We start from the raw sequence: 41,919 nt of genomic DNA, 5'->3' as shown, positions 1-41,919 counted from the left end.
ACCCCACCCGCGACTACCAGCCCCAGGCAAACCCGAACAAGACGAAACCCCCGAACCCGTAGGTTCGAGGGTTTCCGATGTCCCGAGACATCACATACGTCCGAGTGGCAGGATTCGAACCTGCGGTGCTCCTGCTCCCAAGGCAGGCGGGCTGACCAAACTGCCCCACACTCGGTCCTGAAAATCAACGAAGCCGCCCCGGCGGAGGCCCGGGACGGCTTTCCTGGTCGATTCTCCGTGGAATCACCGGGAAAGCCTTGGCCGCAGCTCAGGCCGGTTGCCGGACGGCCTGTAGAGTCGAGGTCCGCACATGGCCGCCGCCTTTCTCGTCGTTCTCCGTGAATGTCGTTCCGGAACGAGATCAACGGTAGACCGGGGGCCGCCGGAAATGCCACGCATTTATCGTCGGTCGCGGTCCCGGTCGTTGGTCCAGGCCACCCCGGCGCGCGTTTCAGGGGCCTCGACGCGGAACCGGGGAAGGGCGTCCGGGTAGTTGTCGCGGACGAAATTGACGAGGAATTCGCGGACGTCGCACTTCAGGTCCCAGGAGGAGGGCGAGTCGGCGGCGCTCATCAGGGCGCGCAGCTCGACCAGGCCGTTGGGCAGCACGTCGGTGACCTGGAGCGTCCAGTCCTTCTGGTCCCACAGCGGGTTGCCCTGAAGGAACTCGTACAGGGCGTCGCGCAGTTTGGGCACCGGCACCGCCCAGTCGACCCGCAGGAACACCACGGCGAGCACCCGGCTGCCGTGCCTGGTCCAGTTCTCGAACGGGTTCTGGGTGAAGTAGGAGACGGGCAGCACCAGCCGCCGCTCGTCCCACAGGCGCAGCACCACGTACGTGAGCGTGAGCTCCTCGATCCTGCCCCACTCCTCCTCCACCACGACGACGTCGTCCAGCCGCAGCGCGTCGCTGAAGGCCAGTTGCAGCCCGGCCAGCATGTTGCCGATGGTCGGCTGGGCCGCGATGCCGACGATGGCGCCGGCGATGCCGGCCGAGGCCAGCAGCCCGGCGCCGAGCGCCCGCACCTGCGGGAAGGAGAACAGCATGGCGCCGAGCGCGATGACGATGATGACCGCGGCGGCGATACGGCGCACCAGCGCGATCTGCGTCCTGATCCGCCGCGCCCGGCGGTTGCGCTCGCCCTCGACGAGCACCAGCCGGTCGAGCACGACGTCCGTCAGCGCGTACGTCGCCTGGATGATCAGCCAGGTCACCGTGCCGATGGTGGCCAGGCCGATGACCCGGTCCACCGACTGGGCCAGGCCGCGCTCGTCGGCCGTGTCGCCGAAGATGCCGGGGGCGAAGACCAGGTTGCAGGCCACCGTGGCGGCCACGCAGAACGCCGGCCACGTGCAGTGCTCGACCAGGTGGCGGGCCAGGGCCCATTTTCGTCCGACCCGGATCAGCACCCGGCGGACCACCTCCACCAGGAGCACCGCTCCGACCACCGAGATGACGAGGATCGGCCAGGCTGCCGGCGACTGCACGCTTCGCGCCCCCTATGTCGTAGAACGTCGCTTCAAGGTCACATTGCCCTCAAGCGCCACTCCATACGCACGGACACGCCTTTCGGCTAGTGGCCGTTGCCGCAACTGCCCCAGCACGTCGTGGCTCTGGTGCTGGCCAGCAGCCCCAGATCGCGCAGCACGGCCTGGGTGCGCTCGACCTCGGAGGTCAGCCAGAGCCGGAAGTCGTCCCCGCTGAGCGGGATCGAGATCCACCCCGCCTTCCGGCACGCCCGCCGCCACGAGGCCGAGGAGGTCACCTCGTCGCACATGCGCACGGCCGACTCCCTGCCGTCCTCCGGCATGTTCTCCGGCCCGACGGCCGCGGCCCAGTCCGCGAAGTCCACCCGCACGCCGGACTCCAGCAGGGTCGGCACGTCGAGTCCCGGCACCCGGCGGGCGCAGGAGACGGCCAGGGCCCTGACCCGGCCGCCGTCGATGGCCGCGCGCCAGTCGCCGAGCAGGCCCGCCGCGGCCGCCGCCTTGCCGCCGAGCAGCGCCGAGACGGCCTCGTGGCTGCTGGGGTAGCCGGTGTAGTCCATCTGCCTGGTGTCGGCGCCGAGCCCCTTGGCGATCAGGCCGAACAGCAGGTGGTCGGGCTCGCCCTGCGGCCCGCCGGCCAGCATCGTCCCGCTCGGGTCGGCCCGCAGGTGGGCGCCGAAGTCGTCGAAGTCGGCGAACCGGGAGTTGCCGGGCACGACGACGACCTCGACGTCGCCGGTGAGCCTGGACAGCGGGGTCGAGGTGTCGAGCAGCGTCTGCCCGTTGTTCAGCTCGGAGGCCGCCAGCGCGGGCAGGCCGGTCACGGTGATCCGCGTGCCGGTGGGCGACGCGCCGACGCCCGAGGCGCGCGCGGCGGCGGCGAACGCCTCGCCGATCCGGGCCCAGCGGTCGCCGCCCGCGACGATCGAGAACCGCCCCCTCGCGCCGGCGGGGCCGCCGACGACGTGTTCCGTCCCGCATCCGGCCGCGCACGCCGCCGCGCCCAGGGTCCATGCCAAGAACCGCCGACGACGCATCCGCCCTCCCCCGACCTTCGCGAGTACCGCTATTACCCAAAGTTATTGACAGTTCACTCGCTGTTACACATCGGGATACGGTTAACCGAAATTTCGGCGTATGCCGGAGTCAGTCCTGCTTCGTGGCCACCCCGGCCATCAGGGACGACGGCAGCGACCAGTCCCCCACCAGCTTGGGCCGGTCCGGCCGCCAGTCCACGGCCTGCACCAGGCCGGGCGGGTCGAGCGCGAAGCCGCCGAAGAACGCGCGGATCTCGGCCGGGCTGCGGTCCGCCCCGCCCGAGCCGGACGAGCCGCGGCGGCCCCCGCGCGGGTTCTCCTCGTCCGACAGGCGTCCCATCGAGGTGGCGTGCGAGATCACCAGACGGCTGCCGGGCGCGACCGCCTCGCGCAGCGCCGCCACCGCGCCCTGCGGATCGGCCGCGTCGGGCAGGAAGTGCAGGATCGACACCAGCACGATCGCGACCGGCCGCGACAGGTCCAGGAACCGGCCCGCGCGGGCCAGCACCTCCTCGTGGTCGAGCAGGTCGGCCTCCAGGAAGGCGGCCCTGTCCGCCCCGGCGAGCAGGGCCCTGGCGTGCGCGGCGACGACCGGGTCGTCGTCGACGTAGACGACCCTGGCCGCCGGCGCGACCTCGTGCACGCTGCCCTGCGTCGGCAGCCCGCTGCCCAGGTCGATGAACTGGGTGATCCCCGCGGCGGCGACGTAGCGCACGGCACGCTGGAGGAAGGCCCGGTTCGCGCGGGCCAGCGGGACCGCCTCCGGGACCAGCTCGGCGAGCTGGTCGATCGCCAGGCGGTCGACCGCGAAGTTGTCCGTCCCGCCGAGCATGTAGTCGTACATGCGTGCGAGATTCGGAGTGTGGGGGTCGAACTGCCGCACAGTAATGAATTTATGTGGTACGCAGCCGGATAACACTACCCTGCGAGGATTGTGGCTGAATTTATTCCACAGTCACGCTCTTGGCGAGATTGCGAGGCTTGTCCACGTCCCTGCCGAGGGCGACCGCCGCGTGGTAGGCCAGCAGCTGGAGCGGGATCGTCAGCAGCATCGGGTCGAGCTCGATCTCGTTCTTCGGGATCACGATCACGTCGTCGGCCAGCTTGGCGTCGGGCTCGCGGTGGCCGACCATGAGCACCTGGCCGCCGCGGGCGCGGATCTCGCCGAGCGTGGTGAGGTTCTTGTCGAGCAGCTCGTCGTCGGGGACGATCGCGACCGTCGGCATGTCCGGGCCGATCAGCGCGAGCGGGCCGTGCTTGAGCTCGCTGGCCGGGTACGCCTCGGCGTGCACGTACGAGATCTCCTTGAGCTTCTGCGCGCCCTCGCGGGCCACCGGGTAGCCCCTGACCCGGCCGACGAACATCATGCTCGGGTGCTTGGCGTACTTCTGCGCCAGCTCGGCGATCTTGTCGCCCTGGGCGAGGATCTCCTCGATCTGGCCGGGCAGCCGGCGCAGGCCCTCCACGATGCGCCGCCCGTCGGCCGGCGACAGGTCGCGCACCCGGCCCAGGTGCAGCGCGAGCAGCGCGAAGGCGACCGAGGTCGAGGTGAACGCCTTGGTCGAGGCGACCGAGACCTCGGGCCCGGCGTGCAGGTAGATGCCGCCGTCGACCTCGCGGGCGATGGCGCTGCCCACGGCGTTGACGATGCCGATCACCCGGCCGCCCTTGCGCTTGAGCTCCTGGACGGCGGCCAGCGTGTCGTAGGTCTCGCCCGACTGGCTGATCGCGACGTAGAGGGTGTCGGGGTCGACGACGGGGTTGCGGTAGCGGAACTCGCTGGCCGGCTCGGCGTCGGCCGGGATGCGCGCCAGCTCCTCGATGAGCTGCGCACCGATCTGCCCGGAGTAGTACGCCGACCCGCAGCCGATGATCTTCACCCGGCGGAACGAGCGCGTCTCGCGGGCGTCCATGTTCAGGCCGCCGAGGTGGGCGACGTGGAAGCGCTCGTCGAGGCGGCCGCTCATCGTGCGGGTCATCGTCTCGGGCTGCTCGGAGATCTCCTTGAGCAGGTAGTGCTCGTAGCCGCCGGTGTCGTAGTGGCCGGCGTCCCAGTCGACGGTCAGCGGCTCCTTGGCGGTCTCGCGGGCGTCGCTGGCGAAGGTGTGGAAACCGTCGGCCTTGAGCACGGCCAGCTCGCCGTCCTCCAGGTGCACGACCTGGCGGGTGTAGCGGACCAGGGCGGCGACGTCGGAGGCGGCGAACATCTCCTTCTCGCCGATGCCGAGCACGATCGGGCTGCCGTTGCGCGCCACGACCACCTCGCCCGGCCGCTCGGCGTCGATCACCGCGATGCCGTACGTGCCGACGATGTTCTTGAGCGTCTTCCTGACCGCCTCCTCCAGGGAGTCGTTCTCCTCGGCGGCGCGGGCGATCAGGTGGGCCAGGACCTCGGTGTCGGTCTCGGACAGGAACGTGACGCCGTCGGCCTCCAGCTTGGCGCGCAGCTCGCCGGCGTTCTCGATGATGCCGTTGTGCACGACGGCGATGCGCTGGTCGGCCGACAGGTGCGGGTGGGCGTTCTCGTCGCTGGGCACGCCGTGGGTGGCCCAGCGGGTGTGGCCGATGCCGTGGTTGCCCTTGAACCGCACCGGCACGACCTTGGCCAGGTCGGCGACCCGGCCCTTGACCTTGCGTACCTTGAGTCCCTTGTTCGACACCACGACCCCGGCGGAGTCGTAGCCCCGGTACTCAAGCCGCTGCAGCCCTTCCAACAGGATGGGCGCCGCGTCCTTGGGGCCCACGTAGGCCACGATTCCGCACATCGAGGTCTCCTCTTATCCGTAGACGATCCTGCGGAGCTGCCGCAGCGACAGCTCTGGTGCCGCTACCCGGCGTGCGGGTAACTCGGCGGCGATCCGGGGGAAGATCTCGTCGTTGGTCAGGCCGCGGGCCTTGAGCTCGCCGTGACGGCGGCGTACGAACTCCTCGACCGGCTCGGAGAAGTACGACAGCACGTCGGCGACCACGCGGGCCGCCTCTCCTGGGCCGAGCGCGCTCGTCCGGGTGAGATGGGCGATGAGGTCTTCGTAGGGATGCCGCGCCGTGGACACAGACGAGGACATTACGCATCTGGAGCGAGACACGCCAACATCCTGCCCGGAATCGGGCAGGATTTAACTCCAGAGCGCTACCACTTCTCTCCTGCGGGTCGTCGAGAGGCTGGCGCGGCGGATCCCGCGCTGCTCATCCGTAACATTCGACCCGTCTGACACATCCCTTTCTGGGAATGGTTACGGACGGTGATCGAGTAGTGCCGTTCCGTGGGGAGATGTCATGCAGCTTCGGCTTGCCGCCGTCCTGGCCACCAGCTTGTCCGCCGGTGTGTGCGCCGTCGTCGGCGGCCCGGCCGTCCCGGCCGCGCCCGCCGTCACGGGCGGCACGGGGGTCCGGGAGCAGGGGCGGCAGGCCGACTTCGCGGCCGCCGCGGCGGAGTTCGGGGTGCCGGTGAGCGTGCTGCTCGGGGTGTCGTACCTGGAGTCGCGGTGGGACGCCAACGGCGGCCGTCCCAGCACGGCGGGCGGGTACGGCCCGATGCACCTGGTGGACGTCGTGCCCGCCGGGCAGGCGGGCCCGGCCGCGGAGGGGTTCGCGCCGGGCGACGCCAGGGGCGACGACAGCCGCCCACTGCCCCGGTCGGCGACGCGGCCGGTCCGCCGGCCGGTCTCCCGGTCACCCGAGTCGGCCTCCCGATCGGCCTCGCAGTCGGACTCCCGGTCGGCCTCGCAGTCGGCTTCCCGGTCGGCCTCGCAGTCGGCTTCCCGGTCGGCTTCCCGGTCGGCTTCGCAGTCGTCGGGGGCGCGGTTGATGGCGGGGGCCGGCACGTCGGCGGCCGCGGTGCCGGACGCTGTGCCGGATGCTGTGCCGGACGCGGTGCCGGACGCGACGCTCGCGCTGGCCGGGCGGCTGGCCGGGGTCGCGCCGCGGGCGCTGCGCGCGGACCCGCGGGCCAACATCAGGGGCGGCGCCGCCCTGCTCGCCTCCTACCAGCGCCACCCCAGCCCCGACCCGGCCGACTGGTACGCGGCCGTCGCCCGCTACTCGGGCGCCCGCGACCCGCTCGCCGCGCGGTCGTTCGCCGACGAGGTGTTCGCGGTGCTGCGCGAGGGCGTCGCGCGGCGCACGGACGACGGCTTCGACGTGCGGCTGGACGCCGTGCCCGGCCTGCGCCCGCCCGCGGCCCCGGCGAAGAGCGCGACCGGCGACGACAGCCCGACCGGCGACGACTACGACGAGGACGACGACCCGTTCTTCTTCTCCGACATGGAGCCCGAGGGCGACGACGACTCGGAGTCGGCCGACGAGTCCGACTGGGACGTGCCCGCGCAGGACGAGCTGCCCCTGACCGCCGCCGACTCCTCCGCCGGTTCGTCCGCCGAGTGCCCGAGCAGCCTCAGGTGCGAGTGGATGCCGGCCGCGTACGAGAGGTACGGCAGGAAGAAGGACCGCGGCTACGGCAACCACGACCGGGTCGAGGGCCGCCGCCAGATCGACTACATCGTCATCCACGACACCGAGGGCGGCTACCAGGGCATCCCGTCGATGATCGGCAACCCGAAGTACGTGAGCTGGCACTACACGATCCGCTCCCGGGACGGGCACGTCGCCCAGCACGTCCCGACGAAGGACATCGCCTGGCACGCCGGCAACTGGGACTTCAACGCCCGCTCGATCGGCATCGAGCACGAGGGCTACCTGGCCAGGGGCTCCTGGTACACCGAGGCGATGTACCGGTCGTCGGCCCGGCTGGTGCGCTACCTCGCCGGCCGGTACGGCATCCCGCTCGACCGCGCCCACATCCTCGGCCACGACAACGTGCCGGGCGCCACGGCGCAGGCGGTCGCCGGCATGCACGAGGACCCCGGCCCCTACTGGGACTGGGCCCACTACTTCGAGCTGATGAACCACCCGTTCAAGGGCGACGGGACGGGCTCGTCGGTGATCATCCGGCCGTCCTACGACGACAACCGGCCGTACTACACCGGCTGCGCCAGCACCAAGCCCGGCCGCCGGTGCCCGGAGCACGGCGCGGCCAGCGTGTGGCTGCACACCCGGCCGAGCGAGAGCGCCCCGCTGGTCAACGACGCCGGCAAGCACCCCGGGAAGCCGAGCACGTACAGCGTGTACGACCACAGCGCCCGCGCCTCGACCGGGCAGCGGTTCGCGGTGGCCGGACGGCAGGGCGACTGGACGGCGATCTGGTACCTGGGGCAGCGGGCCTGGTTCCTCAACCCGTCCTCCGCCCCCACGGCCGTGCCGGCGAAGGGCCCGCTGGTCACGCCGCTGGCCGCGGGCACCAAGGTGTACGGCCGCGCCTACCCGGAGCGGTCGGCGTACCACGGCGGCGGGGTGCAGCCGCTGACGCCGTTGCAGTACCGGATCGGGCCGGGGCAGTCGTACTCGCTGGGCGGCACGGTCACCGGCTCCTTCTACTCGGCCGGCGCCTTCAACCCGGCCAGGCACGTGCGGGTCGCGGGGTCCGTCCGGTACCACCAGATCCAGCTCGGGCATCGTGTCATGTTCGTCCAGGCCAAGGATGTGCGCGTCATCCGCTGAATTTCGCCCCACGGGGCTCGGGCTGCGCACGGGCACTCCGCGAAGACGATATGGTTTTCCCGTGGCCCCGCGAGTTCGCGGGGGATTCACGCGGAAGTGGCTCAGTGGTAGAGCATCACCTTGCCAAGGTGAGGGTCGCGGGTTCGAATCCCGTCTTCCGCTCGGAGTCAAACTCCTGGTGGAGTGGCCGAGAGGCGAGGCAGCGGCCTGCAAAGCCGTCTACACGGGTTCAAATCCCGTCTCCACCTCGGTGGTACAACGGACTCTCCTGGGTCCGGTAAAGTTAAGTGCGCCATGCGGAAGTGGCTCAGTGGTAGAGCATCACCTTGCCAAGGTGAGGGTCGCGGGTTCGAATCCCGTCTTCCGCTCTGAGTGACAACTCAACAAGGACGATTAGCTCAGCGGGAGAGCGCTTCCCTGACACGGAAGAGGTCACTGGTTCAATCCCAGTATCGTCCACCCACGCTCTTCGGAAGTCAGACCGGGTTTCGGTCCGGTCCGGACAGCGGTCAAGCCCCAGCGAACGGCAAGCGCCGGACGACTGGGGCTTCTTCGTTTCGCGGACCGGCCCCCGCCTTCCCGGGCAAGGCCCGCCTCACGGCTCCAGACGCTCATCCTCAGGCGGCCGCCCATCGGGCCGCCGGCCCAGGGCCTGTACGGAGTTCCGGCCAGCGGCTCGTACTCGTCCGGTCAGGTCACGTCCCACAGGCTGCCGGTACGGAACCGCCACCTCACCGCGTTGAACAGCCGCCGCAGATCCGATCTCGGGCCGCGCTCATCCAGCGGTCGATCAGGGACCATTCTTCGCCGGTGAGATCCCCCCGCCATGTTCGATGGCCTACCAGGGCCACCGGCCATACTCCCCCGGGCTGTCGAGCGGCCTGCGTCAGTGCCTTGATGTCGGGGGTTCGGTGTATCGCGGGCGTATCGAAAAGCGCATACGCCACCGCAACCGTCCTCCGTCTTCAGTAGAGGCACCGACCACATGGTGGTGATCGGCTGCCGGCGGCGGTCGTGGTCAGACCTGCAGCGGTCGGTTCGTCGTCAGGAAAGGACCGTGATCATGGACTCTGTGGGTGGCGTCGGCCGGCGGCGGCTGCTCGGGTGGAGCGGGCTCGCGGCGGCCGGCGTGGTGGCGGCCGGCGCGCCGCTGGTGGGCGGCCGGCCGGGCAACCGGCAGCACCGTCCGGCCGCGACCGGCCCCGGCATCCCGCCGGACACCCGTCCCGGCGGAGCCTACGACCGGTACGTGGCGAAGCTGGCCGCGGAGGGCAGGTTCTCCGGCGTGGTGCTGCTGTCGCACCGGGGCCGGACGGTGCTGTCCCGCAGCTACGGCATGGCGGACAAGGAGAAGGGGATCCGCAATCACGAAGGCATCGCGTTCAGCCTCAGTTCGGCGGGCAAGCCGTTCGGCGCGGTGGCCATCCTGCAGCTGGTGCAGCAGGGCAAGGTGAAGCTGTCGGACACGGTGGGCACCCACCTGACGGGCTACGCCAAGGACGTCGCCGAGCGGGTGACCGTCCACCACCTGCTCTCCGGCACCTCCGGGCTGAACACCCCGGAGGAGGACCCGCAGCGCATCTTCCGGAGCCGGGAGGAGGTGCACGAGTTCTACGAGCGGTGGGCCCGGAAGGCGAAGCTGGTGGCCTCCCCCGGCACCCCCACCGAACACGCCGGCGCCGACGTCGTCATCCCGGCGCTGATCGTGGAGGCGGTGACCGGCAGGACGTACTGGGACTACGTCGAGGAGAACATCTTCAAGCGCTGCGGCATGACCGGCTCGGCGTTCTACACCAGGCGGCAGTGGCTCACCGATGCGCACATCGCGCACCCTCACATGAGGCTGGCTGACGGCAGCGTGGTGGACGCCGTCCGCAACCTGGGCAAGAGCAGCTCGAACCAGTCCACGCCGGGCAAGAACCCGGGCCGCGGCTTCATCGACGCTCCTGGGGACGGGGGCTTCGCCACCGCACCGGATCTGGTCCGGTTCGCGCACGCCCTGAGCGAGGGCACGGTGCTGGAACGGCCCTACGCCGAGGTGCTCACCGCGGCCAAGTTCCCCCACGGGCCGCAGTCGTTCGGGGCCTACCACATGGCGGTCCGCATCGTCAGCGGTCAGTGGGTGCACGGGCGCGCCGGCGCCAACCCCGGTGTCGGCGCCAGCTGGAACATCTACCCGTACACCGGCTGGGTCGGTGTCATCCTCAGCAACACCGACGGCGGGACGCTGCAGGAGCTGACCGGGCGGGAGGTACAGGCTGTCACCGGCGGCACGCCTGGCGGCGGCGGGGGCGGGGGCGGCTGAGGTGGTCCGGCGGTCGACACGCTGAGGGGCACGGCGTTGGCCGCCCTGAGTTCGCGTGCGTCCCGGCTCGGCGCAGCGGACGTCGCCGCCAGGTGATCGACTCCGCGGCCACACCTTTGACAGGCCCTTCGAGCGAGCGAGGAGTTGGTCATGGATCGCATGGTGGAGATCGCCATTCCGGTCTACAACGAGCAGCATGTGCTGGCGTGCAGCGTGCGCAGACTGCACGCCTATCTGGAAGAAACGTTCCCCTACCGGTTTCGGATCACGATCGCCGACAACGCCAGCGTCGACGGGACGTGGCAGGTCGCGCAGGAGCTGGAGACCGAACTGCAAGGGGTCCGGGCGGTACGGCTGGAGCAGAAGGGCCGCGGACGGGCGCTGCGGCATGTGTGGAGCCACAGCGACGCCGACGTGGTCGCCTACATGGACGTGGATCTGTCCACCGACCTGGACGCCTTCTTTCCGCTGGTGGCGCCGCTGATCTCCGGGCACAGCGATCTGGCCATCGGGACCCGGCTGACGCGCGGGTCGGCGGTGGTGCGCGGCCCGAGACGGGAGCTGATCTCCCGGGGTTACAACGTGTTGTTGCGCACAACGCTGGCGGCCCGCTTCACCGACGCCCAATGTGGTTTCAAGGCCGCGCGGACCGTGATCGCCAGGGCGTTGCTGCCGTCGGTGCAGGACGAGAAGTGGTTCTTCGACACCGAGTTGCTGCTGCTGGCCGAGTGCAACGGGCTGCGCATCCACGAGGTGCCGGTGGACTGGGTCGACGACCCCGACAGCCGCGTGGACGTCCTGCGAACCGCGCTGGATGACCTGAAGGGCATGGCCCGGGTGGCGCGGCGCATGCTGACGGGCGCGTTCGACGCCCCGGTGAAGAGCCGGCCGCGGCCGCGGCTGCCGGCGGGGATGGCCCGGCAACTGCCGACTTTCGCGATCATCGGGGTGTTCAGCACGATCGCTCAGCTGGTGCTGTTCGTGCTGCTGCGCATGGTGACGGGGCCGCTGTGGGCGAACGCGGTCTCGCTGTTGATCACCACTGTCGGCAACACCGCCGCCAACCGCCGGTTCACCTTCGGGGTGACGGGCCGGGAACGGGCGTTCCGGCAGCAGCTGGAGGGCGGTCTGGCGTTCCTGCTCGGACTGGTGCTGAGCACCGGCTGCCTGGCCCTGCTGCACGCACTGGCGCCCGAGGCGCCACGGGCCGTCGAGATCGCCGCGCTGGTGACCGCCAACGGGGTCGCGACGCTGGTGCGGTTCCTTCTGATGCGCACCTGGATCTTCCATCCACGACGCCTGGGGCGCCGGTCGGCCCCGGCCGATCCGACCGTCGGCACGCCCCGGAAGGACGAGGTCGCATGACCATCCGCGTACGTCGTTCACTGACGCCCTCCGATCCGCCGGGCCCGTCTGACAGGCCTCGCCCGCATGCCGCATCGGGGTGGCTGCGCCGGCTGGCCTTGGGCGGGCCTGAAGATCCGCGCTGGTCGCGTCCGGCGCTCTGGGGCGTGCTGTCGGCGGCTTTCGTGCTGTACGCGTGGAACCTGTGGTCGGCCGGCTACGCCAACTCCTACTACTCGGCGGCGGTCAAGAGCGACACCGGGAGCTGGAAGGCGTTCTTCTTCGGGGCCCTGGACGCCGAGTCGTTCATCACCGTGGACAAGCCTCCGATGGCGCTGTGGGCGATGGGCCTGCTCGCCCGCGTCCTGGGGTTCGGGACGTGGAGCTTGATGTTGCCGCAGGTGCTGGCCGGGGTGGCCGCCGTCGCGGTGCTGCACGCCACGGTACGGCGCGCGGCCGGGTTTCCGGCGGCGCTGATCGCTGCCGGGGTGCTGGCGCTGACCCCGATCACGGTGGCCATCAACCGCGACAACAATCCCGACACGCTGCTGGTGCTGTGGCTGGTGCTGGCCGCGTGGTCGTGTCAGCGCGCGATCGAGTCGGGACGCCTGCGCTGGCTGCTGGCCTCGGCCGCGTTCGTGGGGTGCGGGTTCAACACCAAGATGCTGCAGGCGTTCGTGGTCGTCCCGGCGCTGGCGCTGGCCTACCTGGTGGCGGCCAGGCCGGGCGTGCTGCGCCGGGTGGGGCATCTCCTGGCGGCGGGTGCGGTGCTGGTGGTGTCGAGTTCCTGGTGGATGGTGGTGGTCGACCTGACCCCGTCCGGGAGTCGTCCGTTCATCGGAGGCAGCACCGACGGCACTGTGCGTGACCTCGTCATCGGCTTCAACGGCCTGGGCCGGATCTTCGGACTGGAGACGCCCGGCGGCGGCCGGGGCGGCGGGGGCTTCGGCGGCGCCCCGGGCGCGGGACGGATGTTCAACGACATGGTCGGCGGTCAGATCTCCTGGCTGCTGCCGTTCGCGATGCTCGCGCTGATCGCGGGGGGCGTGCTGCTGTGGCAGCGGTCGCGCACCGACCTGGCCCGGGCCGGGCTGGTGCTGTGGGGCGGCTGGCTGGCGATGTACTGGGCGGCGTTCAGCTTCGCCAAGGGCGTGTTCCACCCGTACTACACCACCTCGCTGGCCCCCGCGATCGCCGTACTGGCCGGAGTGGGCGGGGTGTTGTTGTACGACGCGTACCGGGGGCCGGTCCGGTGGTCGTGGGTGCTGCCCGTGGGCGTCGCGGTCACCGGGGCGTGGTCGTTCGCGCTGCTGAACCGGACGCCCGACTGGAATCCCTGGCTGCGCTGGGTGATCGTGGCGGCGACCGTGCTGGCGGTGCTCGCGCTGGTGGCCGCGCGGCTGCCGTGGGCGCGGAGCCACGGCGTCGTCGTCGCGTCGATGGCGTTGACGCTGGTCGCGGCCCTGGCGGGTCCGGGGGCGTACGCGGCGGTGACCGCGTTCGGCGGCGGCAACACCAGCGGCAACGCGCTGGCGGGGCCGTACGCGGCGCAGGCCCAGAACGGTCAGGCCGGGAACGGTCAGGCGCCGCCCCAGGGGCGGGGCGGCATGCTGGTGGTCGGCGGGCCGGCCGGTGAGTTGAGCGACGGCATGGTCGGCTACCTGCTCAAGAACCGGGGCGGTGCGCGCTGGCTGGTCGCCGTGGTCAGTGCCCAGCAGGCGTCGTCGATCATCCTGTCGACCGGCGAGCCGGTGATCGCGATGGGCGGCTTCACCGGGCAGGACCCGGCGATGACGGTGGCCAGGCTGCAGGAGTACGTCGGCAGGGGCGAACTGCGCCACATCGTGATCAACGGGGCGGGTGAGAGCGGCCCGATGAGCGGCGACCCCGCCATCGCCTCATGGGTGCGGAAGAACGGCACGAGGGTTCCCGCGAGCGCGTACGGCGGCAGGTCCGACAAGGGCGGCGGTGAGCTGTACCGGCTCGGCTGAGGGGAGGCCGAGCGGGCGGATCACGGCCAGGGGTCGGACGGCTCCTGCTCGATCGTCGTCACGCTCGCGTCCCCCGGCCGCTCCAATGGCATGCGGCGATCAGGGGTCGGGTCTTCGCCGATGGCGGCGGCGTCGAGTGATCGCAGGGCCGCCTGGGTGCCGGCGATCAGCTCGGGGTCGCCTTCGGCCGTGCGCAGGGCCAGGGCCTCCTGCAGCACCTCGCGGGCCTCCTGCTTGCGTCCCAGGTCGGCAAGGGTCTTGCCGAGATGCTGGAGCGGGAAGCACACCATTTCGGGTGCTTCCTTCCTGGCAAGGGCGAGCGTCGCGCGGCACAGGGTTTCCGAGGTTGCCGCGTCACCTGCGTACCGATGGGCGTCGGCCAGGTTGAGCGACGCGGCGATCCGCCTTCACAGGTATTCGTGGGGGCCGGTGGGCACGGGTTCGCCGGCGGGCGGGTCGTCGTCGGACAGGCCGGTGAGGATGACGGCGAGTTCGGCGCGGGTGTGGATGCCGAGCTTGCGGTAGATGCGGGCGAGATGGGTGTCCACGGTGCGCTTGCTGATCGACAGCGTCGTGGCCACCTCCAGGTTGCTCATCCCGCGCAGCACCAGGTCGGTGACCCGGCGTTCGCCGACGGTCAGCACGTGGTCGTCCTGGCCGGGGACGAGGGCGGCGGCGCGGGCCGGGGCGGTGGCGGCGCGGTGCTTGTCGGCCAGGGCGGCCAGGCGGCCCGCGCCGCAGTCGGCGGCCAGCCGCAGCGCCAGGGCCAGCGTCTCGTGGGCCTTGCCGTCGTCGCCGGCCTGGCGCTGGGCGATGCCGAGGCGGAGCAGGGCCCTGGCGTGTTCGAGCCGGGCGCCCCGGTTGCCCAGCAGGGCGACGGCCTCGTGCAGCATGTCGAGCCGGACCCGTCCCTCGTGGGCGAGGCTGCCCGCGCTGAGCGCGCGGGCGACGACGGTGGGCGCGCCCCAGGCGCGGGCCAGCTCCAGCTCCCGTTCGGCCACCATGCGGGCCGCCGAGCGCTCCCCGGACAGGACGTAGGCCAGGATCGAGTTCGTGCCCCAGGGCACGCAGGCGGGGTTGGTGATGCCGGCGGCGGTCAGGCGGCGGCCGCACTCCAGCAGGGTCAGCAGGCCGTCGCGCGGGCGGCCCTGGGCGAGCCGGAGGCGGCCCAGGGCGTCGAGGGCCTGTCCGGAGATCATCGGGTGCCAGTCGCCGTACGGGGCGACGGACTTCAGCGCCGACTCCGCGGCCTCCAGGTCGCCGAACTCCACCAGCACCCGGGCGGCACAGGCGGCGGCGGCCACGTGGAACCCCTCGGCCTGGCACTCGCGCGCGCTGACGACGGCGGCCTCGGCGTCGGCCAGCCCGGCCTCCAGGCTGCCGAGCTGGTAGCGCACCTCGGCCCGGGTCAGCAGCGCCAGCGCCAGGCCGGTGCCGGAGCCGGCCTCCTGGGTCTCGCTGACCAGGCGTTCGGCCCAGTAGGAGGCCTCGTCGAGGCGGTCGCCCCACACCAGCGGCAGCACGGCGGCCGCCGGCACCGGGCCCTGGCCGTCGAGGCAGCGCCGGGTCTGGGCGAGCGTGCGCGGCAGGCTGCGGCCCCGCGCGCCGGTGGCCAGGGCCAGCACGCTGAGGAACTCCCGGGCCGCCGGGCTGACCAGCGTGCCGAGGGAGCGTCCGAGCCGGCGCAGGCCGAGCCGTCCGGCCGAGCGGCCCCACAGCAGCGCCTGGGCGGCGAGCACGAGCAGCAGGTCCGCGCCGCCGAACTGCGGGGCGGCGGCGGCGCTCTCGGCCGCGCCGGCGAAGACCTCGGCGGCCTCGGCGGAGTTCGCGGTGACCAGGATGTCGGCGAACGGCGCCAGCGACATCAGGGCGTGCGGGGCCAGCCTGACCCGGCCGTAGGCGGTGCGCAGGTGGCGCAGGCAGGCGGGCAGGTCGCGGTGCTTCTCCACGGCGCCCAGCTCGGCGGTGACCTCCAGCACGGTGTCCTGGTCGTCGGTCTCGGCCAGCGCGCGGTGCAGGTAGCCGGTCGCGTCCTCCCACGAGTGCCTGGCGGCGGCCTCCCCGGCGGCCTCGCGCAGCACGGTGACGGTGAGCGGGTCGCCGGTCGGGCCGGCCGACATCAGGTGGCGGGCCGAGCGGCGCAGCGGCGCGCCCAGCCGGTACAGCAGCGACGCGGTACGGCGGTGCAGCCGGTCGCGCTCGCCCGGGTCCATCCCGGCCAGCACGGCCTGCTGGATGCGCGGATGGGCGAAGCGGTCGGGCGGCGTGCCGGTGACCAGCCCGGCGCGGCGCAGCGCCTCCCCCGCCGCCCTGGCGGTGTCCTGGCCGTGCCCGGCGATCATGGAGGCGACCTCCATGCCGTCCTCGGGCGCGACGATGGCCAGGCTGCGCAGCAGGTCGACGCCCGCGGCGTCCACGCCGGAGCCGCTGCCGGACAACCAGCCGAGCGCGGTCTCGGTCAGCGCCAGCGCGCCGATCTCCAGCACCCGGGGCAGCTCGGCGCGCACCGGGCGCACGCCGGACCGGCCGAGCCGCCCGGCCAGCTCGCGCAGCAGCAGCGGGTTGCCCTGGGTGAGCCGGTGGCAGGCGGCGGCGACCTCCTCGCCGATCTCGTCCCCGGTCTCCTTCCCGCCGCCGAGCATGGACTCCATGAGCCGGGCGGCGCATTGGGCGCACAGGGGCGCGGGCCGCAGCAGCCGCGTGTACGGCAGCGCCGCCAGGTCTCTGACCAGGTCGTCGGGGCCGCCGGAGTCGGCGGTGGTGTCGGCGGTGGTGAGGACCATCGCGATGGGCAGGCCGTCGAGCCGCCGGGCGATGTAGGAGCACCACTGGGAGGACTGCGGATCGGTGTGGTGCACGTCGTCGACGGCGATGATCAGCGGCCGGTCGCCGGTGAAGGACCGGGTGGCCCGGTAGAGGCCGTGCAGCAGGTCGGGGGTGACGGGATGGCCCCGGTCGAGGCCGCCGCCCAGGTCGGGCCCGACGACGGAGCTCCCGCCGGACGGCGGCGCGCGCCCGGCGGTCATGAGCGGTTCGAAGAGCTGGCGGACGACGCCGAACGGGTGGTCGCGCTCGGTGGGATGCCCCCGGGCCATCAGCAGCAGCGCCCCCACCTCGCCCCTGGCCGCCAGCGCGGCGTTGAGCAAGGTCGTCTTGCCCATGCCCCGTGACCCCTGGATCAGCAGGACGGAGGGGCCGCCGGCACGGACCCTCGACAGCGCCTCCCGCATCGCGGCGGTCTCGACGTCACGGTGTAGCAGCGGCTGTCCCGAAGACATCGCCACTCCCCACAGTTCGGCCCCCCTGAAACTGTCCACCAGGATCATGCCGCCTCAGGCGGGCGGGCTGTCAATACCTAGGCGCACGAATCCGACTAATCCGGACTATTGGCACCAGGTTCAACAGCCGGCCCACGCCGGGGCGCATGCGCATTCCCGACGGACCAATACGTATTTTCCCCCGTCGTACCGATGAAATGCGTACGCCGGAATTACGTCTTTACACCGGATCCGGCCCGATGCGACTCTGCGATCAACCGATATGGACCCGATACGGGGAGGGCCATGGACCGCCCACGTCTCAAGGCGCACTTCACACCCCAGGTGATCGACGGGTCGAAGGTGTTTCTCCTGGCCGAGGGGCAGCACTACCTCGTCCAGTCGGCGGGGGCCGGGAAACTCCTTCCCTACCTGGACGGACGGCGTACCGTCGCGGAGATCGCGAGCGCGCTGAGCGACGAAGTGCCGCTGCCGCAGACGCTCATCGCCATTCGCAAATTCGCCGCATTCGGCCATCTCGCCAATGGCCGCCCGGATTGGCCGGACAGCGCGCTGGCATTCTGGGACGCGCAGGGAATTGACCCGGTCCACGCCCACGACGCGCTCTCCCGCGCCGAATTCACCGTCGTGGCCTGCGCGGGGGCCGACGCCGCGCCGCTGCTCCCGGTGCTGCGCGAGCACGGATTACGTATGCGTACGGCCAGTGTGGAGGAGGCGGCCGCCGAGCCCGGAGGGACGATGTCGATCGTCGTGGCCGGCGACTACCTCGACCCGGCGCTCGACCGGCTCAACGCCGCCCACCTGGCCGCCGGGCACCCGTGGGTGCTGGTGAAGCCGGGCGGGATCACGCTCTGGGTCGGCCCGGTGCTCCAGCCGGGACGTACCGGCTGCTGGGCCTGCCTGGCGCAGCGGCTGGCCGGGAACCGGCAGGTCGAGCGGTACCTGGCGGGCAAGCGCGGCGGCGGGGTGCCCTTCCACCCGGCGCGGGAGTCGGCGCCCGCCGGTCCGGCCGTGGCGGGCGGGCTGCTGGCCGTGGAGCTGGCGCGGATCGCCGCGGGGGCGGCCTCCTCGCGGCTGGAGGGCCGGATGACCACCGTCGACCTGCGCACGCTCGGCGTCATGGAGCACACTCTGGTCCGGCTGCCGCAGTGCCCGGCCTGCGGCGATCCCACGCTGATCAGCCAGCGCAGCCCCAAGGTCGCGCTGTCGGCGCGCAGCGCCCGGCACGTCACCGACGGCGGTTACCGCATCGAGCCGCCCGCGCGAACGTACGCCCGGCTGGAGAAGCACATCAGCCCGCTGATCGGCGCGGTCACCCGGCTGCACACCTTCGCCGAGCAGGACAACGGCGTCACCTACAGCTTCACCGCTGGCCACAACTTCGCCATGATCGGCGACAACATGGACCTGCTGCGGCGCAACCTGCGGGGGCAGAGCGGCGGCAAGGGCCGGACCGAGGTGCAGGCCAGGGTGAGCGCGCTGTGCGAGGCCATCGAGCGCTACTCGGGGGTCTGGCGCGGCGAGGAGCCGGTCACCGAGGCCGCCTACGCCGACCTCGACCCGGCGGTGGCCGTCCACCCGGAGTCGCTGCTGCACTTCTCCGACGCCCAGTACGCCGGCCGCGAGGAGTGGAACAAGGACCCCGCGCACCGGCTGCACCTGGTGCCCGAGCGGTTCCGTACGGACCTGCCGATCGACTGGTCGCCCGCCTGGTCGCTGACCGAGGAGCGGGAGCGGCTGGTGCCCTCCGGCTACGCCTGGTACGGCCACCCCGACCTGGAGCGCCACTTCTACTGCGTGGGCGACTCCAACGGCAACGCCTCGGGCAACTCGATCGAGGAGGCCGTCCTGCAGGGCTTCTGCGAGCTGGTCGAGCGCGACGCGGTGGCCCTGTGGTGGTACAACCGGGCCCGGCGGCCGGCCTTCGACCTGGACTCGCTGCGCGACCCGTACGTCGACACCGTGCGCGAGTTCTACCGCGGCATGGACCGCGACCTGTGGCTGCTGGACATCACGACCGACCTCGGCATCCCGGCGTTCGTCGGGGTCTCGCACCGGCTGGGGCACCCGGTGGAGGACGTCATCGTCGGGTTCGGCGCCCACCTCGACCCGCGGATCGCCGCCATCAGGACGCTGACCGAGGTCAACCAGTTCCTGCCCTCGGTGGAGCGGCGCGACGAGCACGGCGAGACGCTCTACCTGGACGACGACGTCGCCACGCTGGCCTGGTGGAAGGAGACCAAGCTGGCCGAGGAGCCGTGGCTGGTGCCCGACCCCGCCGCGCGTCCCCGCACCCTGGCCGACTACGCCCGCTCGGACGGCGGCGACCTGGCCGGTGACGTGCAGACCTGCGTGGCCAGGGCCGCCGCGGCCGGGATCGAGGTCATCGCGCTCGACCAGAGCCGCCCGGACCTGGAGCTCAGCGTGGTCCGGGTGATCGCGCCCGGCATGCGGCACTTCTGGCGGCGGCTCGGCCCCGGCCGGCTGTACGACGTGCCGGTCTCGCTCGGCTGGATCCCCGAACCCCGCGCCGAGGACGAGCTCAACCCGACCAGCGTCTTCTTCTGACCGGTTCGCGAGGCCCCCGCGTGACGGAGAGGAGCGGGCCATGGACGAGACCAAGCTGCGGCTGCGGCGGGACGCGGAGCTGACCGAGGCGGACGGGCAGGTGCGCATCTCCGCGCCGGCCGGCTCGCTCGGCCTGCGCGGGCTCGACGCCGGGACCACGGCCGCCCTGCGGATCCTGGCCGGCGGCGACGCGGACGAGACCGCCCTGGCGGCGACGGTGGGCGAGGCCGGGCTGCTGCGCTGGAACCTGCTGGTACGCCGCCTGTCCAGAGCCGGCCTGCTGGAGTACGCCGCGGCGGGGGCCCGGCTGCGCCCGGTCGGCGCCGGGAGCGTGGAGCCCGCGCCCGCGCCGGCGGCGGACACGCCGATCAGGCTGTCGCGCTTCGCCGTCGTCACCGCCGGGGAGGGCGTGCTGACCGTGCGCTCCCCGCGCAGCCCGGCGGTGGTCGAGCTGTCGCCGGCCGCCTGCGGGCTGCTCGGCGCGCTGGCGTCCTGGACGACCCCGGCGGACCTGGCGGACGGCGGCCAGGAGGGGAGCCAGGGGTGGGGGCAGGCGCTGCGGTTCCTGGCGGCGGCGGGCGTGCTGGCCACCGGCCCCGAGGACGACGACCTGCGCCAGGCCCAGTGGCACCCGCGCGACCTGTGGCTGCACGCCCACAGCCGCGGCCCGCGCTGGACCGGCCGCTACGGCGGCACGTACGCCTTCACCCCCCGCTTCGACCCGGTGCCCGCCGATCCCCCGCCGTTCACCGGCGAGCGGATCGAGCTGCCCCGCCCCGACCTGGAGCTGCTGGCCAAGACCGACCCCAGCCTGACCGACGCGCTGGAACGCCGCCGCTCCCTGCGCGAGCACGACCCGGACGCGCCCATCACGCTGGCCCAGCTCGGCGAGCTGCTCTACCGGACGATGCGGCGGCGGGCCGTGTTCACCTCGCCGGACGGCCAGGAGCTGGCCGACCGGCCCTACCCCTCCGGCGGCTCGGTGCACGAGCTGGAGGTCTATCCGCTGATCGTGTCCTGCCAGGGGGCCGAGCCGGGGCTGTGGCACTACGACACCGCCGGGCACGCCCTGGAGCTGGTCTCGCCGCCCACGCCCGCCGTGCGGGCGCTGGTCGAGCGGGCCAGATCGGCGGCCCAGCTCAGCGGCGACCCGCAGGTGGTGCTGACCGTCACCGCCCGCTTCGGCCGGGTGATGTGGAAGTACGAGACGATCGGCTACTCGCTGGTCCTCAAGCACGTGGGCGTGCTCTACCAGACGCTCTACCTGGCCGGCACGGCCATGGACCTGGCCGTGTGCGCGCTGGGCGGCGGGGACGCCGCCGACTTCGCGCTGGCCAGCGGCCTGGACTACCTGACCGAGGGCAGCGTCGGCGAGCTGATCGTCGGCAGCCGGCGGTGATGCACATGACGGCACGACGGCGGCCCGGCGGCCGCTTCCAGGGGACGGCGTGATGAAGTTCCGGTTCAAGGCGTTGCAGCGCATGCGGGAGCCCGACGAGCTGGACTCGCCGACGCTGCTGGCCTCCCCGCGCGGGTGGATCGCCACGTTCGTGGTGCTGATCATCGTGGTGGCCGCGGGGGTGTGGTTCTTCGCCGGGCGGCTGCCGGTCACAGTGCCCGCGGTGGGGCTGCTGACCCATCCCGGCGGCACGGCGCGGCTGCAGAGCCCGTACGGCGGGACGGTGCGCTCGATGCTCGTCCAGCCGGCCGAGGCGGTGCGGGAGGGCCAGGCGGTGGCGGTCATCGCCGCCGACGGCGGGACGGAGCAGGTGGTGCGCAGCCCGTTCAGCGGGCGGGTGGTCGCCGACTCCGCCGTGCCGGGGCACGTGGTCAGGGAGGGCGAGGAGCTGCTGCTCATCGAGCGTACGGACGCGCCGGGCGACCGGCTGGTGGCGATGTTGTTCGTGCCGGTCGACCGGGCGATGGGCGTGGTGCCGGGCAAGCCGGTCGATCTGTCGGTCTCCTCGGCGCCGCCCGGCGCGTACGGGCTGCTGCGCGGCCGGGTCGCGTCGGTCAGCGCCTACCCCGTGATGACCGAGCAGGCCGCCGACCTGGTGGGCGGAGAGGACCCGGCGCGCGGCTACCTGCGGAACACGCCGTCCAGGCTGGTGATCGTGGACCTGGTGCGCGACGCCGGCACGCCGTCCGGCTACGCCTGGTCGACCAGGAAGGGGCCGCCGGTGGGCCTGCAGTCGCAGGTCTCCGTCAGCGGCGCGATCGGGCTGGGCAGCCAGACGCTGTTCGACCTGCTGCTCGGGCGCTGAGGTGGGCCGCGTGAACGCCGCCGCCGCCCGGCCGAAGGAGGGATGCGTGACCACGACCAGCGCCCCCGGGAGGGACGTGTGACCACCACCGGCGTCCCCGAGCAGGGGCATGCGGACCAGGCCCCCGCGCAGCCCGCCGCGCCCGCTCCCCCGGCGGCCCCCGTACGGCGGCGGCGGCGGCGGAGGTGGCGGCGGCGCACGCCGACGGTGATCCAGATGGAGGCCGTGGAGTGCGGGGCCGCCTCGCTGGCGATGATCCTCGGCTACCACGGCAAGTTCGTGCCGCTGGAGGAGCTCCGCTCGGCCTGCGGCGTCTCCCGCGACGGCGCCAAGGCCTCCAGCGTGGTGGCCGCCGCCCGCCGCTACGGGCTGATCGCCAGGGGCTTCCAGATGGAGGCCGAGGACCTGCGCTCGCTGACCGAGCCGGCCATCGTGTTCTGGGCGTTCCAGCACTTCATGGTCCTGGAGGGGGTGCGCAGCCGGTTCGGCAGGAAGGCCGTCGCGGTCAACGACCCGGCGGGCGGCCCCCGGATGATCGACTGGGACGACTTCGACTCCGGCTTCACCGGCGTGGTCCTGACGTTCGAGCCGGGTCCGGACTTCCGGCCCGGCGGCCGGCCCACCCGGGTCGGGCAGGCCCTGCTGGCCCGGCGGATGCCGTCGGGCCGCGCGCTCCCGCTGGTGCTGCTGGCCAGCCTGCTGCTGGTCGTGCCGGGCATCATCGGGCCGGCGTTCAGCCGGGTGTTCATCGACCGGATCCTGACCGGGCGCGACCCGGGCTACCTGGTGCCGCTGCTGTTCGCGATGGGGGTCACCGCGGTCGTGGTGTTCGTGCTGACCTCGGTGCAGCGGCACTACCTGCTGCGGCTGGAGATCCGGCTCGGTCTGGTCAGCTCGGCCCGGTTCTTCCGCCATCTGCTGCGGCTGCCGGTGGAGTTCTTCCTCCAGCGCCGTCCGGCCGAGGTGGCCAAGCGGGTGCAGGCCAACGACGGCGTGGCCGAGATCCTCTCCCGGGACCTGGCCGTCACGCTGGTGAACCTCGTCCTGGTGCTGTTCTACGCGGCCGTGCTCATCCGCTACGACGTGCTGCTCGGGCTGGTCGGGGTGTCGATGGCGCTGCTGAACATCCTGGTGCTGCGCCAGGTGTCGCGGGCGCGGACGGACGCGGTGGCGGCGCTGCGGGCCGACCTGGGGAACCTGACCTCCACCACGTTCAACACGCTGCAGCTCGTGGAGACCGTCAAGGCGACGGGGGCCGAGCCGACGGCGTTCCAGCGCTGGGCCGGGTTCCTGGCCAAGGCGGTCACCGCCAAGCAGCGGCTGGGCGTGGCCACGGCGACGCTGACCGTCGTGCCGCCGCTGCTGGCCGGGATCAACAGCGGGCTGATCCTGCTGATCGGCGGGCTGCGGGTGGTGGACGGGGTGATCAGCGTCGGCATGCTGGTGGCGTTCCAGACGCTGCTCAACGCCCTGTCCAGGCCGGTCACCCAGCTCACCAACCTGGGCGGCCAGTTGCAGGACATCTCGGCCGACATCTGCCGCCTGTACGACGTCGAGAAGTACCCGATGGCCAGGACGTTCGAGCGGGCCGCCGCCGGCGGGGAGCAGGCCGACCCCGGCGGGCGCCTGGACGGGCGGCTGGAGTTCGCCGACGTGACCTTCGGCTACAACGCGCTCGCCGCCCCCGTCATCAGGAACCTGTCGTTCACCGTGGTGCCGGGCCGCCGGGTGGCGATCGTCGGCAACTCCGGCAGCGGCAAGTCCACCGCCGGCAAGCTGGCCGCCGGCCTGTACGCGCCGTCCTCCGGCCAGGTGCTGCTGGACGACCGGCCGCGCGACGACCTGCCGCGGGCCGTCGCGGCCTCCTCCGTCGCCTACGTGGACCAGGACATCACCCTGTTCGAGGGCACCGTGCGCGACAACCTGACGTTGTGGAGCGACGACGTGCCCGACGAGGTGGCGGTCTCGGCGCTGCGCGACGCGGCGCTGTTCGACCTGATCGCGGCCCGGCCCGGCGGCCTCAACAGCCGGGTGCTGGAGGGCGGCAGGAACCTCAGCGGCGGCCAGCGGCAGCGGCTGGAGCTGGCGCGCGCCCTGTCGATCCAGCCCACGCTGCTGATCCTGGACGAGGCGACCAGCGCCCTGGACCCGGAGACCGAGCGGACCATCGCCGACAACCTGCGCCGTCGCGGCTGCGGCTGTCTGATCATCGCGCACCGGCTGTCCACCGTGCGCGACGCCGACGAGATCATCGTGCTCGACCGCGGCGAGGTGGTCGAACGCGGCAGGCACGCCGAGCTGCTGGCCCTCGACGGCCACTACGCCGAGCTGCTCAGGAGCTCGCGCAAGAACGGCGACGGCGGATGACACGGCAGACGACACGGCGGACGACACGGCGGACGACACGGAGGATGACGCAGTGCTGAAGGTGGCCGGTTTCTCCCCGTTCTTCACCGACGCCGCCACGCCGGTGGACTACTCGGCGGAGAACCTGTTCGTGGTGTCGGGCGTGCGCGAGGTGCTGCTGGTGGAGGAGGGCGCGGTCGACCTGTTCGCGGTGCGGCTGGAGGGCGGCCGTCCGGTCGGCCGGTGGCACTACCTGTGCCGGGTGCGGCAGGGCACGCTGCTGCCGGGCTCGCCCAAGGGGCCCAGGCACGGCATCGTGGGCCGTCCGGTGCTCGGCACCCGCGTGTCGCGTCTGCCGCTGGCCAGGCTGGGCGAGCTGTCGGGCACCAACCGGTCGGCGACGATGTCCACCGCCGAGTACGGGCTGGCCGTCCGGCAGTTCGTCCGCGGGCTGGAGGCGGGGATGATCGCGCTGGCCACCGCCCTGCGCGACGCGCTGCCGCCGCGCGAGTTCGTCCCGCTGCTGCCCGACGCGGTGACCGAGCTGCCCGCCGGGCGGGCCGCCCGGTCGGTGGACGGCGTGCGGTGGATGACGGTCGAGGCGGGCGCGGTCGAGATGCCCGACGGGGTGGCCGGCGTGCTGACCGCGGGCGCCGAGCTGGCGGTGACCGAGCGGGACTGGCTGGTCGCCGACGCGCCCGCCCGGCTGCGCGCCCGTTCGACCTGGCAGTTGCTGGCCGACGAGACGATCTGGGCCCGCTGGGTCGAGCACGCCATCCGCTTCCTCTACACCGTGGACCGCCGGGTCGAGCGGCGGCGGGCGCAGGAGCTGGAGGCGTTGCGGCGGCGCAAGGAACGCGAGGCCGGCACGACCCGGGCGGCCCGCCGCGGCTTCGACACGCTGGTCCGCGACACCGAGGCCAAGGTGCGCCTGGCCGACGTCACCGCCGACCCGCCGGCGCTGGCCGCGGCCAGGCTGGTGGCCTCGCACGGCGGGTTCACCGTGACCGCGCCGCCGCCCGGCCAGGCCCGCGGGGCCGATCCGCTGCAGGCCGTCGCGCTGGCCTCGGGGGTGCGCACGCGCTCGGTCCGGCTGGACGACGGCTGGTGGAAACACGACATCGGGCCCATGGTGGGCTACCGGTCCGACGACGGGACGCCGGTGGCCCTGCTGCCGATCGGCTCGCGGTACGTGGTGGCCCAGCCGGGCCACAGCCGGGTCACGCCGATCACCAAGGCGGTGGCCGCCACGCTGAGCGGCAAGGCCGAGGTGCTGTACCAGCCGCTGCCGCGCGAGGTGCGGACCGTGGCCGGGCTGCTGCGCTTCGGCCTGGCCCGCAACGGCCGCGACCTGTGGGTGCTGGCCTCCCTGGGCACGCTGGTGGCGGTCATCGGCCTGCTGGTGCCCGCGATGACCGGGCTGGTGCTGGGGACGTTCGTGCAGCGGGCCGAGCGCGACCTCATCGTGCAGGGCGCGGCGCTGGTGATCGGCGGCGCGCTGGTGGCGGGGGCGCTGTCGATCGTGCAGAACGTCGCGGCCCTGCGCGTCGAGGGCCGTTCGTCGGCCCGGGTGCAGGCGGGCGCGTGGACCCGGCTGCTGTCGCTGCCCGTCACGTTCTTCGGCCGGTACTCCACCGGCGAGCTGGGCACGACCGTGCTGGGCGTGAGCGCGGCGCAGGAGACGCTGTCGGGCGTGATGACGACGGCGACGCTCGGGCTGTTCGGCGGGCTGGCGAACCTGGCGCTGGTGTACTTCTACGACGTCGGCCTGGCGCTGCTGGCGACCCTGCTGGTGCTGGCCGGCGTGCTGGTGTGCGCGGTCGCCGGCTTCTTCGAGGTGCGCCTGCAACGCCGCCTGTACGAGCAGGAGCAGCGGCTGTCCTCGCGGGTGTTCCAGCTGCTGTCGGCGGTGCCCAAGCTGCGCGTGGCGGCCGCGGAGGACCAGGCGTTCGGCGTGTGGACGCGCGACTTCATGGCCACCAGGACCACCTCGGCCGCGGCCCGGCGGCTGCAGAACGTGGTGACCACCTTCAACGCCGGCTTCCCGCTGGTCTGCTCGGTCGTGATCTTCGCCGTGGCCGCCGGACCGCTGCGCGGGCAGCTCCCGATGAGCGCGTTCCTGGCCTTCTTCGCCGCGTTCAGCCTGCTCATCGCCTCGGTGTTGCAGTTCACGGGGGCGGCCATCACGGCCATGGGCGTCGTGCCGATGCTGGAGAAGCTGGCGCCGGTGCTGGAGGCCGAGCCGGAGGACCACGCGGGCAAGGCCGACCCCGGCGACCTGTCGGGCCGCGTCAGCCTGTCGCGGGTGTCCTTCCGCTACGGCGCGGACGGCCCCGCGGTGCTCACCGACATCGACCTGTCGATCGAGCCCGGCGAGTTCGTCGCGATCGTGGGCCCGACCGGCAGCGGGAAGTCCACCATCCTGCGCCTGCTGCTCGGCTTCGAGCAGCCCGACGTCGGCTCGGTCCTGTACGACGGCCAGGACCTGGGCGAGCTGGACCTCGGCGCGGTGCGCCGGCAGTGCGGCGTGGTGCTGCAGAACGGCGCGCTGCTGGCCGGCGACATCAGGCAGAACATCGTCGGCAGCACGAACCACACCGTCGACGACGCCTGGGAGGCGGCGGCGATGGCCGGCATCGCCGACGACATCACGGCCATGCCGATGGGCATGCACACCGTCCTGTCGGAGGGCACGAACACGCTCTCCGGCGGTCAGCGGCAGCGCATCATGATCGCCAGGGCGCTGGTCTCGCGGCCCCGCATCGTCTTCTTCGACGAGGCGACCAGCGCCCTGGACAACCCCGCCCAGAACGTCATCGCCGAGAGCACCCGGCGGCTCAACGCCACGCGCGTGGTCATCGCCCACCGGCTGTCCACCGTCCGGGACGCCGACAAGATCCTGGTGCTCGACGGCGGGCGCATCGTCCAGCAGGGCACCTACGACGAGCTGCTCGCCGAGGAGCAGGGGCTGTTCGCGCGGCTGGCGCGGCGGCAGATGTGAGCGCACGGGAGGAGCCGTCATGGAGTTCGCGCTGCTGATCCACGGGCCGGAACGGGCCTGGGCCGAGCTGTCCGAACAGGACCGCGCCGCGCTGTTCGGCGCCTATCTCGACTTCGGGCGGGAGCTGCGGGAGGCCGGCGTCACGGTGCTGTTCGGCGCGCGGCTGGCCCGCCCGGACGCGGCCGAGGGGGAGCCGCGCGAGGACGTCCGTCCCGAGCTGGGCGGCATGTGGATCCTCGACCTGCCGTCGGAGGAGGCGGCGCTGGAGTGGGCCGGGCGCCTGCCGTCCGGGCCGGGCGACCGGGTCGAGTTACGGCGCTGCGACCGTGGAAGGATGTCACGATAGTGCCAACCGGGGCTCTGCCCGCGCCCCACCACGCCTTTGGGGCAGAACCCACAGGGAGGTAGACGACTCATGGACTTCGTGCTGCTGATCCACGGCGACGAGATGCTCTGGGACGCCTTCAGCGAGAGCGAGCGGGAGCGGATGGCCGAGGCGCACCGCCAGTTCGGCCGGGCGATGGCGATGGCGGGGGTCAAGGTCAAGTACGGCGCGGGGCTGACCAGGTCCAGGGAGGGCAAGCTGGTCAGGCCCGACGGGCCCGCCGTCGACGGGCCGTACGCGGTCGGGCGGGAGCAGATCGGCGGCATCTGGGTCATCGAGGTCCAGTCGGCCGAGGAGGCCGAGTCGTGGGCGCGCAAGATGCCCTACGCGCCCGGTGACATCGTCGAGGTGCGCCCCTGCGACCCGGCCTCATGAAGGGCCGGGCCCCGGGCCGTCCTCAGTAGCGGGCTCTGCGGCTGAGCAGCACGCCCACGGCCAGGAACAGCAGGCCGGCGGCGCCGTACACGATGGCCAGCGAGGTCGCGGGCGGCTTCTCGCTGGCGTTCACGACGGCCAGCCCGAGGCCCACGATCGCGCTGATGTAGCTGAAGATCGCGATGAAGATCTTCCAGAACGGACTCATGACGTGCTTCCTTCCGATGGGTGCTGAGCCGGTCCGTACGGTGCGGTCCCGGCGACGACGAAGCCGAGCAGCATGACCCAGGCGTCCGGGTCGGCCAGGAAACGCCGCCAGCGGTCGGCGGCCAGGGCCAGCCCCGCCATCGGCAGCGCGCCCGAGGCGACGAGCGGCGCCAGGCGTTCGGGCCCCAGGTGCGGGGCGAAGGCCGCGGTGGGGTGGGTGTCGTTGGTGGTGGCGAACGGGCGCAGCACCACGTCGGCGAACCCGCCGCGGCGCAGCAGCCGGGTGAGCTTCCTGCCGATCTGCCGGTCGCCTCCGGCGCCGCGCTGGGCCTGCGCCATGGTGGCGTGCACGGAGGCCAGCTCCGGGTACATCGGATCGGCCAGCCCCCACAACATGCTGTCCACCTCGACGACCACGATCCGGCCGCCGGGACGCAGCACGCGCAGCGCCTCGGCCAGCATCGGCGCCGGATCGCCCACGTGCTGCAGTACGTACCGCAGCAGTACGCCGCCCACGCTGCCGGTACGCAACGGCAGCCGGGCGCCGTCGGCGGTGACCAGCGGCGCGCCGCAGCCGCCCGCGTTGCGCAGCAGGGCGGCGTCCACGTCGAGCGCGATGACCGGCAGCCCCGGCTCGGCGGCGCGCAGCCTGCGGGTGACCGCGCCGGACCCGGCGCCGAGCTCCAGCAGCGGGCCCTGGCCGGTCAGGCCGAGGTCGCGCATGATGCGCAGCTCCTCCTCGAAGGAGAGCGCCGCCTGGGCCTCCAGCCGGGCCAGCTCGCCCGCCACGCCTCCCCAGGTGGTGTTGGCGGCGTCGTAGGAGCCGGTCGCGGCCTGAGCACTCACCGGGGCACTCACCGGGGCGCTCACCGGGGCGCTCACCGGGGCCTCGGGGTCATCATCAGGCCGTGCCGGGGCCGCAGCGTGACCAGCGCCTCGGGCTCGACGGGGAAGCCCGGCACCAGCTCCATGCGCAGCCCGCGCAGGATCACCGCGAGCACGAGCGTGGCCTCGACCAGCGCGAAGTGCCGTCCGACGCAGATGCGCGGGCCGCCGCCGAAGGGCAGGTACTGGTGGCTGAGCAGCCGGGCGGCCCGGTCGGGGTCGAACCTCTCCGGCCGGTACGCATCCGGCTGCTCCCAGTACCTCGGATCCCGGTGCAGCACCCACGGGCTGACGCACACCAGCGACCCGGCCGGCACGTCGTAGCCGTCCAGCACGTCGTCGGCCGTCCCGCGGCGCGAGATCAGCCAGACCGGCGGGTAGAGCCGCATGGCCTCCTGGACGGCCTGCCGGCAGCGCCGCAGCCTGGGCAGGTCGGCGGCCGTGGGCGAGCGGCCGGCCAGCACCTCGTCGATCTCGGCGTGCACCGCCTCGGCCGCCGCCGGGTTGCGGTCGAGCAGGTAGAGCGTCCAGGTCAGCGACTTGGCGGTGGTCTCGTGCCCGGCCATGACGATGGTCAGCACCTGGTCGCGCAGGTCGGCGTCGGACATCGCGTGCCCCTCGGCCAGCATCGCGCCGAGCAGGTCGTCGCCCGCGCCGCCGGCCCGGCGGGCGGCGATGATGAGCCTGGTGACCCGGTCGAGGAAGGCCCGCGCGCGCAGGAAGCCGGCGTGCCGGGCGGCCGTGTCGGCCGGGTCGGGGTCGTCGCTGGGCACGTAGTGGCCGATGAAGCGGTTGACCGCGTCCACGGCGCGGCCGAAGCCCTCGCCCGCGACGCCGATGTCCGTGCCCAGCATGGCCTTCACGATCACGGTGAGGGTGAGCGAGGTCAGGTCGTGGTCGACGCGTACGGGCCGGCCGCCGGCCCAGTGCGCCACCAGGTTCTCGGCCGCCTCCACGATGACCCGGTCGAACCGGCCCACCTCGGCGGGCCTGAACGCGGGCGCGCACATCCTGCGCTGGGCCGCCCACTCGGCGCCGTCGCTGGTCAGCAGGCCGTTGCCGAGCAGGGGGCGGAGCATGTCGTCGTCCGGCGTGCGTTCCTTGGTGTAGGCGGCGCCGTTCTCCTTCAGCACGTGCCTGGCCAGGTCGGGGCGGTTGAGCATGTAGACCGGCTCGCCGTCGGCGTCGTGGCGGGTGACGTCGCCGAGGGCCGCCATGGCGGTGACGAACTCCAGCGGAGCGTCGCGCATGGCCCTCAGGCTCTGGGTTCCGGCGGGTCCCGGCGGCACCCGGGGGGATACGTACGTCCCGGACATGGGTTCTCCCGATGGCTTACGCAGACGAATATTCTCGATACGCATTTCCGGCCATCGAATACGTATATCGCTTCGTATTGTTCCGGTCGGCGTATTTGCAGAGTACCTTTTAAGCAGAGGGCTCTCAATACTTAATCCAGGGCCCCGGAAATTAAGTCTAGGCACTGCGAATTCGGCTGTGTAAGACTCCGTTCCGAGACGGCGCACCGCGCCGAAGGGGAAAAGCTCCAGGAGGACGCAATGGCCCTGAACCCCAGAGAGCGGACCGAATTCGTCAACGCCTACACGCGAGTCCTGATCACCGCGTGGTCGAGCGAGGAATTCTCGGCGAAGCTGGACAGCAACCCTCGTGAGGCGCTGGCCGAGGCCGGCCTCGAGGTTCCCGCGGGCGCCCAGATCAACCTCGTGCGCAATGTTCCCGACGGCCACCACGACACGAACCTCGACGTGCAGGTCTCGCTGTGGGAGCGCGGGCTGGAGACGGGGACGTTCGAGTTCCACATCCCCGAGACGCCGCAGATCGACATGGCCGAGCTGAGCGAGGGCGACCTCGACTCGATCGCGGCCGGCGACGTCAACTGCTGCTGCTGCCCCTGCTGCTGCTGCACCTGACGCCGGGAGCCACGCACGCCAAGAGGAGGTAGAGGAGATCATGTCCGACGACCAGGCGAACCCCATCCACGTACGGGGGCTGCGCAAGCAGTACGGTCCCGCTCTCATCCTGCAGGGTGTGGACCTGGACGTTCGTCCCGGAGAGGTGTTCGCCTTACTCGGGCCCAACGGCGCGGGCAAGACGACCACGGTCGAGATCCTCGAAGGCGTGCGCAGGCGTTCGGGCGGCGACGTGCGAGTCCTCGGCCGTGACCCGGCCGAGGACGCCCCGCAGTGGCGGGCGCGGCTCGGCATCGTGCCGCAGACGACGGGCGCCTACGCGGACCTGACCGTCCGCGAGGTCGTCGAGCACTTCGCCGCCTTCTACCCCGCGCCGCTGCCCGCGGCGCAGGTGATCGACATGGTGGGCCTCGGCGCCAAGGAACGCAAGCAGGCCCAGACGCTCTCGGGCGGCCAGCTGCGCCGCCTGGACGTGGCCGTCGGCGTCGTCGGCGACCCCGACCTGATCTTCCTCGACGAGCCGACCACCGGGCTGGACCCGGAGGCCCGGATGGAGGCGTGGGACCTGGTCCGCTTCTTCGCCGACCAGGGCAAGACGACCGTGCTGACCACCCACTACCTCGACGAGGTGGAGGCGCTGGCGCAGCGCGCGGCCGTGATCGTGGCCGGCCGGATCGTCGAGACCGGGCCGGTGAGCGAGCTGGGCGGACGGCGCGACACGCCCGCCGCGGTGAGCTTCACCCTCACCCCCGAGCTGAGCGCGGCCGACCTGCCGGACCTGCCCGCGGGCACCGCGCTCGACCCGTCCTGCACGCCCGGCGTGCCCGGCGGCACGCTCACGCTGCTCACCCACACGCCCACGCGGGCCCTGGCCGCGCTGCTGCCCTGGGCCGCCCGCGCGGGCGCCGACGAGCTGCCCGACCTGCGCGTCCACCGGCCCACGCTGGAGGACGTCTACCTCAAGCTGATCCGCGAGAACCAGGGAGCCCAGGCATGACCAGCTCGAACGCGATCGTGGCCGAGCAGGGCCGTCCCGTGCGCGCGTCGGGCGGCGGGTCGGGGCTGTGGCGGGCGTCGGCGGCCCGTTCGTCGGTGGAGCTGAAGTCGTTCTTCCGCAACCGGCAGTCGTTGTTCTTCACGCTGCTGCTGCCGATCGTGCTGCTGCTGGTGCTCGGCTCGATCTTCTCCGGCACGGTCCCCGGCACCCACACCGACTTCAAGCAGATGTTCGTGGCCGGGATCATCGCCTGCGGCATCATGAGCGTCAGCTTCAACGGCCTGGCCATCAACATCGCGATCGAGCGGGACAACGGCATGATCCGCCGCCTGGCCTCCTCGCCGATGCCGAAGACGGCGTACTTCGTCGGCAAGATCGTCCGGGTGGTGGTGACCGGGGTGCTGGAGGCGGCGATCCTGCTGGGCGTCGGCGTCGCGCTGTTCCGCCTGCCGCTGCCGCCGGACGCCGGACACTGGCTGACCTTCGCCTGGGTGCTGCTGCTCGGGGCGACGTCCTGCTCGCTGCTGGCGGTGGCCTTCAGCGCGATCATCCCCAACGCCCGCTCGGCCGCGGCGATCGTCACGCTGCCGTTCCTGGTGCTGCAGTTCATCTCCGGGGTGTTCTTCCCCTACAGCGAACTGCCGGCGTGGATGCAGAGCCTGGCGGCGTTCTTCCCGCTGAAGTGGATGACGCAGGGCCTGCGCTCGGTGTTCCTGCCGGCCGACTTCGCGGTGGTGGAGCCCGCCGGCGCGTGGGAGCTGGGCAGGACCGCCGCGGTGCTGGGCGGCTGGTGCCTGGCGGCGCTGCTGCTGAGCCTGCTGACCTTCCGCTGGCGCGGCGCCAACGTCCGCTGACCGGGGAAGGGGCTCAGATGGCGAGGGTGAAGCCGGTCAGCCTCCTGGGCACCAGGCCCGGCGCCCAGGCGGGCGGCTTCCCCGTGCGGCGCAGCCCGGGATACCGCTCCAGCAGCCCGCTCAGCAGCAGCCCGCCGGCCTGCCTGACCAGCGGCGCGCCCAGGCAGAGATGGGTGCCCGCGCCGAAGGCCAGATGGGGGTTGGGCGACCGGGTGACCAGCAGCTCGTCGGGCCGGTCGAACACCGCCGGATCGCGGTTGGCCGCCCCGACCAGGGCCAGCACCCTCGCCCCCGCCGGGATCAGGCCGCCGTCCAGCGGGACCGCCTCGGTGGTCACCCGGGCGGTGAACGGGATCGGCGACTCCAGCCGCAGCAGCTCGTCGACGGCCTGCTCGGCCACCTGCGGGCCGCCGTCCCTGATCAGGCCTGCGGCCTCTTCGCGCGGCAGCAGCCAGTGGAGGGCGTTGCCCACCATCTCGGCCAGCGGCTTCCATCCGCCGACTACCGTGAGCGCGGCGATGCCGAGCATCTCGGCCCTGGTCAGCCGGTCGTCGGCGGCCAGCCGCCCGAACGGCGAGCCGCCCGGCCCGTTCCCGGCGGCCTCGGCGGCGGCGTCGGCGCGCTCGCCGAGGAAGCGGGTGAGCTCGCCCATCGCGGCCCGCCCGGCCGCGGCGGCCTGCGGCCCGGCCAGCGGGTCGAGGTTGACCGACACGCGGGCGGCCAGCCCGGCGAAGGCCGGCACGTCGGCGGCCGGCAGGCCGAACAGCCTGGCCAGCACGCCGGTGGCCAGCGGCTCGCCGAGGTCGGCGGTGGCCTCGATCTCCTCCCGGCCGGCCAGCCCGTCGAGCACCGCGCCGATGCCGGCCTCGATGTCGCCGGCGATGCCGCGGATCGCGGCCGGGCCCATCAGCAGCGCGCCGGGCGAGCGCAGGCGCTGGTGCTCGGGGGGATCGGTGGTCAGCATCGACGGCGGCAGCTCGTCGTCCCTGACCCGCTCCCGCTGCCCGAGCGCGGCCGAGAAGCGCGGGTCGCGCAGCGCGAGCGCGCAGTCGGCGTGCGCGGTCAGCAGCCACATGCGCGAGGTGACGTCGAAGTGCACGGGATCGTGCTCGCGCAGCCAGCGGTACGCCGGATACGGGTCGAGCCGCCCGCGAGGAGAGAACGGGTGCGGCAGGTGGCCGGGCAGCGTGCGGGGTGCCGTCATGGCGTCTCCTCGTGATCAGGCCGAGGACAAACTACTACAGAGGATGTGCCGGTGGCAGAGCTTGACGTCGTCGTGATCGGCGCCGGGGTGAGCGGGCTGGCGGCGGCCGCGCGGCTGGCCGCCGCCGGGCTGGCGGTCACGGTGCTGGAGGCCAGGGAGCGGGTGGGCGGCCGGATCCGCACCCACCGGCCGACCCTGCTGGAGCTGGGCGCGCAGGTCATCCACGGCGACCGCAACCCGATCGCGGCGCTGCCCGGCCTGGAGGCGCCCGTGCCGGTGCCGCGGCGCGCGGCCCGGGTGCTGCTGCCCGGCGGGCCGCGCCCGCTGACCGCGCTGCGGCCCACGCCGCCGCTGCTGGAGGAGCGGCTGACGTCCGGCGCGGCCCGGGAGCCGCTGCGCCGCCTGGCGGGGGCGAGCCCCTGGGACGTGCCGGTCGCGACGTGGCTCAAGGAGGAGACGGCGCAGTGCCCGCAGGCCCTGGAGCCGGCGGCGGAATGGTTCAGGCAGAACTGGGCGGCCGAGCCGGAGGCGCTGAGCGCGCCCGCGCTGGCCGCGCTGCGCCGGGCCGACCGGTCCGGGCGGGGCGAGTTCGCGCTGCCCGGCGGTTTCGACCGGCTGCCCGCGCGGCTGGCCGAGGGGTTGCGGGTGCGGCTCGGCGACGCGGTCGTCCGCCTGGCCTGGACGCCGGGCCGGGTGCGGGCGCTGACCGCCGCGGGGCGCGTGGAGAGCGCCGCCGCCGCCGTGGTGACCGTGCCGCCGCCGGTGGTCGCCGAGGGACGGCTCGTGCTGGACGACCTGCCCGTGCGCAAGCAGGCGGCGGCCTACGAGCTGCGGCCCGGCGACGCCTGGTGCGGGCTGGCCGCCTATCCAGTGGCCGCCCCCGAGTCCGTCGTGGTCTTCGACGCCGGCGGCCGTCTGGGATTCGTCAGCACGACCGCCGGGCGGCCCGAGGTGCTGGTGATGGCCAAGGGACGGGCCGCGGCGGCGGCCCGGAGCGCGTGGGCCGAGCCGGGCGGCCTGGCCGCGCTGCTGGCCCGCGCCCTGCCGTGGACGCGGGGGCTGAACCCGGAGGTGGTGGTGTCCGACTGGGGCGCCGACCCGTGGGCGGGCGGCGCGTACACCTACCCGGGCGTGGGGACGTTGTGGGCGTCCCCGGCCTGGGCCGAGCCGCTGGGCGGGACGGTCTTCTTCGCCGGGGAGGCCACCGTCGGCCTGTCCGGCCCGCCCATGGCGCACATGGCGATGGCCAGCGGGGAGCGCGCGGCCACAGAGGTGATTGGGGCGCTGGAGAGATGACGGCCGGAAACGGGGAGCTCCACGGCGGGTGGTTCCTGCTCGCCCTCGACGACGAGATCGGCCCGGGGCTCACCCCGCTGCGGCTGGGTGGCGCGCGCCTGATGGCCGTGCGCGACGGCGAGCGGATCCGGGTGTTCGAGGCCACCTGCCCCCACCGGGGCGCCCATCTGGCCTACGGCGGCAAGCTGGACGGCGACTGCGTGATCTGCCCCTTCCACGGCAAGCGCGTCTCGCTGGGCGGGTCCGGCCGCCGCTGGTCGGTGGGCGAGCTGCGGACGCTGCGGGCCGGGGCGGCGCTGTTCGCCCGGCTGTCCGGCGACCCCGGCGACGACCGCGGCTTCGAGCAGGCGATCAAGCAGGCGGCCGAGGACCTGGTGATCGTGGCGGCGGTGAACCAGCCGGTGACGGTCCCGGCGGAGTACGTCGTCGAGAACGCCTTCGACGCCCAGCATTTCAGCACCGTCCACCTGGTGCCCTCGGTGCGCGGCATGCGGGTCAGCATGGGCGGGCACGACGAGCTGGTCATCGAGGGCGAGTTCCGGACCAAGGCGCCGCCGTGGGAGCGGGAGCGGCGGCTCGACTTCGCCTCCCGGTTCGTGGCCCGCGCCTACAGCCCGCACCTCGTGGTGACCGAGCTGGGCACGGAGTCGGCGCCGTACACGATCGTCACGGGCGCGGTGCCGGACGGGACGGGCTGCGTGGGACGGGTGGCCATCGGCGTGCGGCCGGACCAGCGGGACTCGCTGCCGGCGCTCGTGCACGGCGCCCGCTACGCCTTCGACCAGGACCGCGTCGTCTGGGACCACCTGGACACCGGCGCCCCGCAGCGGCTGGACGCCGGCGACACCCCGGTCATCGCCTTCCGCCGCTTCTGCCAGGGCTTCGCCCCCGTCCCCGCCTCCGCCTCCGCCTCCGCCGGAGCGTCCTCATGAGCCTGTACGTGCGCTCGACCGGCGAGGGCCGGGCCGTGTTGTGGATCCACGGCTACACGATGGACGCCTCGGTCTGGGAGCCGCTGTGGAACCTGCTGCCCGGCTGGCGGCACGTCGGCGTGGACCTGCCGGGACACGGGCGGTCCGGGCCGCTGCGGCCGGGCACGTCGCTGCCCGCGCTGGCGGCCGAGCTGGCCGGGCTGGCCAGGGCGGAGTCGGCCACGCTGGTGGTGGCCGAGTCGATCGGCTCGATGATCGCGCTGCAGCTGGCCGTCGACCATCCCGATGACGTGCGCGGGCTGATCGTCGGCTCCCCGACCATCGCCGGCGCGCCTCCCGAGCCGGGCACCGCCGAGCGTTACCGGGCGCTGGCCGGGCTGGCCCGGATGGGCGCGGACGGCGAGCAGCTCGCCGACCTGTGGATGTCCTCGCCGCCGGACATCTTCCGCGGCACCGAGGACCATCCCGGGCTGCGGGCCAGGCTGCGGGCGATCGTGGCCCGGCACTCGTGGCGGGAGCTGCGCGACGGCGCGATGCACGGGCTGAGCAGGCACGTCCACACGGTGGAGGACCTGCGCGGCATCCGGGCGCGCACGCTGGTCGTCGTGGGCGACCGGGACATGCCGACGTTCCGGGCCGGCGCGGCGCTGCTGCGCGAGTCGGTCCCCCGGTGCCGCACGGTCACCGTCCCCGGCGCTGGGCACCTGTGCCTGATCGAGCGGCCCGAGGTCGTGGCGCCGCTCGTCGCCGCGCACCTGCGGCTGTCGGCCCTGGACGCGCACGAAGCCGACGATGTGGACGATGTGGACGATGTGGACGAGGAGGCCGGGCGTGCCGATTCACGAGCACTATGAGCCGGGCGAGCCGTGCTGGGTGGACTACGGGGCGCTCGACCCGGCCGGCGCGCGGGCCTTCTACGGGGAGCTGTTCGGCTGGACCTTCCGCGAGGAGGGCGGCTACTCCTTCGTCGAGCTGGGCGGCCAGGTCGTGGCCGGTTTCGGCCGGGTGCCGCCGGGCCTGCCCGCCTCCTGGAACACCTACCTGGCGGCCCCGGACGCGGACGCCGTGGCCGTACGGGTGAAGGAGCTGGGCGGCGGCGTCGTCTTCGGCCCGATGGCGGCCGGCCAGGACGGGCGCGTGCTGTTCGCGACCGACCCGGCGGGGGCGGCCGTCGGCTTCTGGGAGGGGCACCGGCCGGCCGGGATCGTGCTGGCCGGCGAGCCGGGCACGTGGTGCGCCCACGAGCTGTGGTCGGCCGGGGCCGGGTTCTACCGGGACCTGCTCGGCGTCGCGCCCGAGGTCCGCGAGGGGACGGGGGCGCGGCCGCAGTGGATGACGTTCTTCGCGACCGCCGACCGCGCCGCGACCGCCGCGGCGGCGGCCCGGCTGGGCGCCACGACCGCCCCCGGGCATCCCCGGGCGACGATCGTGCGCGACCCGTGGGGGGCCCTATTCGCGCTGACGTGACCGGCCGGACAGCACGAAGAACAGGGCCACGAGGACGGCGCCGGCGATGACGACCACCGAGCCGACCGTCTTGCCGATCAGGAAGGCCACGACCACCGCGGCGGCGTAGACCAGGGGAACGACCAGCCGGAGGTTCAATCCCATGCGCGCTCCTTGCAGAAAGACGGAACGGAACTCAGACGCATCATCGAACAGGCCGGGCCGGCGGTCCAGAATAACGCCGGAATATACGTATCGGCCTACGTATTGGGCCCCGCACGCCGGGCCCGTCACTGCGTAATACGTATCGATTATCGGAAGGGCTCGCGATGACCAAGGTATTAGTGATCGGCGGCGGCCCGGCGGGCTCGATCGCCGCGACGCTGCTGGCCCGCAACGGAATGGACGTCCGGCTCCTGGAACGCGAACGTTTCCCGCGTTACCACATCGGCGAGTCCGTCTCGCCGTCCTGCCGGACGATCATCGACTACGCCGGGGCGCACGAGAAGATCGAGGAGCGCGGCTATCCCGTCAAGGAGGGCCTGCTGCTGCGCTGGGGCGCCGAGCGCGACTGGACGGTGAACTGGGCGGCCACGTTCGGCCCCGAGGTGCGCTCCTGGCAGGTGGACCGGGACGACTTCGACCAGGTGCTGCTGGACCACGCCGCCTCGCAGGGCGTCGAGGTGATCCAGCAGGCCAGGGTCAGGCGGGTGCTGTTCGAGGACGGCCGCGCCCGCGCCGCCGAGTGGGACCGCGGCCTGGAGCGCTTCGATCACGTGGTCGACGCCTCCGGACGCGCCGGGGTACTGTCGGCGCAGCACTTCCGTGACCGACGCCCGCACGACGTCTTCAGGAACGTCGCCATCTGGGGCTACTACCAGGGCGGCGAGCTCCTTCCCGACACGCCGGGCGGCGGCATCAACGTGATCTCCTCACCGGAAGGGTGGTACTGGGTGATCCCGCTGCGCGGCGAGGTGTTCAGCGTCGGCTTCGTCACCCACCAGACCCGCTTCCTGGAGCGGCGTGCCCACTACCGGTCGCCGGAGGAGATGTTCCACGCGGTGGTGGCCGAGTCGCCGACCGTGGCGGGGCTGATCGGCAGGTTCACCGGCCCGGTGCGCGTCGAGCAGGACTTCTCGTACGTGGCCGACTCCTTCTGCGGCCCCGGCTACCGCATCGCCGGCGACGCCGCCTGCTTCCTGGACCCGCTGCTGTCGACCGGCGTGCACCTGGCCATGTACAGCGCCCTGCTGGCCGCGGCCTCGATCACGGCCACCGAACGCGGCGAGGTGAGCGAGCAGGAGGCCCTGGGCTTCTACGAGTCCCTGTACCGCAACGCCTACCAGCGGCTGCTGACCATGGTCTCCTCGGTCTACCGGCAGTACCGCGGCCGGGCCAGCTACTTCTGGCTGGCCCAGCACCTGATCAGGGGCGGGACGTCCGACCACGCGTTCGCCGCGATCACGGCCGGGCTGTCCGACCTGACCGACGCCACCACCGCCGGCGGCACCGCGCCGATGAGCGAGCTGGTGACCGCCGCCCACGACGCGGGGCTGCGCGCCCTGCGCAACGTCACGCCCGCCGGCAGCACCCTGGCCCCCATGCGCATGGACGCCAACGACCTGTACGACGCCGCCACCGGCCTCTACCTGACCGCTCACCCCCGGCTCGGCATCAGCCGCTCACTGACGAGGACGCCTTGATGAAGTCACTGCTCCGCCTGCTCCTGCCACTCGCCTTACTGGCGACCCTGCTCTCCCCCGCCCCGGCGACGGCCGCCCGGACGCCCGCCTCGGCCGCGGGCGGGCAGGCGTCCGCCGGGCAGGCGGAGGCCATGCGGCGGCTGTCGTTCATGATCGGCACGTGGGCGGGGGCGGGCTGGACCGTCACGCCCTCCGGCACCCGGCAGGAGTTCCTGCAGACCGAGCGGGTGCGCTGGCAGGCGGGCGACCTGGTGATCTCGGTCGAGGGTCAGGGCCGCGACAAGGCGGACCCGCGCACGATCGTGGACAGCGCCCTGGCGGTGATCAACTACTCCGAGGCGACCGGCCAGTACCGCTGGGAGGCGTTCTCGCGCGGCTACGTCACCACGGTGGTGCCGGTGGTCGGCGACGACACCTTCGAGTGGAGCCTCCAGACGCCCGCCTACACCAGCCGCTACACGCTGACGTTCACCGGCACCACCTGGCACGAGATCGGCGAGACCACCGTGGACGGCGGCCAGACCTGGCACCAGAACTTCCAGATGGACCTGCGCCGGCTCTACTGACCCCTGCACACACTTGTACAAATGTAACACTGAGCGAAAATTTGGTAGCAATGCGTGCATAGTCGCAGTTCAGCCGGGTACCGCGACTCCATGAGCTCCTCGTTTTGGAGGAAACCGTGGACATCAATATTGGCCAAGGCCTGACGGACGCCTGGCGACAGGTCGCGACGTTCGTGCCCAGGCTGGTCGCGTTCCTGGTGATCCTGATCATCGGGTGGATCGTGGCGAAGGCGCTGCAGAAGCTCGTGGACAAGATCCTCGACCGCGTCGGGTTCGAACGGGCGGTACACCGCAGCGGCGTGCAGCGCTGGCTCGAAAGCAGCCGGTACGACGCCAGCGGGCTGCTCGCCAAGCTCGTCTACTACGCGATCCTGCTGATCACCCTGCAGGTCGCCTTCAGCGTCTTCGGGCCCAACCCGATCTCGGCGCTGCTCAACGGGGTGGTGGGCTGGCTGCCCAAGGCCGTGGTCGCCATCGTGATCATCGTGATCGCCGGGGCGATCGCCCGGGCCGTCCGGGACCTCGTCGACGGCGCGCTCGGCGGGCTGTCCTACGGGCGCTGGCTCGGCATCGCGGCGGCCGTCTTCATCTGGGCGCTGGGCATCATCGCCGCGCTCAACCAGATCGGCGTCGCCACGACCGTCACGACCCCGGTGCTCATCACCGTGCTCGCCACCATCGGCGCGATCATCGCCATCGGCCTCGGCGGCGGGCTCGTCCGTCCGATGCAGCAGCGCTGGGAGCGCTGGATCGGCCGGATCGAGGCGGAGGCGCCGCAGGCCAGGGCGCACGCCGAGGCGTACCAGCGGGGGCGTGAGGACGCCCGCTCGATGGCCCGGCCCGCCGAACCGGCCCGCACCACACCCGGCGCGCCCGGCACGACCGGCACCACCGGCCCGACCGGCCCGACCATGGGCCCGAGCGGCGGGACGACCGGCGGGGCGACCCGCGCGGACCTCCCGCCGGAGAGCTGAGCTCCGTGTGGCCGGGACAAGCGCCCGGCCACGCGGACCCCTCACGGCCGGACAGTCGGCCGGGGCGGGACGTCCGGCGCAGGCTCAGGCGGGTTCGGCCAGGAAGCCCTGTTCGCGGGCGAGCCAGCAGACCGCCGTCAGCCGCAGCGCGGGCGCGTCGTGGTCGCCGCTGAAGATCCAGCCGCGGTGGCGCAGCTCGTCGAGGAAGCCCAGCAGATAGTCGCCGAGGGTCTCGCGGTCGAGCGGGATCGCGTCACGCAGCAGCGCCGCGTGCTGATCCACGGCCGCGACCAGCGCCGGCTCGCGTTCCATCCTGGCGAGCTGGGCATGGCCCAGCGTGTCCATCAACCACCGCAGGGGCGCATGCGCCCAGCCCTCCTCGAAAACCACGCGCCAACTTTAAGGCATCGCCCGAGGTCAGCCCGCCTGGGGGGCGGGTGCCGTGGTCAGTCGTGCGGTCGGTCGAAGGGCAGTCCGACGTAGTTCTCCGCCAGCGTGGTCGCCGCCGCCTCCGAGGAGGTGACGTAGTCCAGGTAGGACGTCTGGAGCCGCCGCCCGTACGGGTCGTCCTCGTCGAAGGTGTGCAGCAGCGTCGTCATCCACCACGAGAAGTGCTGCGCCCGCCACACCCGCTTCAGGCACGCCGCCGAGTAGCCGTCGAGCAGCTCCGGCGAGCCGTGCTCGAAGAACGCCGCCAGCGCCTCGGTCAGCACCCGGACGTCGGCCACGGCCAGGTTCAGCCCCTTGGCGCCGGTCGGCGGCACGATGTGGGCGGCGTCCCCGGCCAGGTAGAGCCGCCCGTACTGCATGGGCTCGGCGACGAAGGAGCGCATCGGCGTGACGCCCTTCTCGATGATCTCGCCCGTGGTCAGCTCGAAGCCCGGGACGGTCTCCAGGCGGGCCTTCAGCTCGGCCCAGACCCGCTCGTCGGGCCACTGCGCCACGTCGGCGTCGGCCGGGACCTGCAGGTAGAAGCGGCTGACCGTGGG

35 protein-coding genes and 5 tRNA genes (1 of these 40 only partly in view) are annotated in these 41,919 nt (G+C 72.9%); 25 read left to right on the top strand and 15 right to left on the bottom strand.

The window, feature by feature from the left end; genetic code table 11:
- Nucleotides 1–99 precede the first annotated feature (99 nt).
- From ACIBK9_RS39735 to ACIBK9_RS39710, 6 genes are all read right to left on the bottom strand, one after another.
- Nucleotides 100–175: transfer RNA gene (locus ACIBK9_RS39735), tRNA-Pro, on the bottom strand.
- 224 nt (nt 176–399) lie between these two features.
- Entirely contained in the window at nt 400–1,488 is a 1,089-nt protein-coding gene (locus ACIBK9_RS39730) for a mechanosensitive ion channel domain-containing protein (RefSeq protein WP_352361127.1), read from the bottom strand.
- An 86-nt stretch (nt 1,489–1,574) separates the two neighbouring features.
- Entirely contained in the window at nt 1,575–2,525 is a 951-nt protein-coding gene (locus ACIBK9_RS39725; RefSeq protein ID WP_397163967.1) for a Bug family tripartite tricarboxylate transporter substrate binding protein, read from the bottom strand.
- Nucleotides 2,526–2,634: 109 nt separating this feature from the next.
- Nucleotides 2,635–3,408, bottom strand: a complete 774-nt coding sequence (locus ACIBK9_RS39720) for an SAM-dependent methyltransferase (protein WP_397163965.1) — start codon at nt 3,406–3,408, stop codon at nt 2,635–2,637.
- 61 nt (nt 3,409–3,469) lie between these two features.
- The gene (gene glmS, locus ACIBK9_RS39715) at nt 3,470–5,290 is read right to left on the bottom strand and encodes a glutamine--fructose-6-phosphate transaminase (isomerizing) (RefSeq protein ID WP_352361121.1); all 1,821 of its coding nucleotides are present in this window, start codon (nt 5,288–5,290) and stop codon (nt 3,470–3,472) included.
- A 12-nt stretch (nt 5,291–5,302) separates the two neighbouring features.
- Nucleotides 5,303–5,590: a hypothetical protein gene (locus tag ACIBK9_RS39710; protein WP_358285425.1), complete on the bottom strand. Its 288-nt coding sequence runs from the start codon at nt 5,588–5,590 to the stop codon at nt 5,303–5,305.
- A gap of 211 nt (nt 5,591–5,801) precedes the next feature.
- Here ACIBK9_RS39710 and ACIBK9_RS39705 point away from each other — a divergent pair, with 211 nt between their 5' ends.
- From ACIBK9_RS39705 to ACIBK9_RS39670, 8 genes are all read left to right on the top strand, one after another.
- Nucleotides 5,802–8,081 (top strand): N-acetylmuramoyl-L-alanine amidase, encoded by a 2,280-nt coding sequence (locus tag ACIBK9_RS39705; RefSeq protein ID WP_397163962.1) that lies wholly within the window; start codon nt 5,802–5,804, stop codon nt 8,079–8,081.
- Between the two features lie 90 nt (nt 8,082–8,171).
- A tRNA-Gly gene (locus tag ACIBK9_RS39700) sits at nt 8,172–8,243 on the top strand.
- A 15-nt stretch (nt 8,244–8,258) separates the two neighbouring features.
- Nucleotides 8,259–8,329: transfer RNA gene (locus ACIBK9_RS39695), tRNA-Cys, on the top strand.
- 48 nt (nt 8,330–8,377) lie between these two features.
- Nucleotides 8,378–8,449: transfer RNA gene (locus ACIBK9_RS39690), tRNA-Gly, on the top strand.
- A gap of 19 nt (nt 8,450–8,468) precedes the next feature.
- Nucleotides 8,469–8,540: transfer RNA gene (locus ACIBK9_RS39685), tRNA-Val, on the top strand.
- A gap of 604 nt (nt 8,541–9,144) precedes the next feature.
- Nucleotides 9,145–10,386: a serine hydrolase domain-containing protein gene (locus tag ACIBK9_RS39680; RefSeq protein WP_397163961.1), complete on the top strand. Its 1,242-nt coding sequence runs from the start codon at nt 9,145–9,147 to the stop codon at nt 10,384–10,386.
- Nucleotides 10,387–10,536: 150 nt separating this feature from the next.
- Nucleotides 10,537–11,751 (top strand): glycosyltransferase, encoded by a 1,215-nt coding sequence (locus ACIBK9_RS39675; protein ID WP_397163960.1) that lies wholly within the window; start codon nt 10,537–10,539, stop codon nt 11,749–11,751.
- Nucleotides 11,752–11,897: 146 nt separating this feature from the next.
- On the top strand, nt 11,898–13,721 hold the full coding sequence (locus ACIBK9_RS39670) for a glycosyltransferase family 39 protein (RefSeq protein WP_397163958.1): 1,824 nt from the start codon (nt 11,898–11,900) through the stop codon (nt 13,719–13,721).
- Nucleotides 13,722–13,741: 20 nt separating this feature from the next.
- Here the strand turns inward: ACIBK9_RS39670 and ACIBK9_RS39665 are convergent, their stop codons facing one another.
- Complete coding sequence (locus tag ACIBK9_RS39665) at nt 13,742–14,122, bottom strand: tetratricopeptide repeat protein (protein ID WP_397163971.1); 381 nt, start codon at nt 14,120–14,122, stop codon at nt 13,742–13,744.
- Between the two features lie 6 nt (nt 14,123–14,128).
- Nucleotides 14,129–16,999 (bottom strand): ATP-binding protein, encoded by a 2,871-nt coding sequence (locus ACIBK9_RS39660; protein WP_397163956.1) that lies wholly within the window; start codon nt 16,997–16,999, stop codon nt 14,129–14,131.
- 285 nt (nt 17,000–17,284) lie between these two features.
- On the opposite strand from ACIBK9_RS39660, the gene ACIBK9_RS39655 reads away from it, so the two are divergent.
- The 7 genes from ACIBK9_RS39655 to ACIBK9_RS39625 all read left to right on the top strand — a co-directional run bounded on the left by ACIBK9_RS39655 (nt 17,285) and on the right by ACIBK9_RS39625 (nt 27,938).
- Nucleotides 17,285–19,567 (top strand): TOMM precursor leader peptide-binding protein, encoded by a 2,283-nt coding sequence (locus tag ACIBK9_RS39655; RefSeq protein WP_397163955.1) that lies wholly within the window; start codon nt 17,285–17,287, stop codon nt 19,565–19,567.
- Between the two features lie 40 nt (nt 19,568–19,607).
- Nucleotides 19,608–20,966, top strand: coding sequence for a SagB family peptide dehydrogenase (locus ACIBK9_RS39650; RefSeq protein ID WP_397163954.1), 1,359 nt, complete (start codon nt 19,608–19,610; stop codon nt 20,964–20,966).
- A 52-nt stretch (nt 20,967–21,018) separates the two neighbouring features.
- Nucleotides 21,019–21,831, top strand: coding sequence for an HlyD family efflux transporter periplasmic adaptor subunit (locus ACIBK9_RS39645; RefSeq protein ID WP_397163952.1), 813 nt, complete (start codon nt 21,019–21,021; stop codon nt 21,829–21,831).
- A gap of 42 nt (nt 21,832–21,873) precedes the next feature.
- Nucleotides 21,874–24,198, top strand: a complete 2,325-nt coding sequence (locus ACIBK9_RS39640) for an NHLP family bacteriocin export ABC transporter peptidase/permease/ATPase subunit (RefSeq protein ID WP_397163951.1) — start codon at nt 21,874–21,876, stop codon at nt 24,196–24,198.
- Nucleotides 24,199–24,250: 52 nt separating this feature from the next.
- Nucleotides 24,251–27,178 carry an NHLP bacteriocin export ABC transporter permease/ATPase subunit gene (locus ACIBK9_RS39635; RefSeq protein ID WP_397163949.1) on the top strand — a complete coding sequence of 976 codons (2,928 nt, stop codon included), beginning with the start codon at nt 24,251–24,253 and terminating at the stop codon, nt 27,176–27,178.
- Between the two features lie 19 nt (nt 27,179–27,197).
- A complete protein-coding gene (locus ACIBK9_RS39630) occupies nt 27,198–27,524 on the top strand; it encodes a YciI family protein (RefSeq protein WP_397163948.1) in 327 nt (108 codons plus the stop codon).
- Nucleotides 27,525–27,593: 69 nt separating this feature from the next.
- Complete coding sequence (locus ACIBK9_RS39625) at nt 27,594–27,938, top strand: YciI family protein (protein WP_352356825.1); 345 nt, start codon at nt 27,594–27,596, stop codon at nt 27,936–27,938.
- 22 nt (nt 27,939–27,960) lie between these two features.
- On the opposite strand, the gene ACIBK9_RS39620 is transcribed toward ACIBK9_RS39625, so the two are convergent.
- Genes ACIBK9_RS39620 through ACIBK9_RS39610 form a run of 3 tightly spaced genes read right to left on the bottom strand, consistent with a single transcriptional unit; the run spans nt 27,961 to nt 30,280 of the window.
- A complete protein-coding gene (locus ACIBK9_RS39620; protein ID WP_189646391.1) occupies nt 27,961–28,146 on the bottom strand; it encodes a hypothetical protein in 186 nt (61 codons plus the stop codon).
- Nucleotides 28,143–28,991, bottom strand: a complete 849-nt coding sequence (locus ACIBK9_RS39615; protein WP_352356827.1) for a methyltransferase domain-containing protein — start codon at nt 28,989–28,991, stop codon at nt 28,143–28,145. Before ACIBK9_RS39615 ends, ACIBK9_RS39620 begins: the two co-directional genes overlap by 4 nt.
- Before the next feature lie 32 nt (nt 28,992–29,023).
- Nucleotides 29,024–30,280, bottom strand: coding sequence for a cytochrome P450 (locus tag ACIBK9_RS39610; RefSeq protein WP_387664730.1), 1,257 nt, complete (start codon nt 30,278–30,280; stop codon nt 29,024–29,026).
- A 306-nt stretch (nt 30,281–30,586) separates the two neighbouring features.
- On the opposite strand from ACIBK9_RS39610, the gene ACIBK9_RS39605 reads away from it, so the two are divergent.
- The 3 genes from ACIBK9_RS39605 to ACIBK9_RS39595 are packed head-to-tail and all read left to right on the top strand — an operon-like array spanning nt 30,587 to nt 32,809.
- Nucleotides 30,587–30,958 (top strand): hypothetical protein, encoded by a 372-nt coding sequence (locus ACIBK9_RS39605; protein WP_358285393.1) that lies wholly within the window; start codon nt 30,587–30,589, stop codon nt 30,956–30,958.
- A gap of 40 nt (nt 30,959–30,998) precedes the next feature.
- Nucleotides 30,999–31,955 carry an ABC transporter ATP-binding protein gene (locus ACIBK9_RS39600; RefSeq protein WP_358285392.1) on the top strand — a complete coding sequence of 319 codons (957 nt, stop codon included), beginning with the start codon at nt 30,999–31,001 and terminating at the stop codon, nt 31,953–31,955.
- Entirely contained in the window at nt 31,952–32,809 is an 858-nt protein-coding gene (locus tag ACIBK9_RS39595) for an ABC transporter permease (RefSeq protein WP_358285390.1), read from the top strand. The genes ACIBK9_RS39600 and ACIBK9_RS39595 overlap by 4 nt, the downstream gene beginning before the upstream one ends.
- 13 nt (nt 32,810–32,822) lie before the next feature.
- On the opposite strand, the gene ACIBK9_RS39590 is transcribed toward ACIBK9_RS39595, so the two are convergent.
- The gene (locus ACIBK9_RS39590) at nt 32,823–34,013 is read right to left on the bottom strand and encodes a cytochrome P450 (protein WP_397163946.1); all 1,191 of its coding nucleotides are present in this window, start codon (nt 34,011–34,013) and stop codon (nt 32,823–32,825) included.
- Nucleotides 34,014–34,064: 51 nt separating this feature from the next.
- Here ACIBK9_RS39590 and ACIBK9_RS39585 point away from each other — a divergent pair, with 51 nt between their 5' ends.
- From ACIBK9_RS39585 to ACIBK9_RS39570, 4 genes are read left to right on the top strand one after another with little or no spacing between them, the layout of a single operon-like run.
- A complete protein-coding gene (locus ACIBK9_RS39585; protein WP_397163944.1) occupies nt 34,065–35,309 on the top strand; it encodes a flavin monoamine oxidase family protein in 1,245 nt (414 codons plus the stop codon).
- Nucleotides 35,306–36,241 (top strand): Rieske 2Fe-2S domain-containing protein, encoded by a 936-nt coding sequence (locus ACIBK9_RS39580; RefSeq protein ID WP_358285383.1) that lies wholly within the window; start codon nt 35,306–35,308, stop codon nt 36,239–36,241. The genes ACIBK9_RS39585 and ACIBK9_RS39580 overlap by 4 nt, the downstream gene beginning before the upstream one ends.
- Complete coding sequence (locus tag ACIBK9_RS39575) at nt 36,238–37,095, top strand: alpha/beta fold hydrolase (RefSeq protein ID WP_397163942.1); 858 nt, start codon at nt 36,238–36,240, stop codon at nt 37,093–37,095. The genes ACIBK9_RS39580 and ACIBK9_RS39575 overlap by 4 nt, the downstream gene beginning before the upstream one ends.
- Nucleotides 37,073–37,708 carry a VOC family protein gene (locus tag ACIBK9_RS39570; protein WP_397163940.1) on the top strand — a complete coding sequence of 212 codons (636 nt, stop codon included), beginning with the start codon at nt 37,073–37,075 and terminating at the stop codon, nt 37,706–37,708. Before ACIBK9_RS39575 ends, ACIBK9_RS39570 begins: the two co-directional genes overlap by 23 nt.
- On the opposite strand, the gene ACIBK9_RS39565 is transcribed toward ACIBK9_RS39570, so the two are convergent.
- Nucleotides 37,691–37,852: a hypothetical protein gene (locus tag ACIBK9_RS39565; RefSeq protein WP_352329725.1), complete on the bottom strand. Its 162-nt coding sequence runs from the start codon at nt 37,850–37,852 to the stop codon at nt 37,691–37,693. The genes ACIBK9_RS39570 and ACIBK9_RS39565 overlap by 18 nt on opposite strands.
- A gap of 164 nt (nt 37,853–38,016) precedes the next feature.
- Here ACIBK9_RS39565 and ACIBK9_RS39560 point away from each other — a divergent pair, with 164 nt between their 5' ends.
- From ACIBK9_RS39560 to ACIBK9_RS39550, 3 genes are all read left to right on the top strand, one after another.
- Nucleotides 38,017–39,390 (top strand): NAD(P)/FAD-dependent oxidoreductase, encoded by a 1,374-nt coding sequence (locus ACIBK9_RS39560; RefSeq protein WP_387664712.1) that lies wholly within the window; start codon nt 38,017–38,019, stop codon nt 39,388–39,390.
- Complete coding sequence (locus ACIBK9_RS39555; RefSeq protein ID WP_397163938.1) at nt 39,390–39,956, top strand: hypothetical protein; 567 nt, start codon at nt 39,390–39,392, stop codon at nt 39,954–39,956. The genes ACIBK9_RS39560 and ACIBK9_RS39555 overlap by 1 nt, the downstream gene beginning before the upstream one ends.
- A gap of 122 nt (nt 39,957–40,078) precedes the next feature.
- Nucleotides 40,079–40,930, top strand: coding sequence for a hypothetical protein (locus tag ACIBK9_RS39550; protein ID WP_397163970.1), 852 nt, complete (start codon nt 40,079–40,081; stop codon nt 40,928–40,930).
- Nucleotides 40,931–41,014: 84 nt separating this feature from the next.
- Here ACIBK9_RS39550 and ACIBK9_RS39545 read toward each other — a convergent pair whose 3' ends face one another.
- Both ACIBK9_RS39545 and ACIBK9_RS39540 read right to left on the bottom strand, forming a co-directional pair.
- Nucleotides 41,015–41,320 carry a DUF6401 family natural product biosynthesis protein gene (locus ACIBK9_RS39545; protein ID WP_387664708.1) on the bottom strand — a complete coding sequence of 102 codons (306 nt, stop codon included), beginning with the start codon at nt 41,318–41,320 and terminating at the stop codon, nt 41,015–41,017.
- A gap of 56 nt (nt 41,321–41,376) precedes the next feature.
- Nucleotides 41,377–41,919, bottom strand: the final stretch of a protein-coding gene (locus ACIBK9_RS39540) for a 4-hydroxybenzoate 3-monooxygenase (protein ID WP_397163936.1). 630 nt of this gene lie beyond the right edge of the window; only the last 543 of its 1,173 coding nucleotides appear in the window; its start codon lies beyond the right edge, outside the window; the stop codon is at nt 41,377–41,379.

It is taken from the genome of Nonomuraea sp. NPDC050227, from assembly GCF_044459705.1.
In the GTDB taxonomy this organism is placed as follows: Bacteria; Actinomycetota; Actinomycetes; order Streptosporangiales; family Streptosporangiaceae; genus Nonomuraea.
This window is presented reverse-complemented; position numbering and strand designations above follow the sequence as displayed.

Bases quoted from the DNA above. Each gene is read 5' to 3' on its own strand.
- glmS (WP_352361121.1), bottom strand. From the start codon at position 5,290: ATGTGCGGAATCGTGGCCTACGTGGGCCCCAAGGACGCGGCGCCCATC.
- ACIBK9_RS39580 (WP_358285383.1), top strand. From the start codon at position 35,306: ATGACGGCCGGAAACGGGGAGCTCCACGGCGGGTGGTTCCTGCTCGCC.
- ACIBK9_RS39575 (WP_397163942.1), top strand. From the start codon at position 36,238: ATGAGCCTGTACGTGCGCTCGACCGGCGAGGGCCGGGCCGTGTTGTGG.
- ACIBK9_RS39555 (WP_397163938.1), top strand. From the start codon at position 39,390: ATGAAGTCACTGCTCCGCCTGCTCCTGCCACTCGCCTTACTGGCGACC.
- ACIBK9_RS39625 (WP_352356825.1), top strand. From the start codon at position 27,594: ATGGACTTCGTGCTGCTGATCCACGGCGACGAGATGCTCTGGGACGCC.
- ACIBK9_RS39655 (WP_397163955.1), top strand. From the start codon at position 17,285: ATGGACCGCCCACGTCTCAAGGCGCACTTCACACCCCAGGTGATCGAC.
- ACIBK9_RS39565 (WP_352329725.1), bottom strand. From the start codon at position 37,852: ATGGGATTGAACCTCCGGCTGGTCGTTCCCCTGGTCTACGCCGCCGCG.
- ACIBK9_RS39675 (WP_397163960.1), top strand. From the start codon at position 10,537: ATGGATCGCATGGTGGAGATCGCCATTCCGGTCTACAACGAGCAGCAT.
- ACIBK9_RS39650 (WP_397163954.1), top strand. From the start codon at position 19,608: ATGGACGAGACCAAGCTGCGGCTGCGGCGGGACGCGGAGCTGACCGAG.
- ACIBK9_RS39620 (WP_189646391.1), bottom strand. From the start codon at position 28,146: ATGAGTCCGTTCTGGAAGATCTTCATCGCGATCTTCAGCTACATCAGC.
- ACIBK9_RS39645 (WP_397163952.1), top strand. From the start codon at position 21,019: ATGAAGTTCCGGTTCAAGGCGTTGCAGCGCATGCGGGAGCCCGACGAG.
- ACIBK9_RS39605 (WP_358285393.1), top strand. From the start codon at position 30,587: ATGGCCCTGAACCCCAGAGAGCGGACCGAATTCGTCAACGCCTACACG.
- ACIBK9_RS39660 (WP_397163956.1), bottom strand. From the start codon at position 16,999: ATGTCTTCGGGACAGCCGCTGCTACACCGTGACGTCGAGACCGCCGCG.
- ACIBK9_RS39560 (WP_387664712.1), top strand. From the start codon at position 38,017: ATGACCAAGGTATTAGTGATCGGCGGCGGCCCGGCGGGCTCGATCGCC.
- ACIBK9_RS39600 (WP_358285392.1), top strand. From the start codon at position 30,999: ATGTCCGACGACCAGGCGAACCCCATCCACGTACGGGGGCTGCGCAAG.
- ACIBK9_RS39640 (WP_397163951.1), top strand. From the start codon at position 21,874: ATGCGTGACCACGACCAGCGCCCCCGGGAGGGACGTGTGACCACCACC.
- ACIBK9_RS39710 (WP_358285425.1), bottom strand. From the start codon at position 5,590: ATGTCCTCGTCTGTGTCCACGGCGCGGCATCCCTACGAAGACCTCATC.
- ACIBK9_RS39595 (WP_358285390.1), top strand. From the start codon at position 31,952: ATGACCAGCTCGAACGCGATCGTGGCCGAGCAGGGCCGTCCCGTGCGC.
- ACIBK9_RS39725 (WP_397163967.1), bottom strand. From the start codon at position 2,525: ATGCGTCGTCGGCGGTTCTTGGCATGGACCCTGGGCGCGGCGGCGTGC.
- ACIBK9_RS39680 (WP_397163961.1), top strand. From the start codon at position 9,145: ATGGACTCTGTGGGTGGCGTCGGCCGGCGGCGGCTGCTCGGGTGGAGC.
- ACIBK9_RS39630 (WP_397163948.1), top strand. From the start codon at position 27,198: ATGGAGTTCGCGCTGCTGATCCACGGGCCGGAACGGGCCTGGGCCGAG.
- ACIBK9_RS39705 (WP_397163962.1), top strand. From the start codon at position 5,802: ATGCAGCTTCGGCTTGCCGCCGTCCTGGCCACCAGCTTGTCCGCCGGT.
- ACIBK9_RS39590 (WP_397163946.1), bottom strand. From the start codon at position 34,013: ATGACGGCACCCCGCACGCTGCCCGGCCACCTGCCGCACCCGTTCTCT.
- ACIBK9_RS39610 (WP_387664730.1), bottom strand. From the start codon at position 30,280: ATGCGCGACGCTCCGCTGGAGTTCGTCACCGCCATGGCGGCCCTCGGC.